The organism is Ulvibacterium marinum (genome assembly GCF_003626755.1).
Lineage (GTDB): Bacteria > Bacteroidota > Bacteroidia > Flavobacteriales > Flavobacteriaceae > Ulvibacterium > Ulvibacterium marinum.
The window spans coordinates 1-57,671 of record NZ_RBCJ01000001.1 but is presented as its reverse complement, the minus strand read 5'-3'; the positions used below and the strand labels follow the sequence as shown (position 1 = coordinate 57,671).

The 57,671-nt window shown below is 42.2% G+C and carries 50 protein-coding genes, 2 tRNA genes and 1 pseudogene (1 of these 53 running past the window's edge); 24 read left to right on the top strand and 29 right to left on the bottom strand.

The features are described 5' to 3' along the window. From D7Z94_RS00275 to serS, 9 genes are all read right to left on the bottom strand, one after another. Positions 1 to 361, bottom strand: partial view of a 2-hydroxyacid dehydrogenase gene (locus tag D7Z94_RS00275; protein WP_120709522.1) — the 5' end (the start) only. Its footprint begins 581 nt before the window's first position; the window shows 361 of its 942 coding nt (coding positions 1–361); the start codon lies at positions 359 to 361; its stop codon lies off the left edge, out of view. Positions 362 to 369: 8 nt separating this feature from the next. Then, positions 370 to 735: a cupin domain-containing protein gene (locus tag D7Z94_RS00270; protein WP_120710806.1), complete on the bottom strand. Its 366-nt coding sequence runs from the start codon at positions 733 to 735 to the stop codon at positions 370 to 372. A 71-nt stretch (positions 736 to 806) separates the two neighbouring features. Further along, on the bottom strand, positions 807 to 2,159 hold the full coding sequence (gene mgtE / locus D7Z94_RS00265; protein WP_120709521.1) for a magnesium transporter: 1,353 nt from the start codon (positions 2,157 to 2,159) through the stop codon (positions 807 to 809). A gap of 175 nt (positions 2,160 to 2,334) precedes the next feature. Next, positions 2,335 to 3,195 carry a 16S rRNA (adenine(1518)-N(6)/adenine(1519)-N(6))-dimethyltransferase RsmA gene (gene rsmA / locus D7Z94_RS00260; protein WP_120709520.1) on the bottom strand — a complete coding sequence of 287 codons (861 nt, stop codon included), beginning with the start codon at positions 3,193 to 3,195 and terminating at the stop codon, positions 2,335 to 2,337. 18 nt (positions 3,196 to 3,213) lie between these two features. After that, a complete protein-coding gene (locus D7Z94_RS00255) occupies positions 3,214 to 3,522 on the bottom strand; it encodes a gamma-glutamylcyclotransferase family protein (protein ID WP_120709519.1) in 309 nt (102 codons plus the stop codon). 20 nt (positions 3,523 to 3,542) lie between these two features. Then, positions 3,543 to 3,854: a DUF4286 family protein gene (locus tag D7Z94_RS00250; RefSeq protein WP_120709518.1), complete on the bottom strand. Its 312-nt coding sequence runs from the start codon at positions 3,852 to 3,854 to the stop codon at positions 3,543 to 3,545. Between the two features lie 46 nt (positions 3,855 to 3,900). After that, on the bottom strand, positions 3,901 to 5,685 hold the full coding sequence (locus D7Z94_RS00245; RefSeq protein ID WP_120709517.1) for a tetratricopeptide repeat protein: 1,785 nt from the start codon (positions 5,683 to 5,685) through the stop codon (positions 3,901 to 3,903). Positions 5,686 to 5,759: 74 nt separating this feature from the next. Then, on the bottom strand, positions 5,760 to 6,356 hold the full coding sequence (locus tag D7Z94_RS00240; RefSeq protein ID WP_120709516.1) for a DUF6434 domain-containing protein: 597 nt from the start codon (positions 6,354 to 6,356) through the stop codon (positions 5,760 to 5,762). Positions 6,357 to 6,362: 6 nt separating this feature from the next. Continuing rightward, a complete protein-coding gene (gene serS / locus D7Z94_RS00235; protein WP_120709515.1) occupies positions 6,363 to 7,634 on the bottom strand; it encodes a serine--tRNA ligase in 1,272 nt (423 codons plus the stop codon). Between the two features lie 86 nt (positions 7,635 to 7,720). Here serS and D7Z94_RS00230 point away from each other — a divergent pair, with 86 nt between their 5' ends. Continuing rightward, positions 7,721 to 8,101 (top strand): VOC family protein, encoded by a 381-nt coding sequence (locus tag D7Z94_RS00230; RefSeq protein WP_120709514.1) that lies wholly within the window; start codon positions 7,721 to 7,723, stop codon positions 8,099 to 8,101. Between the two features lie 6 nt (positions 8,102 to 8,107). On the opposite strand, the gene D7Z94_RS00225 is transcribed toward D7Z94_RS00230, so the two are convergent. Continuing rightward, complete coding sequence (locus D7Z94_RS00225; protein ID WP_120709513.1) at positions 8,108 to 9,430, bottom strand: HTTM domain-containing protein; 1,323 nt, start codon at positions 9,428 to 9,430, stop codon at positions 8,108 to 8,110. Then, positions 9,430 to 10,356, bottom strand: coding sequence for a bifunctional riboflavin kinase/FAD synthetase (locus D7Z94_RS00220; RefSeq protein WP_120709512.1), 927 nt, complete (start codon positions 10,354 to 10,356; stop codon positions 9,430 to 9,432). The genes D7Z94_RS00225 and D7Z94_RS00220 overlap by 1 nt, the downstream gene beginning before the upstream one ends. A 53-nt stretch (positions 10,357 to 10,409) precedes the next feature. Here D7Z94_RS00220 and D7Z94_RS00215 point away from each other — a divergent pair, with 53 nt between their 5' ends. Together D7Z94_RS00215 and D7Z94_RS00210 are read left to right on the top strand one after the other, a co-directional pair. Beyond that, positions 10,410 to 14,171: a zinc-dependent metalloprotease gene (locus D7Z94_RS00215; RefSeq protein ID WP_120709511.1), complete on the top strand. Its 3,762-nt coding sequence runs from the start codon at positions 10,410 to 10,412 to the stop codon at positions 14,169 to 14,171. Continuing rightward, positions 14,168 to 14,848 (top strand): hypothetical protein, encoded by a 681-nt coding sequence (locus D7Z94_RS00210; RefSeq protein WP_120709510.1) that lies wholly within the window; start codon positions 14,168 to 14,170, stop codon positions 14,846 to 14,848. The genes D7Z94_RS00215 and D7Z94_RS00210 overlap by 4 nt, the downstream gene beginning before the upstream one ends. Before the next feature lie 6 nt (positions 14,849 to 14,854). Here the strand turns inward: D7Z94_RS00210 and pth are convergent, their stop codons facing one another. The 3 genes from pth to D7Z94_RS00195 all read right to left on the bottom strand — a co-directional run bounded on the left by pth (position 14,855) and on the right by D7Z94_RS00195 (position 17,255). Continuing rightward, positions 14,855 to 15,484, bottom strand: a complete 630-nt coding sequence (gene pth, locus D7Z94_RS00205) for an aminoacyl-tRNA hydrolase (RefSeq protein ID WP_120709509.1) — start codon at positions 15,482 to 15,484, stop codon at positions 14,855 to 14,857. A 92-nt stretch (positions 15,485 to 15,576) separates the two neighbouring features. Further along, positions 15,577 to 16,239, bottom strand: a complete 663-nt coding sequence (locus D7Z94_RS00200) for a 50S ribosomal protein L25/general stress protein Ctc (RefSeq protein ID WP_120709508.1) — start codon at positions 16,237 to 16,239, stop codon at positions 15,577 to 15,579. Positions 16,240 to 16,313: 74 nt separating this feature from the next. Beyond that, positions 16,314 to 17,255, bottom strand: coding sequence for a ribose-phosphate pyrophosphokinase (locus tag D7Z94_RS00195; RefSeq protein WP_120709507.1), 942 nt, complete (start codon positions 17,253 to 17,255; stop codon positions 16,314 to 16,316). Between the two features lie 270 nt (positions 17,256 to 17,525). Here D7Z94_RS00195 and D7Z94_RS26150 point away from each other — a divergent pair, with 270 nt between their 5' ends. Next, on the top strand, positions 17,526 to 17,663 hold the full coding sequence (locus tag D7Z94_RS26150) for a GIY-YIG nuclease family protein (RefSeq protein ID WP_394347386.1): 138 nt from the start codon (positions 17,526 to 17,528) through the stop codon (positions 17,661 to 17,663). A 112-nt stretch (positions 17,664 to 17,775) separates the two neighbouring features. Further along, positions 17,776 to 17,859, top strand: a tRNA-Leu gene (locus D7Z94_RS00185). Positions 17,860 to 18,157: 298 nt separating this feature from the next. Here the strand turns inward: D7Z94_RS00185 and D7Z94_RS00175 are convergent. Further along, a complete protein-coding gene (locus tag D7Z94_RS00175; RefSeq protein ID WP_120709505.1) occupies positions 18,158 to 18,703 on the bottom strand; it encodes a hypothetical protein in 546 nt (181 codons plus the stop codon). Positions 18,704 to 18,799: 96 nt separating this feature from the next. On the opposite strand from D7Z94_RS00175, the gene D7Z94_RS00170 reads away from it, so the two are divergent. Next, positions 18,800 to 18,991, top strand: a complete 192-nt coding sequence (locus D7Z94_RS00170) for a hypothetical protein (RefSeq protein ID WP_147415801.1) — start codon at positions 18,800 to 18,802, stop codon at positions 18,989 to 18,991. A gap of 61 nt (positions 18,992 to 19,052) precedes the next feature. Then, positions 19,053 to 19,238, top strand: a complete 186-nt coding sequence (locus D7Z94_RS00165; RefSeq protein ID WP_120709503.1) for a hypothetical protein — start codon at positions 19,053 to 19,055, stop codon at positions 19,236 to 19,238. A gap of 179 nt (positions 19,239 to 19,417) precedes the next feature. On the opposite strand, the gene D7Z94_RS00160 is transcribed toward D7Z94_RS00165, so the two are convergent. The 5 genes from D7Z94_RS00160 to D7Z94_RS00140 all read right to left on the bottom strand — a co-directional run bounded on the left by D7Z94_RS00160 (position 19,418) and on the right by D7Z94_RS00140 (position 23,582). Next, positions 19,418 to 20,146 (bottom strand): LytR/AlgR family response regulator transcription factor, encoded by a 729-nt coding sequence (locus D7Z94_RS00160; protein WP_120709502.1) that lies wholly within the window; start codon positions 20,144 to 20,146, stop codon positions 19,418 to 19,420. A 2-nt stretch (positions 20,147 to 20,148) separates the two neighbouring features. Beyond that, complete coding sequence (locus D7Z94_RS00155) at positions 20,149 to 21,099, bottom strand: sensor histidine kinase (protein ID WP_158594561.1); 951 nt, start codon at positions 21,097 to 21,099, stop codon at positions 20,149 to 20,151. 149 nt (positions 21,100 to 21,248) lie between these two features. Next, positions 21,249 to 21,596 carry a DUF4907 domain-containing protein gene (locus tag D7Z94_RS00150; RefSeq protein WP_120709500.1) on the bottom strand — a complete coding sequence of 116 codons (348 nt, stop codon included), beginning with the start codon at positions 21,594 to 21,596 and terminating at the stop codon, positions 21,249 to 21,251. 96 nt (positions 21,597 to 21,692) lie between these two features. After that, positions 21,693 to 22,700, bottom strand: coding sequence for a Kelch repeat-containing protein (locus D7Z94_RS00145; RefSeq protein ID WP_120709499.1), 1,008 nt, complete (start codon positions 22,698 to 22,700; stop codon positions 21,693 to 21,695). Further along, entirely contained in the window at positions 22,701 to 23,582 is an 882-nt protein-coding gene (locus D7Z94_RS00140) for a DUF6268 family outer membrane beta-barrel protein (RefSeq protein WP_147415800.1), read from the bottom strand. A gap of 247 nt (positions 23,583 to 23,829) precedes the next feature. Between D7Z94_RS00140 and D7Z94_RS00130 the strand changes: the two genes are divergently transcribed. The 5 genes from D7Z94_RS00130 to D7Z94_RS00110 all read left to right on the top strand — a co-directional run bounded on the left by D7Z94_RS00130 (position 23,830) and on the right by D7Z94_RS00110 (position 33,221). Beyond that, positions 23,830 to 25,164, top strand: coding sequence for a DUF4270 family protein (locus D7Z94_RS00130; protein WP_120709496.1), 1,335 nt, complete (start codon positions 23,830 to 23,832; stop codon positions 25,162 to 25,164). After that, positions 25,154 to 26,407 carry a hypothetical protein gene (locus D7Z94_RS00125; protein WP_147415799.1) on the top strand — a complete coding sequence of 418 codons (1,254 nt, stop codon included), beginning with the start codon at positions 25,154 to 25,156 and terminating at the stop codon, positions 26,405 to 26,407. Before D7Z94_RS00130 ends, D7Z94_RS00125 begins: the two co-directional genes overlap by 11 nt. Before the next feature lie 92 nt (positions 26,408 to 26,499). Further along, positions 26,500 to 27,714: a DNA polymerase IV gene (gene dinB, locus D7Z94_RS00120; RefSeq protein WP_120709494.1), complete on the top strand. Its 1,215-nt coding sequence runs from the start codon at positions 26,500 to 26,502 to the stop codon at positions 27,712 to 27,714. Positions 27,715 to 27,833: 119 nt separating this feature from the next. Beyond that, on the top strand, positions 27,834 to 30,857 hold the full coding sequence (locus D7Z94_RS00115) for a DNA polymerase III subunit alpha (RefSeq protein ID WP_245967111.1): 3,024 nt from the start codon (positions 27,834 to 27,836) through the stop codon (positions 30,855 to 30,857). Between the two features lie 60 nt (positions 30,858 to 30,917). After that, positions 30,918 to 33,221 (top strand): FdhF/YdeP family oxidoreductase, encoded by a 2,304-nt coding sequence (locus tag D7Z94_RS00110; RefSeq protein WP_120709492.1) that lies wholly within the window; start codon positions 30,918 to 30,920, stop codon positions 33,219 to 33,221. A gap of 35 nt (positions 33,222 to 33,256) precedes the next feature. Here D7Z94_RS00110 and D7Z94_RS00105 read toward each other — a convergent pair whose 3' ends face one another. From D7Z94_RS00105 to treF, 3 genes are all read right to left on the bottom strand, one after another. Further along, positions 33,257 to 34,069, bottom strand: coding sequence for a 3-keto-disaccharide hydrolase (locus tag D7Z94_RS00105; protein WP_245967110.1), 813 nt, complete (start codon positions 34,067 to 34,069; stop codon positions 33,257 to 33,259). Beyond that, positions 34,062 to 35,276, bottom strand: a complete 1,215-nt coding sequence (locus D7Z94_RS00100; protein ID WP_120709491.1) for an FG-GAP repeat domain-containing protein — start codon at positions 35,274 to 35,276, stop codon at positions 34,062 to 34,064. The genes D7Z94_RS00105 and D7Z94_RS00100 overlap by 8 nt, the downstream gene beginning before the upstream one ends. Positions 35,277 to 35,412: 136 nt before the next feature. Then, complete coding sequence (gene treF, locus D7Z94_RS00095; protein WP_120709490.1) at positions 35,413 to 36,999, bottom strand: alpha,alpha-trehalase TreF; 1,587 nt, start codon at positions 36,997 to 36,999, stop codon at positions 35,413 to 35,415. Positions 37,000 to 37,104: 105 nt separating this feature from the next. Here treF and D7Z94_RS00090 point away from each other — a divergent pair, with 105 nt between their 5' ends. Next, on the top strand, positions 37,105 to 37,575 hold the full coding sequence (locus tag D7Z94_RS00090) for a hypothetical protein (RefSeq protein WP_120709489.1): 471 nt from the start codon (positions 37,105 to 37,107) through the stop codon (positions 37,573 to 37,575). 28 nt (positions 37,576 to 37,603) lie between these two features. On the opposite strand, the gene D7Z94_RS00085 is transcribed toward D7Z94_RS00090, so the two are convergent. The 5 genes and pseudogenes from D7Z94_RS00085 to D7Z94_RS00065 all read right to left on the bottom strand — a co-directional run. Next, positions 37,604 to 38,782 carry an acyl-CoA dehydrogenase family protein gene (locus D7Z94_RS00085; protein WP_120709488.1) on the bottom strand — a complete coding sequence of 393 codons (1,179 nt, stop codon included), beginning with the start codon at positions 38,780 to 38,782 and terminating at the stop codon, positions 37,604 to 37,606. A 56-nt stretch (positions 38,783 to 38,838) separates the two neighbouring features. After that, entirely contained in the window at positions 38,839 to 39,552 is a 714-nt protein-coding gene (locus D7Z94_RS00080; RefSeq protein ID WP_120709487.1) for a tRNA1(Val) (adenine(37)-N6)-methyltransferase, read from the bottom strand. After that, positions 39,549 to 40,976: a sulfatase family protein gene (locus D7Z94_RS00075; protein ID WP_120709486.1), complete on the bottom strand. Its 1,428-nt coding sequence runs from the start codon at positions 40,974 to 40,976 to the stop codon at positions 39,549 to 39,551. The genes D7Z94_RS00080 and D7Z94_RS00075 overlap by 4 nt, the downstream gene beginning before the upstream one ends. A gap of 91 nt (positions 40,977 to 41,067) precedes the next feature. After that, positions 41,068 to 41,595, bottom strand: a complete 528-nt coding sequence (rimM, locus tag D7Z94_RS00070; protein ID WP_120709485.1) for a ribosome maturation factor RimM — start codon at positions 41,593 to 41,595, stop codon at positions 41,068 to 41,070. 173 nt (positions 41,596 to 41,768) lie between these two features. After that, a pseudogene (locus D7Z94_RS00065) lies at positions 41,769 to 42,332 on the bottom strand (30S ribosomal protein S16); the annotation flags it as partial. Between the two features lie 206 nt (positions 42,333 to 42,538). Between D7Z94_RS00065 and dnaE the strand changes: the two are divergent. The 4 genes from dnaE (at position 42,539) to D7Z94_RS00045 (ending at position 48,666) form a co-directional block, all read left to right on the top strand. Further along, positions 42,539 to 46,924, top strand: coding sequence for a DNA polymerase III subunit alpha (gene dnaE / locus D7Z94_RS00060; RefSeq protein ID WP_120709483.1), 4,386 nt, complete (start codon positions 42,539 to 42,541; stop codon positions 46,922 to 46,924). Between the two features lie 214 nt (positions 46,925 to 47,138). Beyond that, the gene (trxA, locus tag D7Z94_RS00055) at positions 47,139 to 47,456 is read left to right on the top strand and encodes a thioredoxin (RefSeq protein WP_120709482.1); all 318 of its coding nucleotides are present in this window, start codon (positions 47,139 to 47,141) and stop codon (positions 47,454 to 47,456) included. 69 nt (positions 47,457 to 47,525) lie between these two features. Continuing rightward, the gene (locus D7Z94_RS00050; RefSeq protein ID WP_120709481.1) at positions 47,526 to 48,455 is read left to right on the top strand and encodes a DUF58 domain-containing protein; all 930 of its coding nucleotides are present in this window, start codon (positions 47,526 to 47,528) and stop codon (positions 48,453 to 48,455) included. A gap of 137 nt (positions 48,456 to 48,592) precedes the next feature. Then, positions 48,593 to 48,666, top strand: a tRNA-Asp gene (locus D7Z94_RS00045). 428 nt (positions 48,667 to 49,094) lie between these two features. Here D7Z94_RS00045 and D7Z94_RS00040 read toward each other — a convergent pair. Next, the gene (locus D7Z94_RS00040) at positions 49,095 to 49,409 is read right to left on the bottom strand and encodes a single-stranded DNA-binding protein (protein ID WP_120709480.1); all 315 of its coding nucleotides are present in this window, start codon (positions 49,407 to 49,409) and stop codon (positions 49,095 to 49,097) included. A 915-nt stretch (positions 49,410 to 50,324) separates the two neighbouring features. Here D7Z94_RS00040 and D7Z94_RS00035 point away from each other — a divergent pair. The 7 genes from D7Z94_RS00035 to D7Z94_RS00005 all read left to right on the top strand — a co-directional run bounded on the left by D7Z94_RS00035 (position 50,325) and on the right by D7Z94_RS00005 (position 57,253). After that, positions 50,325 to 51,440: a nickel-binding protein gene (locus D7Z94_RS00035; RefSeq protein ID WP_120709479.1), complete on the top strand. Its 1,116-nt coding sequence runs from the start codon at positions 50,325 to 50,327 to the stop codon at positions 51,438 to 51,440. An 8-nt stretch (positions 51,441 to 51,448) separates the two neighbouring features. Next, complete coding sequence (locus D7Z94_RS00030) at positions 51,449 to 52,522, top strand: AraC family transcriptional regulator (RefSeq protein WP_120709478.1); 1,074 nt, start codon at positions 51,449 to 51,451, stop codon at positions 52,520 to 52,522. Positions 52,523 to 52,800: 278 nt separating this feature from the next. Then, on the top strand, positions 52,801 to 53,847 hold the full coding sequence (locus D7Z94_RS00025) for a c-type cytochrome (RefSeq protein ID WP_245967109.1): 1,047 nt from the start codon (positions 52,801 to 52,803) through the stop codon (positions 53,845 to 53,847). A gap of 7 nt (positions 53,848 to 53,854) precedes the next feature. Next, on the top strand, positions 53,855 to 54,538 hold the full coding sequence (locus D7Z94_RS00020; RefSeq protein ID WP_120709476.1) for a Tat (twin-arginine translocation) pathway signal sequence containing protein: 684 nt from the start codon (positions 53,855 to 53,857) through the stop codon (positions 54,536 to 54,538). 19 nt (positions 54,539 to 54,557) lie between these two features. Continuing rightward, a complete protein-coding gene (locus D7Z94_RS00015; RefSeq protein WP_120709475.1) occupies positions 54,558 to 54,971 on the top strand; it encodes a DsrE family protein in 414 nt (137 codons plus the stop codon). 21 nt (positions 54,972 to 54,992) lie between these two features. Further along, positions 54,993 to 55,793 carry a sulfite exporter TauE/SafE family protein gene (locus tag D7Z94_RS00010; RefSeq protein WP_120709474.1) on the top strand — a complete coding sequence of 267 codons (801 nt, stop codon included), beginning with the start codon at positions 54,993 to 54,995 and terminating at the stop codon, positions 55,791 to 55,793. A gap of 263 nt (positions 55,794 to 56,056) precedes the next feature. Beyond that, the gene (locus D7Z94_RS00005; RefSeq protein ID WP_245967108.1) at positions 56,057 to 57,253 is read left to right on the top strand and encodes an acyl-CoA dehydrogenase family protein; all 1,197 of its coding nucleotides are present in this window, start codon (positions 56,057 to 56,059) and stop codon (positions 57,251 to 57,253) included. Positions 57,254 to 57,671: the final 418 nt, after the last annotated feature.

Here is a 57,671-nt window from a genome sequence, read left to right as displayed (position 1 = left end):
CTATATTGGCTTTATTCAGTTTATTGAAGAGGGAGAGAAGCATCCCCAAGGTATGTTCGCCTACCGCATTACGATTACCCTCCGGTGCCGAAGCTAAAAACACGCCCTTGGTCTTGGCATATTTTACATCAATATTTTCCAGACCGGCACCAACCCTACCGATAAACTTTAAGTTCCTCGCCTTATCTAAAAAATGGGCATCGATCCGAAACCTGCTTCGCAGGACAATACCATCATATTTATGGATATGTTGCTCTACCTGTACCTTGGAAGAAGTATAATCTTCGTCGTTTTGGAATCCTAGCCCGGCAAATTGCTCTATCAGCAAAGGGTGGTTGGTATCTAAATGGAGGACCTTCATGATGAATATTAAATTTTTGGATAGTTGGTCTTTGTTAATTTATCTTGGACGCCTCCCGTATGTGCGGTGGATAGCTTTTCGAAAAGTAGCACATGTACCACTTCCCCATTCTTGGTCATAGGATTGTGCTCTACACCTTTGGGTACCACAATGATTTCCCCTTCTTGCACCACTTCCGTCCTATCTCGAAATTGCATGTACAAAGTACCTTTCAAAACCTGAAAGAGCTCATCCTCATTTTCATGGGCATGCCAAACAAATTCGCCTTTAAGCTTGGCGAGAATTACCTGCATATCATCTACAACGGCAATTTGGTGGGGATGCCAATGCGCGTTGAACAAGTTATGTTTTTCCTTTAGGTTAATCGGTTTCATAATTGGATTTTGATGACTTTGATTTGGATTTTCTATTTGAAGTTTAGGTATTGTATTGGTTTGGTCTCTTTCTAAATTCCCAAAACCAACTTGGCAATCCAAAAATAAATCAGGATACCAAAAATATCATTACTGGTAGTAATAAATGGTCCGGTAGCAATGGCCGGGTCTATACCTCTTTTATCCAGGAACAGCGGAATAAAAGTACCTATGATGCCCGCCACGATAATAACCGCCACCAAAGATAACGAGATAGCCAAGGCGGTGTAAAAATTCCCGTTCCACCACCAGGTAAACAATAACAAAATGGCGGCCAAAATCAAACCGTTTAAAGTGGCCAAGAGCATTTCCTTGATCAGGCGGTTGCTTATGCTTCCCTTAAGATCATCATTGGCCAAACCTTGCACGATAATGGCACTGGATTGTACCCCGACATTCCCTGCCATGGCGGCTATCAACGGCGTAAAAAAGAATAGAATGGCATGTTTGGCGATCATTTCCTCAAACCCTCCCATAATGGCCGCGGCACCTACCCCGCCAAGAAGACCTAAAAATAGCCAGGGTAATCGTGCTCGTGTCAGTTCCCAAATACTATCATCGGCCTCAACACCCTGGGAAATACCTGCTGCCATTTGATAGTCCCGATCGGCTTCTTCCCGGATTACGTCCACAATATCATCAATCGTAATCCGGCCTACCAAACGCCCAATTTCGTCCACTACTGGAATGGCCTCCAAGTCATACTTTTGCATAATTTTCGCCACTTCCTCCGGTTTTTCGTTCACATCTACCCGATCTACCTTAGGAATGTATACTTCCCTTATCGGGGCGGTAGTGGAAGTGGTCAGCAAGTCTTTTAAGGATAATCTGCCCTTTAATATGCCTTCATTGTCCACCACATAGATGGAGTGAACGCGGGTTACGTTTTCTGCCTGAGCCCTCATTTCCTTGACGCAAGTAAGGACGTTCCAATTCTCGTTGACCTTAACAAGCTCTTTCGCCATTAGTCCACCTGCCGAATTCTCGTCATAGCGGAGAAGCTCTACAATATCCTTGGCGTGTTCCTTGTCCTCGATTTCGGAGATAACCTCTTGAACAATTTCATTGGGTAGTTCCGCCACAATATCCGCGGCATCATCCGTATCGAGTTCTTCAAGTTCCTCGGCAATTTCCTTAACGGACAGGTTGCTTAAAATAGCTTCCCGGACATCCTCGTCCAGTTCGGTGAGTACATCGGAGGTCTTATCGCTGTCGAGCAACTTAATAAGGTAAGTAGCCTCGTCCTCGTTTAGCTCGTTGATGATTTCTGCCACATCCGCATAATGCACCTCTGCCATTAGGGAAACTAGTTCGGTTCCCTGCTGGTTTTCGATCAGCTGCTCTATTTCGGCCAAGAGCTCCTCTGTAAGCTTAAACGGTGTCATCCTCTTGTATTGTACCTCTTGCGGGCAATCTGCGCAAAGCTAAAGAAAAATGTGTTAGTCGTATAGTAGTTTCAATTTTCTATTGGTCGCCTTGTAAAGGCATATCTCCTGTTCTCCAACTCCAATTCTTTTTAAAACTGTTTTTGCAAATATGGGGTTTCGAACAATCTTTTGTTCATTGGATCAAATCGGATTCGATCCTTTGGGTAAGTTGTATAAAGTCCTCCACACTTAATTGCTCCGGTCTTAGGTTGAACATATCGGAGGATCTGAGTGTATCGGAAAGTGAAAATGTCTTTAAACTATTGCGCAAGGTCTTTCGCCTTTGGTTAAATGCTGATTTTACCACTTTAAATAACAATTTCTCGTCACATTCCAATTGGAAGTTTTCTTTCCGGACCAAACGAAGCACACCGGATTGAACTTTGGGGGGCGGATTAAATACCTCCGGATGTACGGTAAACAAATAGGCTGCATCATAGAATGCCTGTACCAGTACCGATAGAATTCCGTAGCTTTTACTCCCTTTTTGTTCGCATATACGTTGGGCTACCTCTTTTTGGAACATCCCAGAAAATTCAGGTATTTGCTCACGCATATCCAATAATTTAAAAACAATTTGAGTGGAGATGTTATAAGGAAAGTTCCCCGTAATGGCAAAGGGCTCTTTGCCAAATAGCTGACTTAAGTCATAAGAAAGAAAATCGGCTTCCACAATTTTAAAGGAAGCATCTTCCTCAAATAAATGCGGATTTTCCACGGGAAAGCTATGATTTAGGTACACTATGGATTCTTGATCTAAATCCATAGCCACCAACTCCAAATCCCTTAGGAGAAGATACTTTGTAAGTATCCCAGTACCTGGACCGATTTCCAACACCTTATGGTACCCTTTTAAGGACAAGGTGTCCGCTATTTTTTTTGCAATAGCTTCGTCCTTTAAAAAGTGCTGTCCCAAGTACTTTTTGGCCTTTACAGGACTTTCCGAATGAAATGTTTTATGATGAAGTGCTTTTCTCCTCCCTTTTTTTCCCATGTTGGCGGTGCAATTTTATTAATCCAGGCGTTCCATAAAGGCCCAAGCCGTTTTGCCCGAAGCAAGGACCACCCTATGCCGTTCATACCCTTCACCTTCATAGGCATCTGCTTTTTTTAACTCCAAAGGAGTAAGCTCGTATGCCATGCCTATAACACTATCCAAAGTATCATCGGTTTTGGAAACGGTTGGATAACGACCGTATACCCTATTTTTTGAAAGTAAATACCCCTTCAATATGTCTTTATCCCCTTTTAACTTTCGTTTAAAGAGATTTAACTGAATTTCATTTTCCTGAAGAGTTCCATAGGTAAAGAGATATTCCATGGGTTGATTGTCCGATCGGTTTAATGTTCGCTTATGATTTCCAATTCGGTCCGAAAGGAGACAAATTTGTTGGGGAAGCGTTTTAGGGCATCTGCTCGCAGTCTCTGGGCATCTTCAGCATAATATTTTTCCAAGGTCTCTTTATTCAGGGTCGTAAATTGAACGGAATAGGTTATACCTCCCATTTCCTCTTCCACCAAGACTTTGCTCATTTTGGCGTTCAGAAATTTTCCAGTGGCCAATACATCCGGAATATGTATTTCCTTCATCCATCGGAGCCATTCATCATGAACGGACTCATCAATATTTGTGGTTACGTTGTATATGTACATGGTAAAAGTTCAAGTATCAAGTTCAAGTTCGTATTGCGTTTGAACTTTAGTTAATGGAATCCCCCCGAAGCCTTCTAAAATGTTTCCGTGCCTGAGGGAAGTAATAACTGTCCTGATAGTTATATATGATTTTTTCGTAATGTACTTTTGCCTTTTCCGGTTGGCCCAAATGATTTCTATAAAGCTCACCCAAGGCAAAATGGGCATCGTCCGCAAGGATATCGTTCTGATAGAATTCAGTGATTTTTCTGTAATTGAACTCTGCGGCCTCATAATCCTTAAGGGTCTCCAGAAGTTGGGCCTGTTTCAACAGGGCCTCGTCCTCTATCTTCTCTCCTTTGTGGTTTTCAAGAATTCCGTTGAGTTCCGCAATGGCCTCTTTGGTCTTGTTCTGGTAACCCAACAAATCGGCTCGTGCATATTTCTTCAGAGCGGTCTGGGTGGAATCTTCCAAACTATTATCCGATATTAAGAGGCTCAATTGCATGGCGTCATTGGCAATGAGTTGTGAAGTGGAGCCGCGTAGTACTTTTAATTGGGTCAATGCCCAATCAAAATCGCCCTTGTAAAAACTAGTCTGTGCCACTTTATAGCGGGCGTCCTGGCCCAATACATCGTTTTTAAGGCTTTTTTGCACCTGGGTAAAATAGATCAATGCCTCGTTAAATTTTTTATGATAGACCAGGATATCGCCTAAAGCTAATTTTATATATGCAGTGCCCCTTGAATTTAAAGGTAGCTCCAAGCTGTTCTTGAGAATGGTAATAGCGGGTTCTGGAGTATCTTTTTTAAAGGTTAAAAAATTGGCATAGGCAATCTGCAATTGCAATGTCTGGCTTTTGTAGCCATGTAGGGCCACAAGCTCATCATATTCCTTTTGGACCTGGCCCAAAGTCTTTTTATTGGCATCCAGTAGTTGGATGTCGATTAAATTCAATTTTGCATTTAGTCCGGTAACTTCGTCCTCCGTATTTGCTACGATATATTCAAAGATTTCCTTTGCGGTTTCTGGCTCATCATCCCTTAGGGCCATATTCCCTAAATTTTCAAGTCGCTGTAAGGAGCCCCCCTCCATTCTCTTATAAATTGCCTTTTCTTGGCGGAATGCATTTCTATACTGTTTTTGTTGGACAAAAAGCCAACTCAACAAGTCGTTCCAGAGCAGATCTGGGTTTTTTTGTGCATTCTGCAATAGGATTTTTTTGAGTTTGATATTGTTTTCGTTCTCGGCATCCGATGTAATGAAATCATCGATACTACGAAGCACGTTAGATTTTGAAGTCTTGCCTTCACTTATGAGTTTCAGGTAGGAGCTGTACATCTTTTCAATGTCGCCTTGCTCTCCGTAAATTCGGGCCATTTGATAATTATAATCCAATTTTGGATTAAGCCCCATAGCCTTGGTATAAGCTTCCAGGGCATAGTCCAACAAAGCATATTTTTGAAAGCGGAAGCCGATGCCATATCCAAAATTTGGATTCTCCTCGATTTTTTTAAGCGCTTTCCCATAATACTTTACGGCTTCTTCATTGCGGTTTTGAATGGTATAGTTGTAGCCAAGCTCAATAAGTAGGGTAGGGTAGGCATTTCCTGCTTGAATTTGAGGGGAAAGAAATTTTTCTACATCGGTGTAACGTTCCAATTGTTGATAGCAGGCTACCAGGCCTTCCGCATAGTCCGTTCGGCGTGGGTGTCTATCCACTAACTTTTCATAAAAAATTACCGCTTTTTCAAAATCCCCATCGTTAAAATATTGCTTGGCCAAAAAGTCCTCCTGGGCCTTTACGCTGATGGAAATACCGAAAATTATAAATAAGTATATGACCCTCATATTGGAAATTTAACAAATTTACACTAGCCAGGGATAATAAACTGTCAAGGAAAACATAATATGGACGAACGGCACTAGGAAAGTTCCACGTCCGTCTTTTCATAAATAATGTATCCGGTCTCGGTGGGTCGCTGTTTTTTAAGTTTCCAAAAGTATAGCGCGTCCTTTAATGTTTTGTCCGTATTGTCTTTTAGAAAATCACGGACATATTGGGCCAGCATGTTGTTCTTGGCAATTGTCCGTTTAAAATTAGGGTTCTTTTTTCTATCCTCAAGCGCATGCCACATGAGAATGGCCTCTTCCAAAGTTTTTCCTGGACTGGATTTTACCCAATCCATGAAGTCGCCATGACAGGAAAATTTGGGGCCAATTTCGGATTTCATAAAATTCCTGAAATTTGGCCCGAAGGAAATGGATTCCGTAATTTTTGTGTCCAAATCTAGTTTTGCCTTGGACCAGTTGAAGTTTGAAGAAGCCTTTTCCTTTTTAATAGGCGGTAATGGCTGGCCCGGATGGTCTAGCATAAAAATAATGCGGTCCCGAAGTTCAAATTTTCTTCCAGTGTAGGGTATCTGTGCTTGTTTGCAGATTTCCACCAACTCTTCCTTGAGCCAGTACCATCTATTGAATTCCTTGCCAGAGGCTATTTCGGAAAAATCCGGTCTGGGCATTTATCCTTAATTTATAATATCGAAGCCGCAATAAGGCACCAAAATATCAGGAATTTGGATGCCGCTTGGGGTCTGGTAATTTTCCAAAATGCCGGCCAAGACTCTTGGGAGTGCCAAAGAACTTCCATTTAAGGTATGTGCCAATTGGCTTTTTCCATTTTCGTCCTTGTAGCGCAATTTAAGTCTATTGGCCTGATAGGTCTCAAAATTGGAAACCGAACTAATTTCCAGCCAGCGGTCCTGTGCTGTGGAAAACACTTCAAAATCATAGGTAAGGGCCGAGGTAAAACCTAAATCACCTCCACATAGCCTTAGAATACGATAGGGTAGCTTCAATTCCCTCAGGATTTGTTTTACATGTGCTACCATTCCATCCAGAGCCTCATAGGAGTTGTCCGGATGTTCTACCCGAACAATTTCCACCTTATCAAACTGATGCAGCCTGTTCAACCCACGAACATGGGCCCCATAGCTACCTGCCTCCCTTCTAAAACAAGGAGTATATGCAGTATATTGGATAGGAAAATCCTTTTGGGACAAAATCTCGCCTCTCAACAAGTTGGTAACAGGTACCTCTGCGGTGGGGATAAGATAGAGATCATCTGCCCCGATGTGGTACATTTGACCTTCCTTGTCCGGTAATTGTCCCGTGCCATAGCCCGATGCTTCATTTACAAGATGTGGAACCTGTATTTCGGTATAGCCCGCTTCGGTATTCCTGTCCAGAAAATAGGAAATCAGTGCCCGTTGCAGTCGAGCCCCCTTACCTTTGTAGACGGGAAAACCGGCTCCTGTAACCTTAACACCCAACTCAAAATCGATTAAGTCATATTTTTTGGCGAGCTCCCAGTGAGGGAGTGCATCGGTTTGTAATGTTGGAATATCTCCCTCATTGAAGACCTCTTCATTATCCTCTTCGGTATTTCCTACCGGAACGGAATCGTTGGGAACGTTGGGTATCTGGTACAATACGTTTTGAAGCTCGTCGGCAGTTATGTTTAAATCTTCCCCCAATTTCTTGGAATCTTCCTTTAATTGCCCAGTTTTTTCCTTGAGTAGATTCGCTTCCTGCGCTTTTCCTGTCTTGAACAGCATGCCTATTTCCTTGGAAAGTGCATTGCTCTCAGCCAGGGTGGCATCCAAACGGGTTTGAAGGGCACGACGTTTTTCATCCAAACGGAGTACGTTTTCCACTAGGGAAGTGGCATCGATATTTCTTTTGGTCAAGGCACGGATAATTTCCTCTTTCCTATCTCGAATTGCTTGTAGCTGTAACATCGAATTTTATTTAAGCTGCAAATTTAAACTATCTTCTGCTTAAAAACATATACATTTAAGGCAGATATCATGAAACATATTTTACTATGATTTTTGAGCATTTTGCACTTAACGTTAACAGAATTGATGAAGTCGTAACGTGGTACGTGGAGCATCTGGGACTACAAGTGGTAAGCGAACAAGAGGAACCACCTTTTATGACTTTTTTGGCGGATTCGTCCAGAAGGGTAATGATGGAATTATACCACCGGCCCGATGAAACCATACCGGATTTTTCCCAACAACACCCATTAACTTTTCACGTGGCCTTTGTTTCGGAAAATGCCAATGAAGATCGTTTCCGGTTGGAAAGCAAGGGTGCATCTTTTGTGGAAGAGGTCCAAAAGGAAGATGGTAGCCATTTGATTATGCTTCGTGATCCATGGGGTATGCCGTTGCAGTTATGTCAAAGGGCCCAAAAATTTTAGGGAAGATCAATCTTCTAGGCTGGAAGGAAAAATCCATTCATGATGCCGTAACGGTTCCCATGGAACACTGGCCAAATCGGTCTCAGGGTTTATAAAGGCCCTATAAGGTCTTCCATTGATACTTACCTTGGAATTGATAGCATGGACCGAGACATCTTCTCCTTTTTCCGCGAATTCCTTTTTGAGGTGTTGGGCAAATTGCCAAATGAAATCCGGGTAGGCCGCTAGTCTCCTCTTTTGTTTTTTTGAAAGGTAATCGTTCAATTTTACGAATTCTGACGTACCGGTTTCACGATTTATAACCTTAAACTGTATAGTGCCTGCCCTGCTCCGGAGCATCATACGCCAGCTAAGGCGATGCCCCTCCTCTGTCCATAGGACATTGTCCTTAATGATATGATGGCGCAAGGGCAATAAAACCTGAACCAAAAAATAGATGCCACCTAAAAGTAATAGGAGATTTTTGTACGAGGGGATTTCAATTTTGTTGGATACGTAGGGTGTTTTCTTTTTAAAAAAGATGCGTCTAATGGTCTCTGGCTCAAAAAAGAATACGGAGAAGGCCAGCGATAGGAAAGGAAAAATCCCGATTTGAAAAACAATGGAATTGAACAGATGAAAGAAGATGGAGAAAAAGAAAGCTGCTTTTCTGGTAGGTTTCCAAAGTAGTGCAGGTACAATCAACAAATCGAATAGAATTCCTACAACGCCAATAATACTGTGTGCCCAACGTTCCTGCAACAAACCACCGATGATGTAGTAGTCGGCTTTGTCCTGCATTAAGATTTTTATGATGCCAAAGTCTGTCCAATCGCCGTACCATTTAGCGATGGAAGCATAGGTATATACAATGAACAATTGAAGGACAACCGCCCATTTTACCCAACCGAACATACGGTCCGTTTTAAGCGAAGGATTTTGCCGTACATCAATTGCATGACTGCGATTGGCCGGGACTAGACACATAAAGGAAGAAATCAATATCAACAAGTAATAATGGTTGTTGTACGATGTTTTTTGCATAAGATAGGCCCCTGTCCACAAAATGGTAAAGGCAATCATACTAAAACGATATTTGTAACCGAGGGCCACGCAGATGCCTAAAGTGCCCATTATAAAAAAATAAGCGTACATGGGAGTGCCTTGAAGCACCTGAAGGAAATCAAATCCAATGAAATTAAAGGTAAATTCGGGGTCTACCAGATTCCGTCTTACCCAACCTGTCATCAACGCTCCATAGCACTCTGCCGCAATAAGAAATCCAAAAAAAATTCGAAAAATAATCAGTGGAGAGTTATCAATTCTTGCAAATAAAAATCGATTCAACATCACTTGGAAATTAACGAAAGTGAAGTTTCCTTGTCCTTTTGAAGCTGTTTTTTTAAGTCTTCCACCGAATCAAATTTATGTTCGTCCCGAAGCCGTTCCAAAATATCAACTTGCAAAGTTTGATCATAAAGGTCTCCATCAAAATTAAAAAAATGGATTTCAATGCTTTTGCTAGTGCCCGAAACAGTAGGATTGAAACCTATATTCATCATCCCGGGGACCGTTTCACCTTTTATTTTACCTTGAACAACGTAAACACCGTTCTTAGGAACTAACTTATAGGACTCCTGTATTTGTAGATTGGCGGTAGGAAAGTCAAGTTGCTTGCCAAGACCTTTTCCCCGAGCTATGATGCCTGTTAACATATATGGGTATCCCAAATAGTTATTTGCCGTACGGATATCCCCTTCCTCCAGAGCCTTTCTTATCTTGGTAGAGCTTACGGATACATCATCTATTTCCTGCGCTGGGATTTCCTCTACCTCAAAGTCCAGGGTACTTCCAAAAGCGATCAGGTCATTGATATTGGCATTCCTATTTCTGCCAAACCTATGATCGTATCCGATTATTATTTTTTTGGTCTTTAGGCTGTTTACCAATATATCCCTTACAAACTCTGTTGCTGACAAGCGGGAAAATTCCTTGGTAAAAGGATGGATGATAAGTTGTTCCAATCCCAATTCCTCCAGTATTTTTGTCTTTTCGCCAATGGTGTTCAGTAACTTAATGTTCGAGTCTTTTTGAAGGATCATCCTAGGATGTGGAAAGAAAGTAAGGACCGTGGATTTTAGATTCGATTTTTTAGCATTCTTGATAACTCGATCCAGTATTTTCCGATGTCCGATATGTACACCATCAAAGGTGCCGATCGTAATTACGGTAGGGTGCTTTTTGTCGTATTTGGAGATGCTTTGGGCTATAACCACGTTATCGGAAAAATAAAAAGACTTATATTTGATTTTGAGCTAAAAACCCCTTAATGGCTACAAAATTACGCCTTGTTTTTTCAATTACCATATTATTTCTTTCCTTTTACGTTTCAGGTCAACAAAAATATTGGCAAAAGGAAACTTCTGGGAATGTTGCCATTGGGAAAGTATATCAACGCTTTCAAATAAAAAAAGGGACTTTCTTTTCTTTTGAGGAGAAAGACTTTAAGGCCGAACTGCAAAGTTTTCCAAAATCAGGAAAGCGGACCAAAATAGTCAATTTTCCCAATGAAAGTGGAAAGTCGATTCCCTTCCGAGTTTCCGATGCACAAACGTTATCTCCGGAACTGGCAGCAAAATACCCTTTTATTAAATCGTATGTGGGGCATAGTCTTGATGGGCAGGAAAAAATACGGTTTAGCGTCTCCCACAAAGGTATCCAAAGCATGATCGTACATGCCGATGGTAAAGGAAATACCTTCATGCAAAAAACAGGTGAAGGAAAATACGTGGTCTACAAAAGAGAGGGCAATGCCTCTCGGGATATGGATTTTGTTTGTAGCACTCTTCCCACAGTTCAAAAAAATATAGGTAGGGCCATGAGACCCGTTACCGGACAGGTGTTGCGCAAGTTTAGATTGGCGGTATCCGCCACCGGTGAGTATACGGACCATCACGGAGGTACGGTTGCGGATGCGTTGGCTGCGATCAATGCTACCGTTACCCGGGTAAACGAAGTTTTTGAAACAGATCTGGCCATAACCTTAGAGTTGGTGGCCAATAACGATCAAGTGATATTTCCGGATGCCGATACCGATCCATATGACGGAAATTTGAATTTTCAGGTACAAACTACACTTAACGATATTATAGGTGCAGAGAATTATGACATAGGGCATTTGTTCCACGACGATGTAGCAGGAGGAAATGCAGGCTTCGTAGGCTCGGTTTGCATCGATAACAGAAAAGGTAGTGCCTTTGCGGCATCCCCGGAGCCGGAGGGAGACATTTTTGATCTTGATTTTGTGGCCCATGAAATGGGACATCAGTTTGGCGCCAACCATACCTGGTCCTTTGAATCCGAAGGAACACAGGTACAGGCCGAGCCTGCAAGTGGCACGACTATTATGGGTTATGCCGGTATTACCTTAAACAATGATGTTGCCCCAAATGGGGATGACTATTTTCATTATTATAGTATAGTACAAATAGCGGATTATTTGGAATCTGTAAGTTGTGCGGAAACCGACCCCCTTACCAATAATCCACCGGTGATAGCCCCTATTGGAAATTTTACAATACCCAAATCCACCGCCTTTGCCCTTACAGGGAGTGCTTCTGATTCCGATGTTGGGGATGTGCTAACATATACTTGGGAACAAGTAGACGATGGCGTGGTAAATAGGGCGACTTTTGGCCCAACAAATCCAGGCGGTGCAAATTTCAGGTCCTTAAAACCTTCATTAGATTCAACTCGTTATTTTCCACGATTATCCAGGGTATTGGAAGGGAATCTTACTCAAACGAACCCTCCGGAAGGTTCGGCCTGGGAAACGGTTTCGGATGTGGAAAGGGAAATGAATTTTGCACTCACGGTTAGGGATAATGCAATAGGTGGGGGACAAGTGGTTTCCGATTTGGTAAACGTTGTCGTTACCAATAGTGCAGGGCCATTTATGGTAACCTCACAGGCTAACAATGAGATTTATGCCGCGGGATCTGTACAGGAGATAACATGGGACGTTGCCGATACGGACAACGCAGTAGTCAATGCACAAACTGTTGATATATTGTTGTCCATTGATGGAGGACTTACTTTTCCTATGCCCTTGGCAGAAAATGTAGTCAATGATGGGAGCCACAATGTAGTGATTCCTGGTGATGCCACAACGCAGGCCAGGATTATGGTAAAAGCCAATAATAATATCTTTTTTGCCGTAAATTCTACGGATTTTACAATACAAGCTTCTGAGGTTGTTCTTAATTTTTCCAATTTGGAGTATGAGGTATGTCAATCGGATGATTTGATCGTTACATTCAACTACGAAACCTTTTTAGGGTTCAATGAGGAAAGCACCTTCAGTGTCCCTACCCCACCAGCCGGATTGGATATCTCATTTTCACCTGAAACGGCTATTGCCGATGGCACCTCGGTAGATATTATTTTTTCGAATACCGCAGGTGTGGTCACCGGAAGTTATACCATACCTGTTCTGGCTACCTCCATAAGCCAATCTACTGAAATAACTTTGGAATTGAACGTTTATAACACTTCCTTTTCGGAAGTCGCACTGGTTTCACCTGCGGATGGGTCAACGGATACTTCCACTGGAATTCCGTTGGAATGGGAAGAAAATCCCTTGTATGCCTCCTATGACATAGAGGTTGCTACCGATGTTGCTTTTTCGAATATCGTAGAAAGTGCAACAGTACTTTCCAATTCATATCTACCTTCTAATTTGGATAATGAAACTACCTATTTCTGGAGGGTGAAACCCAAAAATCCGTGCGGTGAAGGTATCTTTGGTAGCCCTTTTAGTTTTACCACCATTCAATTTAATTGTAAGAACGAGACTGGCAGTGGCTTGCCCCTGGCCATATCTTCAACAGGTACTCCTACCATAGTCTCCAAAATAGCTTTCTTTGAAGACTTAGCTTTGGCCGATATCAATGTAAGACTGGATTTGGACCACACTTTCTTGGCGGATTTGGTAGTTAGTTTAACCTCACCTTCCGGTACTACCGTTGTTCTTGTTTCCAGTTCTTGTGGAGAACTCAATAATATCGATGCCATTTTTGATGACAGTGCAACCAGTTTTGTTTGTGGCGGAAACCCTGCTATAGGGGGAACTGTAAAGCCCTTGGGATCCCTAAGCTCCTTTAACGGTGAATCCATATTGGGAGAGTGGACGCTGACCATATCCGATAATGCACCATCCGACGGAGGTACTTTAAAAGCTTTTTCCTTGGAGGTCTGTATTGAAGGGGAGTTTGGTCCGGATGAGGACAATGATGGAATTTTTGATCAAGATGACCTTTGTCCGGGAACTCCCGCTGGAGTGGAGGTAGACTCCTCAGGTTGTCCTGTGTATAGGTTCCCTAGCACCAATTTTTCTATTGCGATTCAAAGCACTGCCTGTCGAAATAGCGCTGACGGGAGTCTACAGGTTTCGGCCAATCTTCCCTTGGATTATACCATAACGATTATCGGGAACGGAACGAATGAGTCGGATGTATTTACGAATTCTTATACATTTGGCGGTCTTGCACCTGGGGTTTATGAGGTATGTATAGGAGGCTCGGACGGCACAATCGATTATTTGGAGCACTGTTTTGAAGTTGTCATATCGGAACCGGATCCTTTGAGCGTCTCATCCAAGATTTCGGCGGACGGCAAACAGGCCATTTTGGAAATGGATGGAAGTGACATGTACAATATAGAGCTAAACGGGGAAGGTATACGGACTGATGAATCCGCGATTGCTTTGGACTTAAAGAATGGAATCAATACCCTAAAGGTATCTACCAACAAAACTTGTCAAGGAATTTATGAAGAACGGATTTTTGTTTCGGATGGTCCTATAGTTTATCCAAATCCTTTTGGGGATTTCATTACTATCTTTATAGGCGAAACGCCTAGAGAACTAACGATTAAGGTGTATGCATTAAATGGACGATTGGTCCATAATGGGAAATATCAGGTCAATGGAACGGAATTGGTATTGGACTTATCCACTCTACCTTCCGGAACGTACTTAATGCGCTATAGAGGTGAAGGGATAACAGGAGCGTCCAAAATTGTAAAACGATGAGATTATTGGTGCCAATAGCAATGATTTTTCTTTTTATAGGGTGTGGTAAAAAGGATTCACCTAAATCACCTGAGCAGGCATCTTTAGTCTTTCCGGAAAGGAATTCGGAGTGTACAACAGGACAAAGCCTAAGCGAAACAACAAGTCGTGTGGAGTTTCTATGGCAACCGTCCGATCATACAGAATCCTATGAACTTCGGGTTACCAACTTAAATACGGGAACCACTCAGACGGCCTTTGTGGAAACTCCTTCCGCCAGTGTCACTATTGCCAAGGGTGTTCCCTATTCATGGGTAGTCGTTTCTAAAAATTCTGGTTCCCCCAATACAGCGATAAGTGAAGAATGGCGTTTTTATAATGCAGGTTCCCAAACCAACTACGCTCCCTTTCCGGCAGAAATTGTTGAACCACAAATGGCCGCCAATGTATTTAAGGATGTCAATAATGAAGTTACCTTAAGTTGGGTAGGGGCCGATGTGGATAACGATATCTCCAGTTACGAAGTGTATTTTTCTACGGAAACACCGCCAGAGACGTTGATTGCCTCCCCGGCCGCCGGAGATATGGAGGTAACGGTAAGTGTTTCGTCAAATGGTATCTACTACTGGCAAGTCGTAACCAAGGATGAGGCCGGGAATAGCTCTGACTCCGGGATTTTTGACTTTAAGGTTTTTTGATGCTATTCAAGTACCGTTGAAGGTATTCATGGTATTCTTGACCCCGGATAATATAAAAGAGCGAATTAGCTCGGAGGATTTTTCCAAACGTTCCTTTAGTTTCTCTTTTTCTTCCAAATTCCATTCGCCTAGAACATAGTCTACCTGTCTTCCTTTACCAAAATCCGAGCCAACCCCAAAACGGAGCCTATTGTATGTAGTGGTCTGCAAAATTTGTTGTATGTCTTTTAATCCATTATGCCCGCCGTCACTTCCCTTGGCCTTGAGCCGAAGGACCCCGAATGGTAGGTTAATATCGTCCGTTACCACCAATACATTTTCCAGAGGTATTTTTTCCTTTTCCATCCAGTACCTCAGGGCTTTGCCACTTCGATTCATGTAGGTAGAGGGTTTTAAACAAAGGATACTTCTGCCTTTAATTTTTAAGGTTCCGACTTCGCCGAGTTTTTCGATCTCAAAGGGAAACCCTTCTTTTTGTGAAAAGGCATCCAATATTTTAAAACCAACATTATGGCGTGTCTCTTCGTATTCTGCTCCGATATTTCCAAGGCCAACGATCAAAAACTTTTTCATGGGTATTTTTTCCTGAAGTAAGGGTGAGCTCCAATTGAACAAGGATACTAGGAATCGGAACATAATTTTAAAAGGATTTTCGCAAAAATACAAAAGCATCCCATCCCGATACTATCGGGAGCATCGGGATGCTTCTCAAAAGATGCTTTATAAAACTATTCTGCGCCTTCAGCAGCAGTCTCTGCAGGTGCTTCGGAAGCAGCGCCTTCTGCTGTAGCCCCTTCTTCACCTTCAACTCCTTCTTCTTCCTCTTCATCATCGACCTCGACGGCAGCACGGGCAGTTTTAACCTGAACCACTACAGTGGTATCCGGATGAAGAATTGAAAAATCGTCATTCAATAAACTTTCTACGGAAATATTTTGACCAATCTTCAATTTTGAAATATCAACATCAAAGAAATCCGGAAGTTTATCAGGTAGGGCCCTAATGGCCAGTTTTCGTTTTCTGAACAATAGACGGCCACCATTTCGCACCCCTGGGGAATTTCCTTGTAGACGGACCGGGATATCCATTGTAACCTCCTTGTCGGCGAACAATTGATAAAAATCAATATGTAGAATTCTATCCGTTACAGGATGAAACTGAATATCCTGCATTACGGCATCTACCTTTTCCCCATTGTTCAACTCAACCACAACAGTGTGTGCATTGGGCGTGTAAACCAAATTTCTGAACGCTAGTTCATCTGCTGAAAAATGCAATGGTTTTTCCCCTCCGTACACTACGCAAGGAACCTTTCCAGCATTACGTAGGGCCTTTGTTGCCTTTTTGCCCACGCTTTCTCTTTCTGATCCTTTAATTGTAATTGACTTCATTATTTGAATTAAAAATTAATAGTTCCTCTTGTTTGATTTATTTCCGCCCTCGGTAAGATGGACAGAAGACATTTTTACATTAAAAACTTGGATGCTATGGATGTGTTATGATGCACCCTGTGCATAACATCCGCAAACAGCTCGGCACAACTTAATACTTTTACTTTTCCACTTTCTTTACTTATAGGGATAGAATCGGTGATGATCAATTCCCTCAGTTTTGATTTTTCAATTTTATCGAACGCATCCCCGGATAGCAGACCATGGGTGGTTATGGCACGTACGCTAACTGCACCTCGCTCCATCATCAAATCTGCTGCTTTTGTCAATGTTCCTGCGGTATCGACCAAGTCATCCACAAGAACAACATTTTTTCCTTTAACGTCGCCAATAAGCTCCATATGCGATATAACATTGGCTTTGGCACGCTGTTTATAACAGATGACCACATCGCTGGTCAATGCCTTGGAGTAGGCGTAGGCCCGTTTGGATCCCCCCATGTCCGGTGAGGCAATGGTGAGGTTCTCTAGACCCAATTTCCTCAGATAGGGCAAAAACAAGGTAGATGCGAACAAATGATCCACAGGTTTTTCGAAAAACCCTTGTATTTGATCGGCATGCAGGTCCATGGTTATAATCCTTGTGGCTCCTGCGGCTTCCAACATCTTGGCCACCAGTTTGGCTGCTATGGGAACCCTTGGTTTATCCTTTCTATCCTGCCTGGCCCATCCAAAATAGGGCATTACCGCAGTTATATGTCTAGCGGATGCACGTTTGGCGGCATCCAACATCAATAACATTTCCATTAAGTTCTCCGAGCTTGGATTGGTGGATCCAATGATGAATATACGTGCTCCTCGAACGGACTCCTCAAAAGAAGGTTGAAACTCCCCATCGCTATATCTGGAGAAGTGCACATTGCCCAAATCCGTACCATAGGATTTTGCTATTTTTTTAGCAAGTTCAGTACTCTGTGTACAGGCAAAAATTTTGGGTTCAGGTACTTGGTAAGGCATGGTTAATGTCTTGTGCTCTAGTTTCTTAAATACCCTTTCTACAAAGGAGGTGCAAATTTAGAAATTTATTCGGGTTGGTAAAGGATAATTGTTGATATTTTTACTTTGAAAGTAGCAACTATTTTTTAGCTTTGCAGTCCGTTTGCCTCGGTGGAGGTCCCGATAATTACCGGGAGGTAGACGCCCCGTATTTCATTTAAATGCCTCGGTGGCGGAATTGGTAGACCTGTCTGCCGACAGGCAGGCGCGCTGGAATTGAAATTTTGAATAATGATTTGGGTCTATGCAATTTCAAGCTTGGGTCACAACTATATTTATGTCGGCATGACCGCGGATATTGATAAAAGATTGTATAGGCACAACAATGGCAGGGAAAGGTCCACAAAGTTCTATGCACCCTTTGATTGATTTATTCCGAACGATGTAAGGACAGGTTGGAAACTAGGAATAGAGAAAAATATTGGAAATCCGGAGTTGGTAAGGAAAAACTCCGAAAATTGAGAAATACTACCTAAAAAATGCCTCGGTGGCGGAATTGGTAGACGCGCTGGATTCAAAATCCAGTGGTAGCAATACCGTGTGGGTTCGATTCCCACCCGAGGTACATAGAAAACCCTGTAAGCAAAATGTTTACGGGGTTTTATGATTTTTGGAGTTCTGCTATGGTGGCGTTTTTTTTAGTATTGAATACGGACTTGATATCATTCTTGAAAATTTCTTTGAAGTTAGAAAAGACATTGCCTTGCTCCTCTATCCACATTACAATCTTTCAGAAAGATGTGAAAACCTATATAAATACAACTTGGATGATCAAGGCTTTGCGAAGTATTGGGATGAGAATCTAAGTGCCTGCCTGGGATTTGACATGAACGAATTCAAATAATCGTTATTTAATATTGTGCTTACCTTCTGGTATAGTTATAATCAAATTTGTTCAATCCCGGGATTACCTGATCTTCCGATATAGCGTCCGTAGAAATAAAATAGACCAAGTTCAGTTCCCCGTCAATGATCTTGAAGGTAACGTATTTCAACCTATTTGGTATAACAGGGGCCTCCTCGAAACCCTCCATGTCCATATAAAAGGAATCCCACCAGATAAGTCTGTCAAGGACAACATCGATATTCCCGTCATCGGCTAGATAGTTCCCCGATTCGATCCTTATGGACGAGGTGTCCTTAGGACTGGTCCCCGCATATATTCCCAGTGTCGTACGGTTATAGACGAATTCGCCATTATCCTTGAAGGTAATGATAATATGCGTTTCGCCCCTTTCGATAACTGGGCTGTCCGAAGTTGCTCCCCCGACCCTATTCGGAAACGTGCGAACCCATGTACCCATCAGTTCGGCAGGATCGGTGGTAACGACCGGGGCAGGGTCGTTATCACAGGAGCCGATCATTACCAGAAAGACCGTAAGACATCCGATAAGACATACTTTTTTCATCACTTATTAGATGTTGCGAGTATTAAAAGGTTGCCTTTACACATTTAGAAAGCAAGAAAAAGTTACCTAACATGAATGTACCTGTCAAAAGGAGATATGGGAAACATATTCAAAATACTTTTCAAGTTGATCTGTTATGTGGCACTTATAGTACCGGTATACCACATCACTATCTATATGATCGACTATGGCCCCTTCTATACGGCGTTATGGTTGTTGGCATGTTTAGTGGTCGGAGGCTTTTTAAAGCCCCTTGTGGACAGGTTGGCGAACAGGTTGTTTGGGTAAGATAATCTTTATAAAAGGGACGCTGCTATAAAGGGGCATCCAAAAACTTTAAATGAATTAAATGAACGAAATGGAACCAACAATAAAAGAACAGATAAAGCTGCTCGTAGAATCGGGCATCATGGACACTTTATTCAGGGGATTCACGGATTATGCGTATGAAGGGAAAAATTACCTTCGAAAATCCGAATTGCATACCGCATCCAAAAACTTCCAAAAGGAGTTGCTGGGACTTTTGGAGGAATGAAAAATCGTCTATAGGAGTGGCTAATCAATCTAAATCAAAAAGTGATTTGGGATTACTAAAACTTAACGAATTATCCCTTAATCGTTACATCCCTATCCTAAACTTGTTTTTTAATTCCAGCTTTCTCGGCAGATCCCGAACATCTGATTTCGTAAACGCCTTTGCCATACGGCCATCAGCTATAGACCCAATCTCTTCATAAACTCGTCCTTATAACTTTCCCCGATCGGGATCCTGATATCGTCCATTACTATTTTACTGCGTTGGATGGAGTCAATATTATTGACGTTTACCAAAAACGATCGATGTACACGTACAAAATCGGTATTGGCGAGTTTTATTTCTATATCCCTGAAATTCATTAGGGTAAGTATGGGTTTTCTTTCAGAAGTATGGATCTTTAGATAATCCTTCAGCCCCTGTATGTACTTGATATCCTCCAACTTTATTTTAACATTGCCGTAATCCGATTTTACAAAAATGAATTGGTTATCTGGGGGCTGCCCTCCAGTGGCCGATGAAAGGTTTCCCTCCTCAGTGCTCATGCTAGTTTTGAGCATTTTAAGCTCCTTAACACGGTTTATGGACTTTACAAATCTTGGAAACGGTATAGGCTTTACCAAATAATCCACGGCATTGAGTTCAAAACCTTCTATGGCATATTGGGGATAGGCCGTGGTAAAAATGAAAAAGGGTCGTTTGTCCAGGGTCTTTACAAACTCTATTCCGGTTATTTGGGGCATTTCAATATCCAGAAATACCAAATCCACATTTCCTTCCTGAAAAAGTGTCATACTCTCCAACGGATTGGTAAAGGTTCCCAAAACCTCTATACCGCCCAATTCTTCGCAATAGGATTTAACAATACCCAATGCCAAAGGCTCATCGTCAATTATGATACAGTTCATTTTTATAAATTTAGTTCCAATTGAACGGTGTAAAAACCATCCGTTTTATCAATCTTCAAGACATGCTGGTCGGGATAAAGCAGATGCAACCTACCTTTTATATTTTCCAGTCCGATACCGGAATTGCTTTCGTCTTTTCTATAGACCCCGATTTTGTTTTTCACAATAAAAAATAAACTTTCTTCGATCAATTCCATCTTGATCGAGACGTCTGTCCTTCCCTTGAAATCAGTGCCGTATTTAAATGCGTTCTCTACGAATGGAATTAATAATAGAGGTGGAATTTTCTTATCCTGATAATCCCCTGAAATTTTGATTTTTACGTTTTCACTATGGGATAACCGTAACAGTTGGAGCGATACAAAGTTTTTGATATAGTCTATTTCCTTGGAAAGGGGGACCAATTCCTGTTTTGCCTCATAGAGCATATAGCGCATTAACTCCGATAACATGATGATGGCCTCGGGAGCTTCTATGGATTTGTTTCGTACCAAGGAATAAACGCTATTCAATGAATTGAACAAAAAATGGGGGTTTAATTGGGCCCTTAAAAATTGTAGTTCGGTTTCCTTTCGTTGCACCTCGACCTCCCTGCTTTTACGGTCTCTTTTATAGAAATCCTTGGTAAGCCCCAGTACACCTCCCAATAGAAAAAAGGTCAGGGAGATAATGGCGGTCATGAAAGAGGGCAGTCTTTTCAATGGGCGCATGTCCTTTATGAAATGGGGTGGTTTTTTCGGAGGTTGCATCTCCGTGCTCTGTATCAGATCCGTAAATTTATCTATTGGGACATGAGGAAAGGGTACGAACTTGATAAGGAAATTAAAAAGAATCAATACGGTTATTGAAACAACAATATAAAGTGTAATCTCTTTTTTAAGGAGAAGGTAAGGCACCAATATGAGATAATTGATGTAGACTAAAATGGGGTTCAATAGTATTCTATAAAACATACCAAAACGCACTTCACCAAGATCTATGTATGATATGCTCAGAGGAAACAATATCAAGCAAGCCCAAACGATAATATGAATCCAAAACTCTTTAATCCTAATGTGTTTTTTCAAAGTATCTCCAAATAGTTGCCGAAAAAAGATACTCATTATTGATAAGAAATTTCATTTTCCTGTAAATCTTGTTTAGTTATTGCAGGGAACCGACCACTTTTCAATCGGTTCAGGACGATTGTTCCAATGCGTTCCGCCTCTGTTTTGGAAGCGAACCGGACTTTCTCGGATATTCCCGGAACATATTCCTGTCGTATCTGAAGCTTTCCATTTGCATATATTTCGTAGTACCAGCTTTTGTCCATCGGGTTTTCGGCCAGTTTTAGTCCATATCCCGTTTCAACGGATTTGATTTGTGGATTGCTAATATCCAACAACGTGCCTATAAGTAATGCTGCAATACCAATGATTAAAAAAGCGATACTGTGTTTTTTGTTTCCCATAACGACTAAAACACCGACCCGGACTTCATTTTGTTTTAAGAAACCCGGATAGGTGCCATCAAAAAATATAGTATTAATAAACTAAGAAAACTCATTTTAATCATCCTCATCTTCCTCTTGGTTGGGGAAGAACTCACGGTTGTCATCCAGGTACAAAGTTCCACTTCTACCTAGGGCCAAAAATGCGGTAGTACCGTTGTAAAATGCAATGGCTCCCTCCCGTGACACGCCTTCGTATTCCGTTTTTTCTTCCCAAAGGTCGGTGGAGGGGTCGTATTCCCATATATCGTCCGAAGCGCCAAAACCTGGATCTCCCGTTGCAAAGTATCCCTTATCCCCAATACTAAAGCCTACTGCATTGTTTCGTATAATGCCATAATTATCGTCCTCGTCCAAATCCAATAAAGGGTCCCAAGATTCTGTATCAAGGTCAAATACCCAGAAGTCTGCCTGGTTTAGACCATTGGATACTCCCGTTCCCAGATATACTTTATTGCCTATGGTAAAGATGGCCCCATCTCTTCGCTTGGTTCCCCCAAAGCCGACGAGTTCAGTCCATGTATCGTTGGAAGGGTCGTATTTCCAAAAATCCTTTTTATCATTGTCACCATCAAAACCGGTTCCAACATAACCATGAGTTTGGGAATTGAATCCAACAGCTCCACGCCGTGCCGATCCCTCAAAGGGATTAAGGGAGTCCCAGGTATTCGATGCCACATTGTATCGGAAAAAATCACCTAGTTCGTTGTCACCATCATAACCAAGGCCTACGTACCCATTGCCATTTACCGTAAAGGCAACGGTAGAACTTCTAGGAGTACCTGGGAAGGGGGCCAGTTGACTCCAAAAGTTGCCCTCCATATCATAGACCCAAACATCGGTCAATCTATCATCCCCGTCAAAACCCGTACCCATATATCCCTTATTGCCAATGGTAAAGGCAAAGGCCCCACTGCGTGGGGTTCCATCAAAAATGGAGCGGTCCACCCAATTGCCAACACTATCATCCTCCTCATCATTGGAACATGAAACAAACAGTAGCGCCATAAAAATAGGAAGACTAATTTTTCCTAGTGTTTTCAGAATTATTTTTGAACTATTCATTTATTTACGCGATTTGTTAGTAAAGTTTAAAGAATATTTAAGCCCCATTACTACATAGGGAGAAGAATTAATTTCAAAATCGAACAAGGGATTATCGTTTGAGTCCAATACTTTCAAATTATTGGCCATTGTAAAACCTGTCCTGATGACCACAATAAAACCGGATGACATGTGGTAATTGTACTCTAACCCTAGATTTATTCCGTTATATGTCAACTTTGTATGTTCAAGATTGTCAAGGCCGTTGACAGAAACTGTTTCGGAGTTGTTTACATAGATTCCGGACACAATGGCTTTGGAGCTTAGGGAATGTTTTTCATCGATTTTGTACGCGACCTTACTGTAAGGGAACCCCAAGATGTATCTCCATTTTGGGGTTATCTTTCCCTGAAAGGATAGTATTGGAAAAAGCCCCGGTTCTCCAAGAATTATCCCTCTGCCTAATCCCATAGTAAGACTAACAGGGAAATCTCCTTTTCCCCATTTTTTCGATACTAAAGCGGACCAATTGAATATGAAATCCTCGTTATTGAGCCCATTTTTAAAATTGGAGGACAGCATAGGGGCCGCGGAAACTGATATGGCCCATTTTGAACCAAAGTTTTGGTGGTATCCGATCTCTGGTTGAACCGTATGAGTTTTGTCATAGGAATCCGTACCAAGTATAGCACTACTATTGTAAAAGGAGAAGGTATGGGCCAGGTAATCCAAGCCAAGCTCAAGCTTTCCGGAATTCAAATTTTTTATGGCGTTGAGAGAAAAGACGTATTTTTCTAAATTCGTATCTCCCAGGCTTGGAATAAGTCCATATTCAAATACTCCCTCAAAATAGTCTTGGGATTCTTGACAATATATGGGATTCCTATGAGCTGTAATTATCATACCAATTAGAAAGACGTATTTCAATCCTCTATTTTTCCCCAAACGTATATAGCACCATCAGCCGTTGAAAAAAAGATATACAAAACCGGAAGTTCCCTAGATGAACCTTTATTTTTTGTCGATAAATGATGTAGAGGTGCTTTGTAGATATAGTATATCCTTCAGTAGATACATTTTCCTGTTCCGTATAAAATTCTTCGTGCCCGTCACCGAGGCGTTTTAATTTGCACCTCATAACCGAAGGAGGATGCGAAAGTTTTTTTGTTTTTTAATGGTTTTGTTAGGTGTCATAGCCTGTTCCGTAGATGCGTCCGATATCCCGACACTTGAGGTTGGACAGGACTTTACCACCTCCAATGTACGGGTGCTGGTATTGGATACTTTTTCCGTGAAGTTATCTACTTTTAAGTTTGATAGTATTAATACCTCGGAGAGTGAGCGACTTTTGGTAGGGAAGTATAATGATGACTATTTGGGCACCATTGAGTGTAATTCCTATTTTGAATTATCCGCTGCCACCACGGAAAACGCAACTGCTCCATACACCCTTCCCAACGATGCGACGCTGGACAGTGTGGCCTTAATTTTGGGATATGATCGCTATTTCTATAATGATACTACTTTAGTCTCCCATATTAATGTACATCTATTAAGCGAAGAGGTGGAACCTGATGACGATGCCTTTTTCAATACCAGTACGTTGGAATATGACACCATTCCCTTGGTTTCCAGAAGATATCGCCCCGAACCTTTTGATGAAGACTCATTACACATTTCCTTGCCCTTTGAATTTGGCAACAATCTGTTTCAACTCATACAGCAAAATGATATCAATGACAATGAAGACCTAAGGGACAACTTCAAAGGGTTTGCCCTTGTTCCGGAAAAGAGCGATAATACCTCTGTGATTGGCTTTAGCAAGGAAAGCGAAAGGACGTATCTTAGGTTTTTTTATTCGGTTCCCGAGGAGTTCGAAGATGAAGAAAGATTTTTGGATTTTGCAATCAATCCGTTCCCTGAGGCCCCGAATGCCTTTAACAAAATATGGAATACTTCCATGGATTCTTCGTTAAATACCCTTTTAGACCAAGAAGATGAACTCCCCACTTCAGAGAACAATGATTTGAGCTATATACAATCCGGAACAGGGTATGCTACTAAAGTAGATTTCCCCAGTATCCGCAGTATTTATGATATAGAGGGTACGGGTACGGTCTTAAGTGCGCTCCTAAGGATAAAGCCATTACGTGCCAGTCATGATGAGAGAACGTATCTACGGGATTCATTAAACGTAAACGTACTGGACCAGAACAATGTTATTACGCAAGTCATAACAACTGGCGAAGGCATTGTTATTGGAAAGATAACTGGGACAAACGAGGAATTTTCGGATGTGGTGTATGAAGTACCCGTTGGGGTGTTTGTGGATCAAAAACTACATGAAACGGTCATTACCGAGGATGCCCTTGTATTATTTACCAAGGATTTTAATCAAACAGTAGACCGCATCATTTTGCAAGGGGAGGACAACCGCGATTTTGAGGCACGTTTGGAAATTACTTATGCCATTTATGATGAATAAGGTTCTGTTTTCATTGATTCTTTTTCCATTTTGTATCGTTGCCCAGACCAATAACCTTACCGGATCGCCTTATTCCTTTTTCGGCCTTGGCGTATCTACCAATTCCAGCATAGGAAAAAATAGCGCATTGGGACGTGGGGGTTATGCCTTAAATAGTAATTTCTTAATCAACAATCTTAATCCGGCCGCATTGGGGACCTTAGGTGAGAAGAGCTTTTTGTTCGATTTCGGATTTCTTACTGAGATAAGTACAGTGGCCAATCGGAGTACGGAGGAAACTAGGGTGGCGGGTAATTTTTCCAATCTGGCCATCGCTTCCAGCATAACGCCAAAATCGGCTTTTGGACTTTCTGTCGTTCCCTATTCCGATGTTGGATACTCGCTAATTGGTATCGATAGCAATGTAGAAGGGTCCTCCAACTCGTTCATAAGCAATGTCTTCGGAACGGGCTCCTTGAACGATCTGCGACTTTCCTATGGTAGTAGTCTTACCGATGACCTCCGTGCGGGGGTGTATATTTCCTATTTGTTCGGGGCAATTTCGGAGCGGGAATCGGTGACTGCCCTAAGTGGATTTGTCAATGAAAGCACACTTACCATTTCAGAAGAAAACAAGTATAACGGTTTCCGTTTTGGCTTAGGATTACAATACAGTGTTTTTCCCAACCTTACCTTGGGATGGAATTTAAGCCTGCCAACTACACTTTCCGGGACTCGGGATAGATCGGTAGAAAAAACGTTGGACTTCATCCCCACGCCCGTTGAGAATGAAACCGATTTGGATATTGACGGTTTTGACCTTCCCTTGGAAGTGGGTACTGGTATACTGTTCTCGCCTATCCCTAAAATCCACGTCAATTTGGACTACACCTTAAAATTATGGAATGCAACCGATCAAAGAGACAATATTGGGGAATTTGTGAATCAATATATATACGGGATTGGGGTAGAATACCTTAAGGCGGACAGATCCTTTAATTATCTGGATCGGATTCGGATAAGGGCCGGGTTCAACTATGATAGCGGTTATCTGAATATCAATGGAAATGTTATTGATGCCTATAGTATAACAGCCGGTTTGGGTATTCCCTTGGGAGCTAGGTCCCAATCCATGTTGAATATCGGTTTTTCCAGCTCCAGTAGGGGTTCCACAGAGGGCATTTTGGTGGAGGAACGTTTAAATACCATAAACATAAATCTAAGCCTCAAGGACATTTGGTTCCGAAAACGTAAAATAAACTAAGCGGATTTTATAAAGGAGCAAAATATTTATATTGGATATAATCCATTTATTTGGAAATATTCCATATATTAGCTATCCTTTTTAGGATAGTAATGAACAAGACCATTCTCCACTTGGATTTGGATACCTTTTTTGTATCCGTTGAACGATTGCTCAATACAGAGCTTCGGAACAAACCCTTATTGGTCGGGGGTATTACGGATAGGGGTGTTGTAGCTGCCTGTAGTTATGAGACTCGGGGTTATGGCATACATTCGGGCATGCCCATGAAGATGGCCAAGGAATTGTGCCCGGAAGCCAAAGTCATCAAGGGAAATGCAGGGACCTATAGTAAACATTCGGATGTGGTTACCGAAATCATTAAGGAGAGCGTTCCTGTCTTTGAGAAATCCAGCATCGATGAATTTTACGCAGACCTTTCAGGGATGGATCGTTTCTTTGGTAGCTATAAGTATGCTACGGAATTGCGCCAAAGGATAATAAGGGAGACCGGGCTGCCCATATCTTTTGGTCTATCCGTCAATAAAGTAGTTTCAAAAGTAGCTACCGATGAGGCCAAACCCAATAACCAGTTAAAAATTGATTTCGGGCTCGAAAAACCATTTTTGGCCCCATTATCCATTAAAAAGATTCCCATGGTGGGGGACAAGACCTACCAGACGTTGAGAAATTTAGGCATACGAAAAGTTAGAACTATACAGGAAATGCCTGTGGATATCATGCAACGTGTGCTTGGTGCCAATGGAACCGTAATTTGGAGGCGGGCCAATGGTATGGATAGTACACCAGTGGTTCCATTTTGTGATAGAAAATCCATTTCCACGGAACGGACCTTTGATAGGGATACGATCGATGTGCTAAAACTTAAAGGAATTTTAATGGCCATGACGGAGAATCTGGCCTATCAGCTGCGCCGGGGCAATAAACTCACCGCATGTATAACCGTTAAGATACGGTATTCCGATTTTAACACCTATTCCAAGCAGATGCGAATTCCATATACCAGTGCGGATCATATATTGCTTCCCAAAATTTTGGAACTGTTTCGTACGCTGTATAGCAAAAGAATGTTGGTACGCCTGATCGGTATCCGTTTCAGTCATTTGGTTTCGGGGAATTACCAGATAAACCTCTTCGAGGATACCGAAGAAGCCTTGAATCTGTACCAGGCCATGGATCATGTTAGAGATCGGTTCGGTGACCGTTGCGTTTTTCGAGCCTCGGCCATGGGAGCCAAAACTATTGGTAGAATGCACAACCCCTTTAATGGGCAACCACCAATTGTACTGGCACATAGAAAACAATGATTTTGTAAATAGTTATTGGTTGATAGTAAAAAGTTTTCAGTAGATGCAAGCAATCAACCATTAACCAACAACCATCAACGAACAACTATTTGTATTTAAACTGCCACACATACTACAGCATGCGCTTCGGAACCTTTTCCGAACTGGACCTATTGCAATTGGCACAGCAGAACCATATAAAGCAATTGGTGCTCACGGATATCAATACAACTTCGGCATGCCTGAATTTTGTTCGAAAGGCACCGGAGTATGATGTGCGCCCCATTTTGGGAATCGATTTTAGAAATGGGGTAGATTGCTGTTTTTTAGGCATCGCCAAAAACAATGCGGGGTATCAAGAGTTAAATACTTTCTTATCGTATCATTTACAGAACGAATTGGAAATTCCGCAACGTGCCCCCTCATTTAAAAATGCGTTTGTCATTTATCCTTTCGAGACCGTTTTGCTTAACGAACAACACGAATTTTTAGAAAATGAATTTATAGGCATCTCCATCAAAACCCTTAGACGGTTGCCTTTTTCCAGATTGCTAAAGCTTAAGGATAAATTGGTGGTACAGCAACCGGTCACTTTTAGGAATAAGCGCGATTTCAATGCGCATCGATTGTTACGTGCCATTGATAACAATGTGCTTTTGAGCAAGCTTTCGGAAACGGAAGTGGCCGATGCCGATGAAAAGATGTTTCCCATGCTGAATTTGGCCGAAGCATTTTCGGAATACACCCATATCCTCGAAAACACGGAACGTCTTTTGAAAGCGTGTAGCATCCATTTCGATTTTTCAAAAAATCGGAAACCGCAAAATTTAAAGGCCTTTACCAATAGTATAGAAGAGGATGAACGGCTGATCGAGAAGTTGTGCGATGAGGGATTGCCGTATAGATACCCTAAAATGGACAAGTCCGTAAGGGAGCGGTTGGAAAAAGAATTGGACGTTATTAAAAAAATGGGTTTTGTCTCCTATTTTTTGATCAATTGGGATATCGTTTCCCATGCCAGCAAAAGAGGATTTTATTATGTAGGACGGGGTAGTGGGGCAAATAGCATAGTTGCATATCTCTTGCGGATAACCGATGTAGATCCCATGGACCTGGATCTCTATTTTGAACGCTTCATTAATCTATACCGCGCCAATCCACCGGATTTTGATATTGATTTCTCTTGGCGTGATAGGGAGGAGATGACCCAATACATTTTTGACCGTTTTGACCATGTTGCACTCGTAGGCACCTATGTCACCTTTAAGCGAAAAGGAGTCGTCCGGGAACTGGGGAAAGTCTTTGGGCTTCCAAAAGAGGAAATCGACATTTTGAGCGAAGGCCACTATTCTCTTTCCAAATTGGACAGTGCTTCCAGACTTGTTCTTAAATATGGTGAGTTAATTCAGGGTATGCCCAATTATTTAAGTGTCCATGCCAGTGGTATTCTAATAAGTGAACGGCCTTTGAACTATTTTTCCGCCACTTTTTTACCTCCCAAGGGATTCGCCGTAACCCAATTTGATATGGTCATCGCGGAGGACGTAGGGCTTTACAAATTTGATATTCTGGCACAGCGAGGGTTGGGAAAGATAAAGGACACCTTGGCCATCGTAGCCCAAAACCAACCCGAAGAGGCCAATTTTGATATTCATGATGTCAAGACTTTTTTTCAGGATTCCGTAATCAATAATTTGATCAAAACCGCGCAGTGCATGGGTTGCTTTTACGTAGAATCACCGGCCATGCGTATGTTGCTCAAAAAACTGGAAGTGGATAATTATTTGGGCTTGGTTGCCGCCAGCTCCATTATTCGTCCAGGTGTAGCAAAAAGTGGTATGATGCGCGAATATATTTTACGTCATCGCCATGAAGGGAGGGCCCAAGAAAAAGCGCATCCGGTGATGTTGGATATTATGCCGGATACCTATGGGGTAATGGTATACCAGGAAGATGTAATAAAGGTTGCTCACCATTTTGCCGGTTTGGATCTGGGCGAGGCCGATGTGCTCCGTCGCGGTATGAGCGGGAAGTTCCGTTCCCGGGAGGAGTTTCAAAAAGTGAAGCACAAATTCATTAGCAATTGCAGAAAAAAAGGGTATAAGGACGTTTTGATCTTTGAGATTTGGAACCAGGTAGCCAGTTTTGCAGGATACGCCTTTGCCAAGGGCCATTCCGCATCCTATGCAGTAGAAAGCTATCAAAGCCTGTTCTTAAGGGCCTATTTTCCACTGGAATATATGGTGGCCGTTCTCAATAATGGTGGTGGATTTTATCGCTCGGAATTTTATGTTCATGAGGCCCGAATGATGGGGGCTACGATTCATCCCCCTTGTATCAATCAAAGCCAAATAGCAAATTGTATCTATGACAAACATATCTACTTGGGAATGATGTACCTAAGGGATTTGGAACGGCAAGTCATGGAGCGTATCGTAAAGGAACGTGCTACAAATGGCCTTTTCAGCTCATTGGAGGATTTCCTCGATAGGGTGATTATCTCAGTGGAACAGTTGAGTATCTTGATACGTATTGATGCATTTCGGTTTACAGGGATAAACAAGCACCAAATACTTTGGAAGGCTTATTTAACACTTTCAAGGAATCCCAGGGTGGAGCACCCAAAACTATTTCCGCCCACAAGGCAAAAGTTTAGGATTCCCCCATTGAACACCACTTTTTTGGAAACTGCTTTTGAGCAGTGGGAGTTATTGGGCTTTTGTTTGAGTAGCCCTTTTGAATTGCTTGAAGTACCTCCTAAGAACTCAAACGGTCAACATAACTTGGAAAGCTATCTCAATAGGCATATCGATATTTACGGTTATTTGATCACGGTAAAAAATACAAATACGCATTCTGGAAAACGTATGCATTTTGCAACGCTTCTAGATCAACAGGGAAAGGTTTTCGATACGGTGCTTTTTCCTCCTGTGGCGGCCAAATATCGTTTTCGGGGCAAAGGTATTTATCGCTTCTATGGAAAGGTGGTCAGTGAGTTTGGGTTTTTAAGCATAGAGGTCATTAAAATGCAAAAACAGAACTATATTCCGGATCCACGGTATGCCGATATGAAAACCAGTACAAGAGTGTTTGAAACTAGGACACAACATAAAAATATCGGAATTTCAGATAAAGAAGCCATCACCCATGACGAAAGGGAATAGCCCCGTAAGTTTATTATTAGGGCCTTTCCTAGATTCCCAAAATAAGTTCTAAATTTAGACATGCAAGAAGAATTTCATAGGAACGTCTCCGTAAGGGGATCGGAAGAATTTACAGGAGTCCAGTTACGGGAACCTGCACGCTACGCGGCCGGACCTTTGGGTATTCAGGTTGCGATGCAGCACAGTTTTAAGGAAATGGGCATCACACGTTCCATGAAGGCCTTGTTGCATATGAATCAAAAAGAGGGCTTTGATTGCCCTAGTTGTGCATGGCCCGATCCCGAAAAGCCTTCCAGAATAGGCGAGTATTGCGAGAATGGGGCCAAAGCCTTGGCGGACGAGGCTACTACCCGACAAATCGATGCGGAGTTTTTTAAAAAGCATTCGGTGGAAGAGCTTTCATTGTTGACAGATTATGAGTTGAACAAGTTTGGCCGGCTTACAGAACCTCTGGTACTCAGACCTGGAAGTGTTCACTACGAACCCATAACATGGAATGATGCCTATGCTTTGATTGCAGAGGAATTACATCGATTGGAATCACCGGATGAAGCCATTTTTTATACTTCCGGGCGGTCCAGCAATGAGGCAGCTTTTCTATATGGGATGTTTGCGAGGGCCTTGGGGACCAACAATATGCCGGATTGTTCCAATATGTGTCATGAAAGCAGTGGCGTAGCCCTGAGCGAAACCTTGGGCATCGGAAAGGGATCGGTTAAATTGGAGGATTTTTATGGCGCAGAAGTAATCATTATTGCCGGTCAAAACCCGGGGACCAACCATCCGCGTATGCTTTCCGCTTTGGAGAAATGCAAGCAGAATGGCGGAAAGATAATCAGTATTAATCCTTTGGAGGAATCCGGTCTGGTCAATTTTAGAAATCCGAAGACGCTTAAGGGTCTAGCGGGAAATGGCGAGGACATAGCGGACATCCATCTGCCTGTAAAAATCAATCAGGATGTTCCTTTGGTAAAGTTGCTCTTAAAAAGATTGACCAGATTGGATGAGGTGACCGGAAAGGTGTTGGACCATGATTTTATGGCCACCTATACCGATGGTTATAAGGCTTTTTTAAAGCATCTGGAACAATATCAAGAAAAGGATTTGCTTCAACGGAGCGGTGTTGATTCGGACAAAATAGATCACGTGGTAAAGCTTTTGGCGACCAAATCCAAAATTATCGTTTGTTGGGCCATGGGACTCACCCAACACAAAAATGGAGTAGAGAATATTCGTGAATATGTAAACCTGCTGTTGGCTAAGGGAGCCATTGGAAAACCAAATGCCGGAACATGTCCCGTACGGGGGCATAGTAATGTGCAAGGAGATCGAAGCGTGGGGATTATGCACTATGTGAATAAAGACCTCAATGAACGTATAAAAAAACATTTGGGTTTTACGCCCCCGGACAAGGAAGGCGTAGATACGGTAGGAGCCATAAAGGCGATGTATGAGGGAGAAGGCAAGGTGTTCATCTGTTTGGGAGGTAATTTTTTAATGGCCGCCTCCGATACTGAATATACTGCAAGAGCTTTACAAAATTGTACCCTCACGGTACAGGTCAGCACTAAACTGAACCGTACCCATTTGGTCACGGGTAGAACAGCCTTGATCCTGCCTACCCTCGGTCGATCGGAAAAAGATACGAAAGGAGGGCAACAACGGTATTTTACGGTTGAAAATAGTATGGGCAGGGTAACCCGTTCACGGGGCATGCTTAAACCTTCTTCTGGAAATCTCAAAAGCGAACCGGAACTCATTGCCGAAATGGCAAATGCCTATTTCAAAGGAGAGCATGCTATGGACTGGAAATCCTTGGGAGAGGATTATGGACTGATCCGGTCCTATATCGATAAGGTGGCCAAGGGTTTTGAAAACACGGATGAACGCTCAAAAGGTGTTGGATATTATCTGCCCAATAACGTAAGGGAACGCGATTTTAGCTCGCTCCCTGATGGAAAGGCGCAATTTACCATTAACGCACTTCCCGATCACAATTTACGCGATGATGAATTTTTATTGATGACCATCCGTTCGCACGACCAGTTCAATACCACAATTTATGGACTCAACGATAGATACAGAGGGGTTTACAATGAAAGAAGGGTGCTCTTTATGAACCCACAGGACATGCAGGAACGAAATTTAAAAAAAAGGGATGTTGTGGATATGATCAGCAACTATGATGGTGTAAAGCGAACCGCAAATCGTTTCCTGGTTATTCCCTATGCCATTCCCCGCACGAATCTGGCCGCTTATTTCCCGGAAACCAATGTTTTGGTGCCCTATAACCATTTTGCCGATAAGAGCAAGACCCCTATTAGCAAATCGATTGTGGTAAAGATCAAGAAGACTTCTCCTTAAGAAATGGACCTGACCGTCCTTGATTTTGATTAGTACTACAATTCCTTTAAACGAATATTGCGGTACTCCACTTTCATAGGTGGGCCCCTATGGGCCTGTAGACCTAAAAAGCCTGAAAACTTTCGGTTTACGGTGTCGTTATCGATTACGTAGCTCATAAGGATACCATTGATATAATGCTGTAACCGATTCCCTTTTATGATAAGATGACATTCGTTCCAATCCCTACTTTTTATCTGGTTTCTAAGGGAATCTGAATTTCCCAGCGATTCCAAAACTGCCCTACTTTGCCAGGCATTCTTATCCACATTGGCACGTAACGAACCGGGGGTATCCGGGTCTTTCTGTGAAGTAATCGCAGCTTTCTCTCCGCGATAGGCCAAGGTAGTCCGCTTTCGTTCCTCATAATTTTGCCCTGTATAACTATTTTTTCCATCTATATCCGCTTGATAACCACGGAGCGCGAACGGAACGGTGTCCAAAAGCTCACTTCGATAGTTAATACCGCTATTGCCATTTTCAGAAATCCTAAACTCTGTTTTGAACTCAAAATCTTTAAGTTCACCACCTTTCCAAATAATAAAGGTATTGGACTTTAGAAGCGTTTCGGGAGTGATTTCCCCGACCAAATTGTTATTTTCTACATGCCAATAGGTAGTGTCGCCTTCCCAATTATTTAAGGATTTTCCATCGAACATGGAAACAAAGCCGTCGTCCACCACAGTACTATTTTCAAGGGTTTCATTCCCTTTTTCTTTGGGCTTTTCACCGCAGGAATACATGCTGAATAGAATGCACATCCCCAATACAATACTCAATTTTCCACCTTTACTTACTTTCTCATTCATGTCCTTTGTTATAAAAGATGAATAGCCCGTCCTTACCGGCTACAATAATATCCTTGTTTCCATTCCCCGATAAATCGGTTACCCAAAAATGGATTCCGGTGCCTTTGCCTTCACCGAATACCCCATAGTCTATAATATGTTTGCTGAAACTTTCCCCATTGAATGTATAATAGTAAATTCCGTAAGGATCATTGCCGCCAGGATCTTTGCCATTGTGGGCACGATACCGTTTTCCCGAAATGAGTTCGTTCTCTGCATCACCATCAAGATCGGTCCATACCATAGTGTGGAACTGCGAGTTATTTGGGTCGATCGGATGTTTTACCCATTTCGGTAATTCTCCACTTTCCTGTTTTTGTTCGTACCAATGTAATCCATAACCGTGCCCTTGGCCTACAATCAGGTCGTTATGACCATCTTCGTTAACGTCTACAACTAAGATAGGCACACTTGCGGTACCGAGCTCAAAATCGGGATGAAAAATCCAATCCCCTTCAAATGGATTTTTGGGGGATTCTACCCAACCTTTGCTCACAATAAAATCTCCTCTTCCATCATGGTTTACATCACCAAAACCAAGACCGTGGCCATGTTCCCCCATGACTTTGTAGGGCGTAAACTTTCCAGTTCCCCTTCCTTCTGAATCTGTTATCAAGCGATAAATAATCAAAGGGTCATTGGGTGTGTTAGGTACAATTTCCGGAATGCCGTCCCCATCAATATCCCATGAACGCGGGGCTTCTATATTGCCGGCCTCGGCAATGAGGTGTTCCGTCCATTCACCCTCATTTCCAGGATTTTCCATCCATACCAGGCGTTTTCCAAACCATCCCCCGGTAATATAATCCATATGGCCATCGCCGTTTACATCTAGCGGCAGGGTGGAGAAATCATCGTAGTATTCCCCATAGCGCTTAAAATCTCCAATAAAATGACGGTCGAGATAAGTGGGCCCTTCATACCAATAGGAACCGGATACCAGGTCAGGGATTTTGTCGTTGTTAACATCGAAAACGCCAACTGATTCAAAACTTTCCGATGCTATTTTTTGCTTCTCAAATTTTAAAGGTTTTCTTATGAATTCATCAGATGTATGGTCTTGTGCCAAGGAGGAGAATCCACTTAGGTAGAGAAATGGAAGGGCTAGAGAAATTTGGAATACGAAAAACCTTTTACAGCTTTGGAGAATATCTTTAATAACATCCATCTTTAAAACTTCGTTTTGCGAAGAACAGTAAATATATCAATGATTATATAAGACATGGACTTTAAGGGAATTTAATTTATAACAATTTTCCCCATTGCCGGGGAGTTTCACTATATCCTTATGATTTACCTCCGGTTTAATCCCCTACGTATGCTTTTAGGGCCAGATATACGCCATTGCTCCAACCAAAGCCGTCCTGCACGGGGTATTCCCCTCCACCAGCTTCTAACCCCATATCCTCAACATTATATTTCTCTACAAATTTGCCCGTGTTTTTGTACACCTTTTCGTTTAAGGCCACCCATCTTTGTGCAATGGTCCTGGCCAAATTTTCGTAGCCGTAGTTTTGAAGTCCTATTACCGTCATCCATTGTAAGGGAGCCCAACCATTGGGGGCATCCCATTGTTCGCCGGTATGGTACAAAGTGGTAACAACCCCGCCAGGTTTTAAAAAATGCTTTTCAATATAAGAAGCTACTGCATCTGCCTGTTCCTGATCGGCCATTTCAAAAAATAGGGGATAGGTCGTGGCCAGGGATTTCAAGGAAGTCCGCTGTTGTTTTACCCAATTGTAATCCTCAAAGACACCGTCAGTTTTATTCCAAGCATAGGTATTTAAAAACTCCTTTCTAGCTCCCATTCTTGTTTTCAACGCGGCCACATAAGCTGCGTCCTCGGCATAGCATTGGGCAAGAATCTCTTCCATACCATATAACAATGCATTAAGGTCTACGGGAATAATATCGGTAGTTTCGATAGTTTCTATGGATTTTCCATTGGCAAACCAACGGGAGGTATAGTCCCAACCGGACTCTGCGCCCGAACGTAGGTCACGATACATTTTTTCGCCACCGCCCATTTTTTGAACTTGGGTGTAATCCTCGCGATACGATTCCTGGCGTGGGGTATTTCCTTTATCAAAATAGCGATTCATAATACCGACCGGAGTTGCCACGCAATGTCTAATGGGTTTTTCATTAGCGTGTTTTCCATCCATCCAAAAGTCATACTCTTTTTTTAACGCCTCCCGATATTTGACATAAATTTGTTTTCCTTTATGATCAGCCAATAACTTCACCATCTGGGCGAAGAAGGGAGGCTGGGAACGCGTAATGTAGTAGGTGCGATTCCCATTGGGGATATGCCCCACAGTATGTATTAAGTGGGCAAAGTTGTCCAACATATTTTGGATACGTTCAAACTCACCACTTTCTGCCAATCCCAACATAGTAAAATAACTGTCCCAATAGTATACTTCTCGAAAACGACCCCCTGGAACAATATAAGGCTTGGGCAGGGGTAGTAATGTGCTGCCTTCCACATCCGTGTCGGATTTCCGTTGTAGCACCGGCCAAAGAGCTTCAACATGTTCAACCGCGGAACGGTTGGGGTCGGATTTGAAATCCGAGGAGATGGAGATGGGAACATCAAAATTCTCGAGGACAAAAGCCTTTAAATCAAAATCAGCCTTGTCTTTTTGCGTAGCATATTTCTCTACAATAATTTCATACGGATATTTCGCCGTACAGTCCACGAAGGTCTTGCCATCCTCAAAAACCTCACTCAGTTGAACATCAGCAAATAGTTCGCCCAAAAGGTCATCTGGAGTTTTTAAGGTTCGGGTTGCCGTAGAATCCGTTGTGCTGGTAGGAGTTGGAACAGCAACTTTTTTATCAGTTCTGCAAGCTGTAAGAAAAACAAGTAGTATTAGGAAATATCTCATGGATTGTATGTGGCCGGTTTAGTACCTGAAAATAAGGCTTTTTATTTAAATGCCGTATAAGCAACCCTTTTTGTGTTTTTCATCTATAGAGTAAATCCGTATGCGATGAAAAAGCTCTTATTTGTTCTACTCATTTTAGTGTTTGGTTGTAGTGACGACAAGGAAGAGGATTTATGTTTTCCCGATGGAGTGATCATTGACTTGATAGTAAGAAACTTTTTTGTAGAGTTGGTCAGCGCTGATGGAGAAAATCTAATAGAAAATGGCACGTTTAAGAGTAACGAAATTGTGCTACGTTATAAGGAATCCAAAATTACGGGCAGTGTTTTCGAAAATGTGGAGGGTCTCGAAAATGTTATTACTATGAATCTTTTTGGTGACGATGGCGACAATACTTTTCTCATTGATTTAAGCATGTCGGTTACCGATACCTTGGTGCTCAACTTGACCAAGACCGTAAATGAATGTGGTATTGCTGATTTTTCTCTAAATTCTGCAACCTACAATGGTCTGGTAAAGACACTACTTCCTTTCAATGAACATGGGGATTCTGAAAAAATTGTGGTCATCAAATAAATTTGAGTATAGTGGGTCGATTCAGGTTTTACTGAAAGGCAGGTATCCCTGTCACATCGGCACCTGTAATCAAAAGGTGAATATCGTGGGTGCCTTCGTAAGTGATAACACTTTCCAGGTTCATCATATGACGCATAATACTATATTCCCCAGTAATACCCATACCCCCTAATATCTGGCGTGCCTCTCTGGCAATAGTAATGGCCATATCCACATTATTGCGTTTGGCCATAGAGATTTGAGCGGTAGTCGCTTTTCCTTCGTTCTTTAACTGCCCCAAACGAAAGGCCAATAACTGGGCCTTTGTGATTTCGGTAATCATTTCGGCCAGTTTTTTCTGCTGTAACTGAAAGGATGCAATGGGTTTGCCAAATTGTACACGTTCCTTGGCGTATCGCAGGGCAGTATCATAACAATCCATAGCTGCACCAATGGCACCCCAGGCTATGCCATACCGGGCCGAGTCCAAACAACCCAATGGTGCTCCCAGTCCGTTTTTGCCCGGCAATAGGTTTTCCTTGGGAACCTTTACATTATCAAAGATCAATTCCCCGGTAGCAGATGCCCGTAATGACCATTTATTATGGGTTTCGGGAGTAGAGAAACCTTCCATATCGCGTTCTACGATCAATCCATGAATACGGCCCTCTTCATTTTTTGCCCATACTACGGCGAGGTCCGCAAATGGGGAGTTGGAAATCCAAAGCTTGGCACCATTCAAGAGATAATGGTCACCTTTATCCTTAAAATTAGTGGTCATCCCTCCCGGATTGGAACCATGGTCAGGTTCCGTTAAACCAAAGCATCCCATAAGTTCGCCTGCAGCCAATTTGGGCAGGTATTTTTTGCGCTGTTCTTCCGTACCATAGGAAAAGATAGGGTACATGACCAGGGATGATTGAACCGATGCCGTGGAACGTACTCCGCTATCTCCCCGTTCAATTTCTTGCATAATGAGTCCATAACTAATTTGATCTAGCCCCGCTCCACCGTATTCCTCGGGAATGTAAGGCCCAAAAGCCCCTATTTCCGACAAGCCATTAAGAATTTGTTTTGGAAATTCTGCCTTTTGGGCATATTCTTCTATAATCGGGGAGATGTCCCGTTTTACCCATTGGCGGGCGGCATCACGTACCAATTTGTGTTCCTCGGAAAGTAGGTCGTCCAAGTTGTAATAGTCGGGTGCTTCAAATAAATCGGGTCTCATATTGCCATTTTCGCCAAAGATAAATAAAGAAAATACAACAATACTAAAGACTAATGTTACATTTTTAAATAAAATTCCCTGGTCAATTCTTGATATTCCGAAGTGTATACATGGCGATCTATCTCTATGATCAGTTCTTTTTCGGATGCTTCCGTTTTATGAAAGCCAAATTCCAATAAACTTCTTTTTATTTCTGAAATTTTATTTCCCTTTACCCGGGTTATCCGTTTTGGATAAAGACCCAATGATTCGCTTATTTGAAGTAGGGATTTTTCTTCTTTAAAGGGAACAATAATGGAAAGAATACCGTTCTTGGCGAGTAATTGGGAAGCGCATTGCAAAAGTTCCTCAAAGGGTAGGGAAAGATTTTGCCGAGCCCTATCCCTTGAGCTGCTACCAGTGGAAACGTTTTCGGAATAAAACGGTGGATTGGAAACAATTAAATCGTAAGTATCATCCACTTCCTCACAGAATTCATTCAAGCCGGCATGATAACAGAAGAGACGGTCGCTCCATGGAGAGGCTTCAAAATTTTCAACGCATTGCTCATAGGCGGCATCATCGATTTCCAGGGCATCGATAGTTTCGACATTGCATCGTTGGGCCAACATAAGAGCTAGCAACCCAGTTCCTGCGCCGATATCCAAGATTGAGGAAGGATTATTTTTTACGGATGCCCAAGCTCCAAGCAATACGCCATCCGTTCCCACTTTCATCGCGCAGCGGTCTTGTTGGATGGTAAATTGTTTAAATTTAAAAGGTTTGCTCATTCCAGGTGTCCGGCCTCCCTTGTTTCCGATCCTTCTAATTCCATTAGAGAATCCCCAAGTCTGGAACGCATGTCATTGGCCAGCAACTTTATTTTTTCGACCACTTCAGGATACTTGTCTGCAACATTGGTTGCTTCGCTAATATCATTTTCCAAATCATATAATTCCAAAGCCTCCATGTCTACCATCCTGTAGTCCCCGGGCAAACCATCCTTACCCGGTTCCTGTCCGTCCATGGTACGATAACGATGTGGAAAATAGAGCTTCCATTTTCCATAGCGTACCCCGAATAGTTCGTTTACCCGATAATAAAAGAAATAAGCTTCCTGTGGACTTTCTTTGGTTTTTCCCTTCAGGACTTCCCAGACACTTTTGCCATCGATGGTTTTTTCAGGAAGTTCGGCATTCGTAATTTCCGCGATTGTCGGCAAAATATCAATAGCCATAATGGGGGTATCCAGTACCTTTCCTCCTTCTAGGCCATTGGGATATTTAATGATAAAGGGTTCCCGTTGCCCCCCTTCCCAAGCTGTTCCTTTTCCTTCACGTAGGGGATGGGCGCTTCCGGCATGATTGCCGTAGGATAGCCATGGACCGTTATCCGATGTAAAAATGACTATGGTATTTTCCTCCAGTCCGTTCTTTTTTAAGGCATTCAAAATTTGACCTACGGACCAGTCAATTTCCATGATGACGTCACCATAAAGCCCTCGATCTGATTTTCCCTTGAACTTATCCGAGACGAATAAAGGCACATGAGGTTGGGGATGGGGCACATAGAGAAAAAAAGGATTTTCTGCATTTCGGTTGATGAAATCAACACTGCGCTCAGTAATGCGGGTAGTGAGTTGTGATTGTTCCTTTAAGGTGTCTATCACGGTTTCGTTTTCAAATAGGGGAAGGGCGGGGAAATTGAAAATTGTACCCTGTTGTGGGTGGTAGGGCCACATATCATTGGAATAAGGGATGCCAAACCATTCATCGAATCCATGACGGGTGGGCAAAAACTTTGGATGGTGCCCCAAATGCCATTTCCCATAGATGGCCGTTTTGTACCCGATGGTCTTGAGCATTTCTGCCAAGGTAGTCTCCGATGCATTGATGCCATGGTCATTCCCAGGCCCTAAAGCACCATGTATCCCGATTCTGTTGGGATAGCAGCCCGTAAGAATACCGGCCCGGGAGGCGGAGCAAACCGCTTGTGCCGAGTAATAACTTGTTAACCGTACCCCATCGGCGGCCATTTGATCTAAATTGGGGGTAGCAATATTCTTGGATCCGAATACCCCGACATCTTGATACCCTTGGTCATCGGTAAATATGAGCACAATGTTTGGGGATGTTTTCGCTTTCTTGAGTTCTGCTTTCTGCTCACCACATGAGGATAATGCAAATACGACGAGGATGAAGGAAATTCTAAACATAATACAATGTACGATTGGTAAATCCGTCTAAATATACCATAAAATATATCCAGATTTCGAATTCCTACCCCAGGGTTTGGGAATTTGACCTCTAATTCAAATATAGGTCTACCAGACCTTCCGGTGTGGATACAAACAATGTCCTGTTCTTCCGATCTACCTTGGTAAGGATTTCGTCGGTTAAAGGGACCAAAAGCTCTTTGCCATTCTTTTCCACTTCAATTAGCACTTGGGAAGTGGTGTCGTTTACTCCGGTAACTACACCGATATCCCCATGGGTGCTATCCTTAATGGTAAAACCAATGATCTCATGGTAATAGAACTTATTGCCTTCCAGTTTGGGAAGCAAGGATAGGGGAAGATATAGTTCGGCACCAAGAATTCTGTCGGCGGCCTCTTCATCTTTTACATCCTCAAAATCGATACGTAATAGTGCCGACTTGTGCAGACGACATTTATCAATAAAAAATGGAACCAAATTGCCTCGTATTGAGACAAATATTGATTCCATATTTTCGTAAATTTCGGGTTCGTCGGTATCTAGTTTTACCAATACCTCTCCCTTATAGCTATATTTTGAAACGACTTTACCGAGGTAGAAACAATCTTCCTTGCGCATCGCTTCGGAATTTTTTACTCCTCTTCGGTGGATGCAGCTGGCGCGTCTTCGGAATCTGCGGCAACCACTTTCTCTTCAGCTGGAGCCTCCTCAGCTTTGGGAGCTTCTTCGGGCGCCGGTGCCTCCTCTACGGCTTCGGCAACCTCTTCAGCAGCTGCAACTTCTTCAGCTGGAGCTTCCTCCGCTTTAGGAGTTTCTTCGGCTGCTGGTGCTTCTTCCACAGCTTCAACAACTTCTTCCGCACTTTCAGCAACAGCTTCTTCTGATGTTTCCTCTATCGGTGCTTCTGCGGCTGCGGCTGCCAAGGCTCGTTTTTCGTTCACTTCTTTTTCCGCTTTAAGTGCTTCGGCCTTTGCTTTTGCTTTTTCTTTATCTAGACCGCTTACTTTGGAAGAGATGGCTTTTTCCTTTTCTTCCAACCAAGCGTTGAATTTTTCCTCTAATTGTTCTTCAGTAAAGGCTCCTTTTCGGACCCCGCCCCATAAATGATGTTTTAGCATTACACCTTTGTAGGAAAGAATGGCTCTAGCAGTATCTGTAGGCTGTGCTCCATTCTGCAACCACTTTACAGAGTTGTCAACGTTCAATTCTATGGTCGCAGGATTGGTATTGGGATTGTAGGTTCCCAATTTTTCAAGAAATTTACCATCTCTCTTTGCACGGCTATCGGCCGCTACTACCCAATAAAATGGTTTTCCTTTTTTTCCGTGTCTCTGTAATCTAATCTTTACTGGCATATCACATTAATTTTGTAGGGTGCCCGACCCTTGTTATTAATTCTTTTTTCCTTTTTTTAAGGGCTGCAAATATAGGATATTTCTATGAATCGTCAACAAAAAGTCTCTAAATATTTAGAGGTTGATAACTCCTAAAAACTACCTTTTTCCAAACAAGTGGTTTTCACTAATTTTAACGATACTTTTTTATAGACGAAATACCCGATATGTACCTAATTTTTGATACTGAGACCACCGGATTGCCCAAACGTTGGGATGCGCCAATTACCGATACGGACAATTGGCCACGTTGTATTCAGATTGCCTGGCAATTGCACGATGCTATGGGGAACTTGGTAGACCATCAGGATTATTTGGTCAGACCGGATGGTTTTAACATTCCCTATGATGCGGAACAGGTGCATGGTATTTCTACGGAATTGGCCAAGCAACGGGGTGCCGGCTTGGGCGAGGTTCTGGAAAAGTTCAACACTGCCCTTGACAAGGCCAAATTTATTGTAGGCCAAAATGTAGGCTTCGACGTTAATATCATGAGGGCTGAATTTTATCGGTCAGGGATTGAAAATACATTACAGGAACTCCCTGTTTTGGATACGTGTACCGAATATACCGCAGAGCTATGTAAGATTCCCGGCGGTAGGGGCGGAAAATTTAAGCTGCCCACGCTTACCGAATTGCATGAATATCTTTTCAACGAGCCTTTTGCGGAAGCGCACAACGCCACGGCCGATGTGGAGGCTACCACCCGGTGTTTTTTGGAGTTGGTGCGTAAAAAACACTATACCCAAGAGCAGCTGGATGTGCAGCCGGATTATTTAGAAAATTTCTCAGAGGCCAACCCTCAGGAAATTCAATTGATCGGGTTAAAGCACATTAACCTGAAAAAGGCTTCCAAAAAAATTGCGGATACACTTTGGCAAAAGGACACTGGTGGGGTTTCCCAAGAGGAAATCGATGCGAACATAAAGACTTTGGAGGATGCCAAATTTGTGCACCTACACAACCATTCGCAGTTTTCGGTCTTGCAATCCACCATTAATATTAAGGATTTGGTGAAATCCGCTACCGATAACCAAATGTCCGCCGTAGCCATTACCGATCATGCCAATATGATGGGAGCCTTCCATTTCGTTAAGGAAGTAAAGGCACATAATGCCAGTGTGGAACAAAGCAATGCAGAGGCCATTGAAAAGGGAGAATCGCCACAAGCAAATACAATTAAACCGATTATAGGCTGTGAATTTTTTGTCTGTGAGGACCATACCAATAAAAGTGTAAAGGATTACGGGTATCAAATTGTGCTCTTGGCCAAAAATAAAAATGGGTATCACAACCTGGCCAAAATGTCTTCTATTGCCTATACCGATGGGTTTTACTACGTCCCTCGAATCGATAAAAAGGTCATTCAACAATATAAGGAGGACATTATTGTGCTCACCGGAAATCTCTATGGCGAAGTTCCGGGAAAAATTCTGAACGTTGGGGAAAATCAGGCTGAGGAAGCCTTGTTGTGGTGGAAACAAGAGTTTGGTGACGATCTCTACATCGAAATGATGCGTCACGGCCAAGAAGATGAAGATCGGGTGAATCAAGTTTTATTGGAGTTCTCCAAAAAGCATAAGGTAAAACTGGTGGCGACCAATAACACGTATTACTGCTCCAAAAAAGATGCCGATGCCCATGATATTTTGTTATGCGTAAAGGATGGCGAAAAACAGGCTACGCCGATCGGCCGGGGTCGTGGTTATCGGTATGGGCTTCCGAACCAGGAGTATTATTTCAAGTCCCAGGAGGAGATGAAGGAATTGTTCCATGATGTTCCCGAAGCCGTTTTGAATGTTCAGGAAATTGTGGACAAAATAGAACCCTTTGACTTGGCCCGGGATGTACTGCTCCCCAAATTTGATATCCCGGAGGAATTTAAAGTGGCCGAGGATACAACCGATGGTGGTAAACGGGGAGAGAATGCCTATCTAAGACATATTACGTTTGAAGGTGCAAAAGAACGATATGGGGATATTACACCGGAAATAGAGGAGCGTATCCAATTTGAGTTGCAGACAATTGAAAATTCGGGCTATCCAGGCTATTTTTTGATTGTAGAGGATTTTATCCGTGAGGCACGAAACATGGATGTTTCCGTAGGCCCAGGCCGTGGTTCGGCTGCAGGTTCAGTGGTAGCCTATTGCCTAAAGATTACAAACATTGATCCACTTAAGTACGACTTGCTTTTTGAGCGATTCCTGAATCCGGATCGGGTATCTATGCCCGATATCGACATTGATTTTGATGACGAAGGCCGGGGCCGGGTCATGGATTATGTCATTAATAAATATGGGGCCAACCAAGTTGCGCAGATTATTACCTACGGCACCATGGCCGCCAAATCCTCCATTAGAGATACGGCACGCGTGCTGGATTTACCCCTGAACGATGCGGACCGAATTGCCAAATTGATTCCTACCATGTCCAAGTTGGGAAAGATTTTTGGGGTGCCGGAAGCAGATTTGCGAAAGAAGTTTCGATCCGATGATCTGGAAAAGGTAAATCATTTGCTCAATATTTCCGAGGGAGACGACTTGGAGGCACAGACCGTAAATATGGCCAGGGTATTGGAAGGATCACTTCGAAATACCGGTATCCATGCCTGTGGGGTTATTATCACTCCGGACGATATCACCAATTTTGTTCCAGTGGCTACCGCAAAGGATTCCGATTTATATGTAACGCAGTTCGATAACTCGGTCGTGGAAAATGCCGGCCTCTTGAAGATGGATTTCCTGGGGTTGAAGACCTTGACCTTAATTAAGGATACCGTAAAGATTGTAAAGGCCAAACACGGTATTGAATTGGTGCCCGATGAATTTCCGCTGGACGATGAAAAGACCTATGAGCTTTTCCAGAGAGGGGATACCGTGGGAATATTCCAATATGAATCCCCTGGGATGCAAAAGCATATGAAGGATTTGAAACCAACGGTCTTCGATGATCTCATTGCCATGAATGCATTGTATCGTCCGGGGCCTATGGAGTATATCCCTAGTTTTATCGCCCGTAAACATGGGAGGGAGGAAATCAGCTATGACCTTCCGGATATGGAAGAGTATCTTAAGGAAACTTATGGTGTTACGGTATACCAAGAGCAAGTGATGTTGCTTTCCCAAAAACTGGCAAGTTTTTCCAAAGGTGAGGCCGACGTACTTCGAAAAGCCATGGGGAAAAAAATATTCTCCCTGCTACAAAAACTGAAACCCCAATTTTTGGACGGAGGTGAAAAGAATGGGCATCCACGGGAAACATTGGAAAAGATATGGAAGGATTGGGAAGCCTTTGCATCTTATGCTTTCAATAAGAGCCACTCTACCTGTTATGCTTATATCGCATATCAAACAGCGTATTTAAAGGCACATTATCCTGCAGAATATATGGCGGCAGTGTTGAGCAATAATATGAACGACATCAAACAGGTGACCTTCTTTATGGAAGAATGTAAACGGATGGAATTGGATGTTTTGGGGCCGGATGTCAACGAGTCGTATTATAAATTTGCGGTAAACAAAGATGGTGCCGTACGATTTGGAATGGGTGCCATTAAAGGTGTTGGGCGTTCCGCCGTAGAAACCATTGTAGAGCATCGGAAGAAGGATGGAAACTATAAGTCGGTTTTCGACCTGGCCAAACGTATCGATTTGCGTGCCGCTAATAAGAAAGCCTTCGAAAATTTGGCGGTGGCCGGAGGTTTCGATTCTTTTGGGACTACGCACCGGGGACAATACTTTCATGATGAAGGCGATGGTGTCACATTCTTGGAGAAGGTAATTCGCTCCGCTGCAAAATATCAGGAAAACAAGAATTCCAGTCAAATGGATATGTTCGGTGGAATCAGTGAAGCCCAGATTCCGGAACCCGAAGTACCTCCTTGTGAGGAATGGGGCACTATGGAAAAGCTGCGACGGGAAAAGGAAGTGGTCGGGATTTATATTTCCGGCCATCCGTTGGACGATTTCAAGACAGAGATAAGTGCCTTTTGCAATGCTAGCGTTTCCAATGCCAACAATTTGGAAGATTTTGTAAATCGGGAACTTTCGTTTGCTGGGGTAATTACCGATGTACAACACCGGACTTCCAAGAATGGAAAGGGTTGGGCATTGTTCACTATGGAAGACTATACGGATTCTTTTGAATTCCGAATTTTTGGGGAAGAATACCTAAAGTTTAGACATTTTTTAATGATCAATTCCTTTGTCCATGTCAAGGTATTTGTTCGTGAAGGCTGGGTCAACCGTGAGACCGGAAAAAAAGGTGATCCAAGGTTGCAGTATAACAGTTTTATGTTGTTGCAGGAAGTGATGGAGAACTATGCCAAAAAGTTGACCATCAAACTCAACATAGAGGAATTACAGGAAAAAAGAATACAAGATTTAAAGAGTGCACTGGTTTCATACAAAGGCAATCATCCTTTACATTTTACAATCTATGAAATGGAAGACGAGATAAAGGTAAACTTCTCAAGCAGAAAACAAAAGATACAGATCACGAGCGAATTACTATCCGTTTTGGAAGAACAGGAAGTACACTATAAATTGAATTGAGGGAGTCATCAGGTCAAGGGACTGCTATCTATTGGAGACAATGATTTTTGCAAAAGATGTTTCAAACTAATGAAGCAATGGTTTTCTTAACTCCTTAACAGTAAGGCATACACACATAAATTACCTTGATACCACAATAACCAAAATGAATGTGACGTTGGTAAGGAAGACGAGGAATTATTGACTAAATTTGCGAATATAAAATCTAAATAAAATGGCATTAGAAATAACAGATGCTACTTTTGACGAAGTAGTCTTAAAAAGTAATAAACCTGTAGTAGTGGATTTTTGGGCGGCATGGTGCGGACCCTGTAGAATGGTAGGTCCCATTATTGATGAGGTTAGTACGGAATATGAAGGTAAGGCTGTAGTTGGGAAGGTAGATGTGGATGCCAATCAGGAATTTGCCGCTAAATACGGTGTACGTAATATTCCCACCGTTCTGGTATTCAAGGACGGGGAAATTGTCAATAGACAAGTTGGGGTCTCCCCGAAAAAAGTGTATACCGATGCCTTGGACGCGGTGCTATAAAAAGGAAAATTAAAAAGTTGTAAGAAAGGTTTGGCATAAGTCAAGCCTTTTTTATTTTATCTTAGTTGAATGGATCCCCAGTACGAGTTACATAAAATGGCGCTCTTCCAAAACTTGGAACTTTTGGCCAATCAGGTAGTGGAAGGGTTTATTAGCGGAATCCATAAAAGTCCCTTTCATGGATTCTCGGCAGAGTTTGCCGAACATAAGATTTACAATGCAGGAGAGAGTACCAAACATATAGATTGGAAACTATTCGCTAAGACAGATAAGTTGTATACCAAGCGCTATGAGGAAGAAACCAATCTGAGGTGCCATATGATCTTGGATAATTCGGCTTCTATGTACTATCCTGAGGTTCAAGACCTGACTAGTACCAATCTGAATAAAATTGGTTTTGGGGTATTGGCCATTGCTGCATTGATGAACATTTTGAAAAGACAGCGTGATGCTGTGGGCCTTAGTATTTATTCAGATGCTTATAATTATTATTCGCCTGAAAAGGGAAGCGAACGCCATCACCAGATGTTATTGGCCAAGTTGGGCGAAATTAGTATGGAAACCAAACCTGCCCAACAGACCGAAACCTATACCTACTTGCATCAGATAGCTGAAAAAATTAAACGTAGAAGTTTGATTTTTTTGTTTACGGATATGTTCCAGACCGCTACCGATGACGATAAATTGTTCGATGCCCTACGGCATCTAAAATACAACAAGCATGAGGTGGTCCTGTTTCATCTACTGAATACGGAAACTGAATTACACTTTAACTTTGAAAACAAGCCAAAACGCTTTTTGGATGTGGAAACAGGGGAGCACATAGATTTGTATGCGGATACTATTAAAGAAGCCTATCATAAGGAGGTAGCCCAATATTTTGATGAACTAAAATTGAAATGCGCCCAATACAAGATAAAGCACGTGGACGTGGACATTAAGCAACAATTTTCAAAAATCTTCAATACTTTTATGATAGAGCGCCAGAAATTCTTGTAGCATTCAGGGCACATTTTAAAGGATTTTATTTGTGCAATACAATAAGCAATGTATATTTGCAAACGCTTTACAAAAGCGTTGAGCAAGATTTGAATCCCGCTGTTGCGGGAGTGCCGATTACTCGGGATAAAATCATTGGTCTGGTAGTTCAGTTGGTTAGAATACCTGCCTGTCACGCAGGGGGTCGCGGGTTCGAGTCCCGTCCAGACCGCCCAATAAATAAAGGCCTCCGAGGAATCGGGGGCTTTTTTGTTTTTTAAAAAATTGCATACTTTTTAATAAGACTCATTATTTAACATTCCCATAATAAATTTATATCTGGCCAAAAGTACTATCAATTGTATAGTTTTGGCGACTTATATCTTTGCGAAAAGATAACCCATTTCAAGTTCGTTCTGCACATATTGTTTCCAATATTCGTTTGAAACAAGGCATATGAGCTTATAGAGGTCACAAAATTACTTTTTTTGATTGTCGTGCTTTCAGAAAATTATTCACCTTTCAAGCAATCTCGTTGGCGTATTTCTTGTTCAAAATGTATTCCAAGTTATAAAACTTCATTTCGCACAGATTAATAACTTTATGGGCCCTGTCGATTAACAGATCGATTTACGTCCTGTTTTCGGTATTTTTTTCAATTCAACTACCATAAGTATAATTGTTTCCGGAAATTTTGAGCCCCTCCTTGGTCTCGTAGCTTCGGGAGGTCAATCTGCCCTCGATGGCGATATGCCTGCCCTTTGCAGCGAACCGCTCGATGATTTCGGCAGTCTTGTTCCAGGCCGCCATATTGTGCCAGTCCGTGCTTTCTACCTTCTCGCCCTTGGCGTTCTTGTAGTTCTCATTGGTGGCCAATGAAAAACGGATTACTTTTTTACCGCTTTCCAAAACGGTCATTTCAGGGTCGTTCCCCACGTTGCCGATCAATTGTACTTTGTTTCTTAGATTACTCATAATTGAAAAAATTTAGAATTATTAACTATATGACCGCCCGACCCTCGGACAGCTTTTAAAAATCTCAGCCTACGGCTGACAGGGATTTACTTATTATATCCAGAGCGTTTCCCCTTTTTTTGATCTTTAACTTTGTTTCCGCTTCCTTTTTGTCGATTCCGTACGATTTCATCTTTTTTGTTTTTGATTTACTTCCCATAGTGCCGTCCGCCGTTACCCTTTTTTGATGCTGTACCACCTACAATATCCAGGCTTGGGAAAGACGTATAAAAAAGCCCCGTGAACAGCGGGACTGGCTTTATGCCGTCACCAAGAATGGATGTTGTTTTTTTGCTATCGAATAAAAGGGTGATGGTGGCGGGGTGGGAGTAGGGATAAAATTGAATGGGAAGAGTACAGATTTAACCGGAAGTGGAACAAAGCGGAAAGTCGAATTTTTGACCGAGCGGACTTTACCCTAAAATGTATCTAATAGTTAACAAAAAACTGGATACCATGTATACAAAAATTTCTCCACAAGAATCAAGATATTTTTTTAGCAAGTGCCCATAACTTTGAAAGAAGCTTCTTTTCAGGTATGGAGATTTAAGGGAATGAATTGAGCGTAACAGCAAAAATACCTTCTGAATCAGGTTCCATAAAAGGGGAATTAACGAAACTATTAAAAGAGACTGGGAATAGGACTCTTTTAAAATGGCATATACGATGAAAAAAAGATTTCCATAATATGGCCAAATTATAGAACTTATATTTTTTAGTGTTGTGGTTCAATCATTAGGACCAAATTCTTATTAGTTGCTGAACAATTTCTACCATTATTTGAATCAAAAGTTCGATTTTCGCGCCTAAGAAACCGTATATTTATGTAATCCCCCCGTTCGTTGAATCAAAAGTCTTATTTTAAAGTATTAAGCTATGCCCATATATATGGACTCACATATCGTTCCGGGGGTCGAAGCCAAGCATGCGGCAGAGGCTCATAAAAAAGATCTTGGTGTTCAGAATGATTTTGGTTGTAGGAATATGACCTATTGGATCGATGAAGACCGGGGAAGGGTGTTCTGCTTGATCGATGCACCGAACGAGGAGGCGGTAAGGGCGATGCATGATCATGCCCACGGATTGGTACCCCATGAGATTATTCCTGTAAATAGTAAGGTCGTGGAAGCATTTTTAGGAAGAATCGATGATCCAGAAACCTATTTTGATCCTAGTGAACCAGGTCTCGAAATTTTCAATGACCCCGCTTTTCGAGTCATTTTAGTAATCAAGATAATGGATGCAGGACTATTGCGTCATAATCTGGGCCATGATAGGTCAAAAAAGTTATTTTCACTGTACTATGATACGGTTAAGGAACAAATAGAAAAACATGAAGGTAGTGAGGTTGAAATGAAAGGAGAAGCCTTTGTGATTTCTTTTGCCTCAGTTTCCATGGGCGTTGAATGTGCCCAAGCGATTCAAAAAGCCATGCACGTGGCGGCCGACCTGGTCAATCTGCGTATGGGCCTACATGCCGGTTTGCCCGTAGATCAAAGTGATGTTCTATTTGGGAAGACGGTAAAATTAGCGCAATACCTTTGCGCCCTTGATACGGAAAACCGGATTACAATGTCGTCCATAGTTAGCGAACTGAACAAACCCGATTTGAGAAAGAATGAAAGCCTTCAAGACAATATTAAAAGACTTAGCGCATCCGAAGAAAAATCGCTTGAGCATCTTATAGGTGTTTTGGATGCTAATTGGCAAAATCCTGAATTTGGAATCCAAGACTTCTGCGAAAAGCTTTCCATAAGTAAATCGCAGCTCTACCGAAAATGTAAAGGAGTTACCGGAAAGTCACCTAACGCTATTTTGCGGGAATATCGACTGTTAAAATCTTTGGAATTGTTGGGCAAAGAAGGCCGCAATGTTTCCCAGACCACTTTTGATACTGGGTTTAATAGTCCTTCTTATTTTATAAAGTGCTTTCAGCAAAGATTTGGTCTACTCCCCTTAAGCTATGCCAAAATTGCCAACATTAAAAATTAAAAAAGCCTATGCCACTTTTTATGGACATACATATTGTCGAGGATGATGCCTTTAATGTGATAGCTGCTAGGGAAGCACATCACGATGATCTAGCAGTACAAGACCGGTATGGGGTTAGAAACATCAAATACTTTTTGAATCTTCCCGAAAAGAAGGTTTTTTGCCTTATGGAGGCAGCCGATAAAAAGGCATGTGTTGATATGCATCTTTCTGCTCATGGAATCGGACCTTGTAACGTCATTGAAGTTTCAGATGAAATTGACTTTAGGGCATTTTTAGGGCAGGGCACTAAAAATCAAGACGATCTTGCACTTACCCTTAATGGGGAGATCGATACCGGCTACCGTACGTTGATGATGGTCGCCTTGGTAGATTTTACTGGAAAAAATGGAACATATTTCGATGAAGTTCGTAAACTGATACGGCAATACCAAGGCAATAATATCAATCAGCCAAATGACTATATCGTGGCCTCTTTTGTACATGCTTCTGATGCGATTGCTTGTTGTTTAACGGTGTCCCGGTTGTTAAAAAACGTTCCGATGAACATTGACTATACGATGGCCGTTGTAACAGGAAAGCCTGTTGATGAGACTGGGTCTGATTTTTTTGGAGAAGCCAAAAAAAGATTGCAAATGCTCTGTCGTCTGGGTGGGAACCGAACGGTTCATATAGATAAAGATACTGAGGCCCTTCTACAAACTAACTTTAATAAATCAGATACTGATAAGGGAATTGTAAAATTGGTTTCCGATGGTGATTTTGTCTTATTCGAAACACTATGGAAAACTTTAAATCATGAAATTTCAAATCCAGATTTCAAAATTGATGATTTAAACAATCTCCTAGGCCTGAGTAAGGCACAGGCCTATCGCAAAATAAAAGCACTTACCGGGATGTCTCCTAATGAACTTATCCGGGAAATGCGTTTGCGTAAATCTTTGGAATTTCTAAATCAAAAGGAAAAGACCGTAGCTGAAATAGCTTATGAACTGGGTTTCAACAGCCCCACTTATTTTACACGAGTTTTTCGAAAAAGGTATGAGATGCTGCCCACTACTTTTGCGAAACTTTCTTCCTGAAATTAAAGACTGATTTTCTTGATGAAACAATTGTTTCATCATTTGAACCAAAAAGTACACCCATGGTTCATTTGTGCGAACCTTTGAACTAAAACTTACATTTTTCTCCTATTTCCAATCGTAGATTTACAGTATTAAATTAGAGCAAGGTCTTCGGCTTACCTTGCAGATAACACTCCCCCATATATTCAAAAGTGGAGGCGGACACCCAATGTCCGCTAGGATGATACTGTCCAAATTTGAAGTAGATAATGAATCAAAAGTAGCACACAAAAGATATGAATATTATCAAAAAAAATCGGTTTATTAAAAATATCGGAGGGCTAAAATTACGATGCTACATACCCTTTTGGGTATTGTTGGTGCCACCTTGTTTTATGCTTTGGAACTGTGTGGATGGTTATTCAAAAGGGAGTGAGAACGAGAATACCACCAAAGATGTTTATGCCATGAATTATGATGTTTCACGGTTGGACGATTCAGAAGAAAATACGCAAATAAAACTGGGTTACGAGGTTTTCCAGAATACCTCAAAATACATCGGCCCGGCCAGTACGGAAAAGAACAAGGCCTACACCGGAAATAATCTTTCGTGCACCAATTGTCATTTAGGATCGGGTACAAAACCTTATGCCGCTCCCTTGATAGGAATTATTCAACGATTTCCTCAATTCAGGGGCAGGGAAAACAAAATAGGAACAATAGAAGAGCGCATCAACGGTTGTATGGAGCGTAGCATGAATGGCACTATGATGCCGCCCGATGGCAAAGAGATGGAGGCCATGGTTGCCTACCTTAAGTGGTTGAGCCGATATGCTCCCAAGGACGGAAAAATCAAGGGGGAAGGTTTTGTAAAAATCGATATTCCTCAAAGAGCGGTAGACCTTGAAAACGGGAAACAAATTTTCACAACCAATTGTGTGTTATGCCATGGTAAGAATGGACAGGGTGTAAAAGCACTGGATGGGCACGGTTATCAATACCCTCCGCTATGGGGGGACGATTCCTATAACAATGGAGCGGGAATGACCCGGGTGCTTACAGCCGCAAGATTCATCAAGGCTAATATGCCTTTTGGGGCCTCTTATGAGAATCCCATTTTGACCGATGAAGAAGCTTATGATGTTGCAGGGTATATCAACCAACAGTTGAGGCCCAAAAAAGTAAATCGAGAAAATGATTTTCCCGACTTGAAGAAAAAACCGGTTTCAACGCCTTACCCTCCATATGTTGATACGTTCTCACTTGAACAACATCAATTGGGGCCCTTTCAACCTATCATGGAATATTATAAAAGTGAATACAATATTGTTAAATCTAAATAGACAAATTATGGAAACAAAGAGTAAGAATTCAAGAAGAAACTTTATGGGCGCGATGATGCTAGGTGCTACGGCGAGCACTCTATCATTATTTGCCAATCCCATGTATGCCAATTTACCATCTTATGATGCAGAAAATATGAGTGAGGCCGAGGACTGGTTCAAGAAAATCAAAGGTAAAAACCGAATCGTGTATGATGGTTCCTACCCGCATAAAGGGTTTCCTGTAATATGGAACTGGGCCTTTTATCTAAGTCATAACGAGATGGGAGCCGACGATAGCGATATTACCGCCATGACCGTACTTCGCCATGACGCCATTCCCTTTGCATTCAAATCGGAATTATGGGAGAAATATCCCTTAGGAGATGTATTTCATGTAAAACAGGCCGATGGAAGTGCGTATAAAAGAAACCCCTATTACGAACCGCAAGAGGGAGATTTTCCCTTACCGGTAATTCAGGGTATAAAAGACATGCAGGCCAGGGGTGCGATGTTCTGTGTTTGTAACCTTGCAATATCGGTTTACAGTGGTGCCGTCGCCCAACAAATGGGACTCGACCCAAAGGAAACCTACGAGGAATGGATTCAAGCGGTGCAACCCGGAATTCAAGTTGTGCCCTCAGGAGTTTGGGCCTTGGGCGAAGCACAAAAGCGGGGATGTGGTTACATCTTTGCAGGAAATGCAGTTTAAATTTTAGAAAAATAAAATCATGAAAAAGCTTATAAAATTGGCACTGGCATTGTTCATAACGAACATTGCCTTTGCCCAAGAAAAACCGATAAAAGTCGTATTTGATGTTACTAGCGGAAATACCGACGTGCACAAATCTGCGGCCCGGCATTTACGATTAATGTCAGAGACCTATCCAGATTCCGAATTTGAAATGGTTGTCTACAGCAGTGCCTATAAAATGGTGGATAACAACTCTTCATCTGCGGGTGAGACCCTTCGGGAAATTGTAAAGAACAAGAATGTCTCGATCGTGGTATGTCAGAATACCATGAAAAGGAATAATAAAACCAAGGAAGATTTAATACCTGGGGTCACTACCGTGCCCGATGGTATTTACGAGATTGTTGCGAAACAGCAATTGGGTTGGGGATATATAAAAGAAGGGAAGTAGTAAATAGTAGTTATAAAGAAAATGGAAGCCATACAAATTTTGGGATATTTCGGAGCCTTGTTCATAGGTCTTGTGTTGGGCCTGATGGGCAGTGGAGGTTCCATAATGGCGGTTCCTATTTTCGCCTATATGTTTCAAATCAGTCCCATTACGACAACGGCATATTCATTGTTCGTAGTGGGCACTTCTTCCTCGGTCGGGGTTTTAAAGAACTTTAGAAGGGGTCTGATAGACTTTAGAATAGCTTTGGTTTTTGCCATCCCGTCATTTGTAACGGTATATATGACCCGAAAGTTTATAGTTCCGATGATTCCCGAAGAATTGATTTCTATGGGAAATTTTATGATTACGAGGAATATGGGCATTATGCTGCTATTCGCATTGTTGATGCTAATCGCATCGATATCCATGCTACGAAAGAAAGAACGACCGACCGAAGAAAATGTACAGCCCAGGTACAATTACCCCATGATGGTAATTGGGGGTGCGGTTATCGGCATATTAACGGGTATAGTGGGTATTGGTGGTGGATTTTTAATTATTCCGGTTCTGGTTTTATGGATAAAACTACCGATGAAGAAGGCCGTAGCAACCTCTTTGTTTATTATTGCCTTGAAGTCTTTGATCGGATTTACCGGGAATCTTGGTGATCTGGATATCAATTGGTCGTTCCTATTGGTTTTTACTTTGATTTCTATTTTGGGGATATTTCTGGGGATTTTTTTATCGTCCTATATCAAAAGTGAAAAACTGAAAAGAAGTTTCGGCTGGTTCGTGCTCGTGATGGCCATCGGTATTTTATGTAAAGAGGTGTTTGCATAGTATTGATTGAATTGGACACCCGAAACACGCAGATGATACATTTGTTTCATCATTCGATACAAAATTTACATCTATTGGTGGATTCGTATTGTAAATTTATACCAATTTGGTAATCAGCGTTACGCGTTACCAGTTACACTTCCCGCAGTTAAGACCAAAAATAGAATCCTCCAGGCGTAAGTTCATAAATTACTCAAAGATAATAGGGATTTAAACCAACTTTAAGCTAAGAAAATAAATCAATAAAAATTAAACAACGACCTATGATAGAGACACAAAAAAACAAGAAAGAAGAACTCTTAATAAAATTAGAGGGCATATTCGAAAACTGTGGAAAGCGAGCCGCACATTACGATGCCAACAACCTATTTTTTCAAGAAGATTTTGATGAATTGAAAGAAGCGGGATATCTACTAATCGCTGTACCCGAAGAGTTCGGGGGCTTCGGTATGAAACTCGATGAATGTACGGCCCTGACCCGAAAACTGGCCTATCATGCGGCGCCAACGGCGGTTGCTCTAAACATGCACATCTATTGGACCGGACTTGTGGCCGATTTATGGCGGGGTGGGGACAGTTCAATACAATGGCTTTTGGAAGAAGCTGGAAAAGGAAAAGTATTCGCCGCAGGGCATGGCGAATCTGGAAACGATTCTCCAGGAATCTATTCCACCTGCAAAGCGGAAAAAGTTGAAGGCGGTTATAAGTTTACAGGCCATAAAATGTTCGGTAGCCTAACGCCCGTATGGGATTATTTGGGGTTTCATGGTCAAGACAATAGTGACCCCGATAATCCGATGGTAATCCACGCCTTTATGCCCAGGGATACCGAAAATTATGAAATCAAAAAAACATGGGACGATGTTTTAGGTATGCGTGCTACCCGTTCCGATGATACCATATTGAATGGTGTTTTTGTGCCAGATGAATTAATTGTTAGAAAACTACCGACAGGATTTAAAGGTATGGATGGATTCGTGCTCGGCATTTTTTGTTGGGCGTTGATGGGGTTTGCAAATGTCTATCATGGTCTGGCGCAACACGTATTGGATTTGGTTCTGGAAAAATTGCCTAAAAAGAAATCCATCTCCTTTGATCGGCCCTCTATGGCTTACAACGGGGTCATTCAGCATGATGTCGGCGAAATGGTCATGGAAATGGAAAGTATAGCCCCACAGTTGGATACAGTTGCCCGTGAATGGAGTGAAGGCAAAGATTACGGCCCTGCATGGGGTGTAAAGATCGTTGCGGCCAAATGCCGTTCGGTCGAAGGTTCGTGGCGCGTCGTAGACAAGGCAATGGATATTATGGGCGGCTACGGACTGCTTCATAAGGCCGGATTCGAACGCTTGTTCCGAGATGCGCGATTGGGCAAGATCCACCCGGCAAACGGTTATCTATCACGAGAATTTTTGGCAAAGGCCATGATGGGAATAGATGCGGATGAGCAGCCGAGATAGCAAAAGATTGTTTCGCCTCTTCATATGGGACAATATTATAGAGGCTAGTTCGATTTTAATCCAGAGAGGATTATTAAGATTTTAAACCGCAACTCTAGGAGTAAATTAGATTTCGGGTAAACCCGAAAATGATTAGACAGAAATTTTAATCAGGAAAAGAGGCTCGTGATTCCCAGAGTATGGGATTAAATAGCAACTCTATTTCGGAAATTGATGGAGCAAGTACTAGGAGCAGTCCTCTAAAACGAACGTGGCCGTTGCAGAAGTGGTCCGTGAACAAGATAGGATGCACTCAGGCCATTTTTATGGAGTCTTAATGAGAACCTGTCTTGGTTGGATCTGCTGGTAAAAAGCAATCAGGTCGACTTGTAGGGTGTCCACAATGGTCCTTAAATTGCCCATTGAGGGTCCCTTTCCC

What these genes read in the sequence shown, in the direction of transcription:
- D7Z94_RS00245 (WP_120709517.1), bottom strand. Translation starts at nt 5,685, where the DNA reads ATGAGGGTCATATACTTATTTATAATTTTCGGTATTTCCATCAGCGTA.
- D7Z94_RS26150 (WP_394347386.1), top strand. Translation starts at nt 17,526, where the DNA reads ATGATTTGGGTCTATGCAATTTCAAGCTTGGGTCACAACTATATTTAT.
- D7Z94_RS00150 (WP_120709500.1), bottom strand. Translation starts at nt 21,596, where the DNA reads ATGGGAAACAAAAAACACAGTATCGCTTTTTTAATCATTGGTATTGCA.
- D7Z94_RS00240 (WP_120709516.1), bottom strand. Translation starts at nt 6,356, where the DNA reads ATGCCCAGACCGGATTTTTCCGAAATAGCCTCTGGCAAGGAATTCAAT.
- D7Z94_RS00125 (WP_147415799.1), top strand. Translation starts at nt 25,154, where the DNA reads ATGATGAATAAGGTTCTGTTTTCATTGATTCTTTTTCCATTTTGTATC.
- D7Z94_RS00165 (WP_120709503.1), top strand. Translation starts at nt 19,053, where the DNA reads ATGAACGAAATGGAACCAACAATAAAAGAACAGATAAAGCTGCTCGTA.
- D7Z94_RS00075 (WP_120709486.1), bottom strand. Translation starts at nt 40,976, where the DNA reads ATGTTTAGAATTTCCTTCATCCTCGTCGTATTTGCATTATCCTCATGT.
- dnaE (WP_120709483.1), top strand. Translation starts at nt 42,539, where the DNA reads ATGTACCTAATTTTTGATACTGAGACCACCGGATTGCCCAAACGTTGG.
- D7Z94_RS00010 (WP_120709474.1), top strand. Translation starts at nt 54,993, where the DNA reads ATGGAAGCCATACAAATTTTGGGATATTTCGGAGCCTTGTTCATAGGT.
- D7Z94_RS00195 (WP_120709507.1), bottom strand. Translation starts at nt 17,255, where the DNA reads ATGCCTTACCAAGTACCTGAACCCAAAATTTTTGCCTGTACACAGAGT.
- D7Z94_RS00255 (WP_120709519.1), bottom strand. Translation starts at nt 3,522, where the DNA reads ATGGAATATCTCTTTACCTATGGAACTCTTCAGGAAAATGAAATTCAG.
- pth (WP_120709509.1), bottom strand. Translation starts at nt 15,484, where the DNA reads ATGTTCCGATTCCTAGTATCCTTGTTCAATTGGAGCTCACCCTTACTT.
- D7Z94_RS00115 (WP_245967111.1), top strand. Translation starts at nt 27,834, where the DNA reads ATGCGCTTCGGAACCTTTTCCGAACTGGACCTATTGCAATTGGCACAG.
- D7Z94_RS00130 (WP_120709496.1), top strand. Translation starts at nt 23,830, where the DNA reads ATGCGAAAGTTTTTTTGTTTTTTAATGGTTTTGTTAGGTGTCATAGCC.
- dinB (WP_120709494.1), top strand. Translation starts at nt 26,500, where the DNA reads ATGAACAAGACCATTCTCCACTTGGATTTGGATACCTTTTTTGTATCC.
- D7Z94_RS00105 (WP_245967110.1), bottom strand. Translation starts at nt 34,069, where the DNA reads ATGAATGAGAAAGTAAGTAAAGGTGGAAAATTGAGTATTGTATTGGGG.
- D7Z94_RS00100 (WP_120709491.1), bottom strand. Translation starts at nt 35,276, where the DNA reads ATGGATGTTATTAAAGATATTCTCCAAAGCTGTAAAAGGTTTTTCGTA.
- serS (WP_120709515.1), bottom strand. Translation starts at nt 7,634, where the DNA reads ATGTTACAGCTACAAGCAATTCGAGATAGGAAAGAGGAAATTATCCGT.
- D7Z94_RS00250 (WP_120709518.1), bottom strand. Translation starts at nt 3,854, where the DNA reads ATGTACATATACAACGTAACCACAAATATTGATGAGTCCGTTCATGAT.
- D7Z94_RS00155 (WP_158594561.1), bottom strand. Translation starts at nt 21,099, where the DNA reads ATGTTTTATAGAATACTATTGAACCCCATTTTAGTCTACATCAATTAT.
- D7Z94_RS00025 (WP_245967109.1), top strand. Translation starts at nt 52,801, where the DNA reads ATGAATATTATCAAAAAAAATCGGTTTATTAAAAATATCGGAGGGCTA.
- D7Z94_RS00145 (WP_120709499.1), bottom strand. Translation starts at nt 22,700, where the DNA reads ATGAATAGTTCAAAAATAATTCTGAAAACACTAGGAAAAATTAGTCTT.
- rsmA (WP_120709520.1), bottom strand. Translation starts at nt 3,195, where the DNA reads ATGGGAAAAAAAGGGAGGAGAAAAGCACTTCATCATAAAACATTTCAT.
- treF (WP_120709490.1), bottom strand. Translation starts at nt 36,999, where the DNA reads ATGAGATATTTCCTAATACTACTTGTTTTTCTTACAGCTTGCAGAACT.
- D7Z94_RS00225 (WP_120709513.1), bottom strand. Translation starts at nt 9,430, where the DNA reads ATGTTGAATCGATTTTTATTTGCAAGAATTGATAACTCTCCACTGATT.
- D7Z94_RS00230 (WP_120709514.1), top strand. Translation starts at nt 7,721, where the DNA reads ATGATTTTTGAGCATTTTGCACTTAACGTTAACAGAATTGATGAAGTC.
- D7Z94_RS00080 (WP_120709487.1), bottom strand. Translation starts at nt 39,552, where the DNA reads ATGAGCAAACCTTTTAAATTTAAACAATTTACCATCCAACAAGACCGC.
- D7Z94_RS00110 (WP_120709492.1), top strand. Translation starts at nt 30,918, where the DNA reads ATGCAAGAAGAATTTCATAGGAACGTCTCCGTAAGGGGATCGGAAGAA.
- D7Z94_RS00050 (WP_120709481.1), top strand. Translation starts at nt 47,526, where the DNA reads ATGGATCCCCAGTACGAGTTACATAAAATGGCGCTCTTCCAAAACTTG.
- D7Z94_RS00035 (WP_120709479.1), top strand. Translation starts at nt 50,325, where the DNA reads ATGCCCATATATATGGACTCACATATCGTTCCGGGGGTCGAAGCCAAG.
- rimM (WP_120709485.1), bottom strand. Translation starts at nt 41,595, where the DNA reads ATGCGCAAGGAAGATTGTTTCTACCTCGGTAAAGTCGTTTCAAAATAT.
- D7Z94_RS00140 (WP_147415800.1), bottom strand. Translation starts at nt 23,582, where the DNA reads ATGATAATTACAGCTCATAGGAATCCCATATATTGTCAAGAATCCCAA.
- D7Z94_RS00090 (WP_120709489.1), top strand. Translation starts at nt 37,105, where the DNA reads ATGAAAAAGCTCTTATTTGTTCTACTCATTTTAGTGTTTGGTTGTAGT.
- trxA (WP_120709482.1), top strand. Translation starts at nt 47,139, where the DNA reads ATGGCATTAGAAATAACAGATGCTACTTTTGACGAAGTAGTCTTAAAA.
- D7Z94_RS00200 (WP_120709508.1), bottom strand. Translation starts at nt 16,239, where the DNA reads ATGAAGTCAATTACAATTAAAGGATCAGAAAGAGAAAGCGTGGGCAAA.
- D7Z94_RS00210 (WP_120709510.1), top strand. Translation starts at nt 14,168, where the DNA reads ATGAGATTATTGGTGCCAATAGCAATGATTTTTCTTTTTATAGGGTGT.
- D7Z94_RS00005 (WP_245967108.1), top strand. Translation starts at nt 56,057, where the DNA reads ATGATAGAGACACAAAAAAACAAGAAAGAAGAACTCTTAATAAAATTA.
- D7Z94_RS00215 (WP_120709511.1), top strand. Translation starts at nt 10,410, where the DNA reads ATGGCTACAAAATTACGCCTTGTTTTTTCAATTACCATATTATTTCTT.
- D7Z94_RS00175 (WP_120709505.1), bottom strand. Translation starts at nt 18,703, where the DNA reads ATGAAAAAAGTATGTCTTATCGGATGTCTTACGGTCTTTCTGGTAATG.
- mgtE (WP_120709521.1), bottom strand. Translation starts at nt 2,159, where the DNA reads ATGACACCGTTTAAGCTTACAGAGGAGCTCTTGGCCGAAATAGAGCAG.
- D7Z94_RS00085 (WP_120709488.1), bottom strand. Translation starts at nt 38,782, where the DNA reads ATGAGACCCGATTTATTTGAAGCACCCGACTATTACAACTTGGACGAC.
- D7Z94_RS00030 (WP_120709478.1), top strand. Translation starts at nt 51,449, where the DNA reads ATGCCACTTTTTATGGACATACATATTGTCGAGGATGATGCCTTTAAT.
- D7Z94_RS00160 (WP_120709502.1), bottom strand. Translation starts at nt 20,146, where the DNA reads ATGAACTGTATCATAATTGACGATGAGCCTTTGGCATTGGGTATTGTT.
- D7Z94_RS00015 (WP_120709475.1), top strand. Translation starts at nt 54,558, where the DNA reads ATGAAAAAGCTTATAAAATTGGCACTGGCATTGTTCATAACGAACATT.
- D7Z94_RS00270 (WP_120710806.1), bottom strand. Translation starts at nt 735, where the DNA reads ATGAAACCGATTAACCTAAAGGAAAAACATAACTTGTTCAACGCGCAT.
- D7Z94_RS00020 (WP_120709476.1), top strand. Translation starts at nt 53,855, where the DNA reads ATGGAAACAAAGAGTAAGAATTCAAGAAGAAACTTTATGGGCGCGATG.
- D7Z94_RS00040 (WP_120709480.1), bottom strand. Translation starts at nt 49,409, where the DNA reads ATGAGTAATCTAAGAAACAAAGTACAATTGATCGGCAACGTGGGGAAC.
- D7Z94_RS00170 (WP_147415801.1), top strand. Translation starts at nt 18,800, where the DNA reads ATGGGAAACATATTCAAAATACTTTTCAAGTTGATCTGTTATGTGGCA.